The sequence below is a fragment of the Allokutzneria oryzae genome (assembly GCF_042429765.1).
GTDB classification, from domain to species: Bacteria; Actinomycetota; Actinomycetes; order Mycobacteriales; family Pseudonocardiaceae; genus Allokutzneria; species Allokutzneria oryzae.
Map to the genome: position 1 here is coordinate 55,885 of NZ_JBHLZU010000021.1, position 53,657 is coordinate 109,541.

Genomic DNA, 53,657 nt, shown 5'->3' on the forward strand with positions numbered 1-53,657 from the left:
CTCACCCGCGTGCCCCCTCCCGGCAGCGCCCTCGCCCGGCACCCCCACCCGGCGCCCCGCCCGGCGCACCCACCCGGCGCCCTCACCCGCGTGCCCCTCGTTTCGCGTTTTGTAGCCTTAATGCGAAATGAGAGCGCTCTTTCGCGCATCAAGGTGACAAAACGCGAAAACTCTGACCACGCCAGCCAGCCACGCGAGCAGCCAGCCAGCCGCGCGCAGCCAGGCTCGCGCGCACCCGGCCGCGCGCGCACAGCGCGGCGCGGGGGTGGGGCGCCATCGGGAGAGGGGCAGGGGTTAGCCGACCAGCTCCGCGAAGAGGTCGAGCACCCGGCGCACCGCGGGCCGGGACGCGCTCGCGCGGGCCACGTCGATGACCTCGCGGTCGGCCGGGCCGATCTTGCTCATCGGCTTGGCCAGCACCTCGAACAGGCCGGGGGGCGGCATGCCGCAGAACCACACCGAGCCCGTTGCCGTGCCCAGCGCGAGGTGCTCGCCGTCGGCGGAGGTGGCCAGCGTGCAGCCGGGCAGCTGGAAGCCCTCGGCGTGGGTCAGCGTCTCCAGGTCGAACAGCACCAGCCGGACCGGGCCGATGACGGTGCTCATCGCCGCGAGCAGGCCGCGCTCGGGCACCACGCGCAGGTCCACCAGCGGGCCGCCCAGCTCGGGCGGGATCTTGGCGCGGAGCCCTCGCACGAGCGCGTCACCGTCGCGGCTCCAGCGCGAGAGGTGGCCGTCACCGTCCATGGTCACCAGGCTGTCGGCGTCGACGAAGGCGGTCTCCCGGATCCAGCCCGGCTCCTTCGCGGTGGCCAGCACCTCGGCGTCCTCCCCGAAGAGCACCAGCTCCGCGCCGCCGAGCGCGAACCGTCCCGTTCCACTGTGGACCGACAGCGAGGCCGGGCGGGACCGGCTGCCCTCGGGCACCACGCGCCGGACCTCGGTGTCGGTACCACTGCCGACGATCAGCTCACCCGTGCTCGCGATGGCCACGAAACCGTTGTGGGAGCGGACGAGCGCGTCGATCGTGTGCTCGTGCTTGGCCAGCACCTCGCGCTCGGCGCCGACGTGCCGGGCCAGCACCGAACCCTCCTCGCGGGTGTTCTCCGCGGTGATCACCGCGTGCCCCAGGTGCACGACGTGGGCGAACCCGGCCTCCACGGTGTGCAGGGCGATCTCGTTGCCGGAGTCGACCTCCAGCTCGATGATCGAGCCCTGCTCCTTCTGCCTGCCGTACCTCGGGTCGAAGCTCGGGGCGCTGAAGCCCGCCGTCGCGGCGATCCTGGTCGCGTCCGGCGACAGGGACACGCTCTGCACCAACGAGTTCCCGACGCGGTAGCTCAGCGCCCAGTGCTCCGGCGACGCCTCCAGCTCGTGCACGACCTGGAGGGTCTCCACCTCGGCGAGCCTGCCGAACAGGCTCCAGTCCTCCTCCGGCCGCCAGTCACCGGCGAGGTGCACCAGCTCGACGGCCTGGCGCAGCGTCAGCGCGCGGGCGAAGTCCCACAACCGCTGGTGTTCCTCGTTGTCCGCCAGCGCGAGGCCGATCTGCTTGACCTGCTCATCGGTCAGCTTCGCGCGCGCGATCAGCGTGCCCTCGGGGTCGAGCTCGCGGTACTCCTCGATCTGGTCGGCGCGCAGCAGGTACAGCGCGCACGCGACCGGGTGCTCCGGCTGGAGCCCGTGCCGGACCAGGAACTCGATCCGGCGCGGGTGCCCGATCGCGGCCTCGCACAGCCGGTCGGTCAGCGACTCGGTGGACAGGATCCGCCGCCGCGCGATCCGGCCGATGGCGCGGTCGGCCCGCAGTGCGGCGTCCAGCAGCTGCCCGGGATCCACATCGGCGCCGAGCGCGATGGAGGACAGCTCGGGCACCCGCCGGGCGTCCGGTTTGGTCGGATTGTGCAGCAGCGCGTTCAGCACCGGCTCGTGCTCGCTGATCGCCCACAGCTCGTAGAGCTGCTCCCCGGTGGCGGTGGCGCAGGCGTCGGCGACCCCCGCGCGCACGTCGTCGTCGGGGTCCTCGAACAGCTCGACGATCTCCTCGCCGCTGCGCCACTCGCTGAGCAGCCGCCCGTGCAGCGCCGCCGTGACCAGCCGGGCCGTGCCGTCGGTGGCCAGCACGTCGAGCTGGCGGACCACCTTGCGCAGCGCGGGGTCCCTGGTGGCGACCCAGCGATCGGCGACCAGCTCACCGGCCCAGGCCCGGTAGGGGTGGCTCGGGTCGCGGGCGATGGTGATCAGCGCGTCCAGCGCGCTCGGGTACCGGTCCTCGGCGGCGGCGACCAGCAGGACCCACGCCGGGTACCCGCGATCGCGCCAGCGGCTTTTCGACCGTCTGACCAGCTTCGCGGCTTCCCTGCTGTCCATATAGGCCAGAGTGTAGGCACGTGCCCTACGGTCTCCCAGCATTCGCGCGCCAAGTGATACCAAGTTAGGCCGATCCAGCGGCAAGGGTTGACCGGAGCGGCCCGTGGTGGGCGGTGATCACGCGCCCCGGTTGCCGCCCTGCCAAGGAAGATCCCGCGGCACCGCTTTCCGCAACGGCCTCGGCCCCACCGCCCGGCACCGGCAATGCCAACGTATGCGTGAAGTTGGTCTCGTCGACGCGGCCGGAGCTCTGACGCCGCAACGTGACTGGAGACCTCCCGCGGCTCTGGTCAGGGGCTGAGGGTGAAGTGGAGGGTGCCGCCGTCACGGAGGAGGTTCCCGTCCACCTTCCAGTCGTGGTGCGGGCGGCCGTCGCGGCGCACGGAGTCGATGTGGACCGCTCCTGCTGGGCCGCTGGCGGTGATGAGCGTGGCGGGCCTGCCTTCCGGGCGGATCTGGACGCGGGGGAAGACCGGGCTGGACAGGAGGAGGTCGGCGCTGCCGGGCGACCGTGGGTAGAGACCCAGGACCGCGAAGACGTACCAGGACGACATCGTGCCCAGGTCGTCGTTGCCAGGCAGGCCGCGCGGTCCGACGCCGTAGACCGTGTCGACGAGGCGGCGGACGGTCTCCTGGGTCCTGCGCGGCTGGCCGAGCTCGTTGTACAACCACGGCGCGTGGATTCCCGGCTCGTTGGTCGGGTCGTAGCGCAGCGGTCCGCCTCCCCCGCCGAAGAACTCGTCCAGGCGGCCGACCGCGATCGCGGGACCGCCCATCACCTCCGCGAGACCGGAGACGTCGTGCGGCACCATCCACGTGTACGTCGCGCTCGTGCCCTGGGCGAAGCCGTGGCCGCTCGCCGGGTCGAACACGCCCGACCAGGAACCGTCGAGGTTGCGGGGCTGCGCGTAGCCGGCGGGGTTGAACACGTTGCGCCAGTAGGCGGCTCGCGGTGCCAGGGCGTCCGCCTCCGCGACACGGCCAAGGTTCCTGGCCCACTGGGACAACGCGTGGTCTGCGACCGAGGCTTCGAGGGTCTCCGCCGCTCCGCCCCAGCAGTGGCACACGTCCTGGGCGCTGTACCGGGAGGACAGGTACTGGGCGAGGTTCGGACGTTGGCCGACGCACTGGCCGGGACAACCCGCGTCCTGCAAGCCTTCCGGGCGCGGAGCCGTCGCCTGCTCGTACAGCGAGTCGAAGGCTCCACGCGCGTCGAAGTTGCGGACCCCCATCGCGTAGAACGTCGCGAGCGTCGCCGCTGACGGGTCCCCGGTCATCACATGGGTCGCGCCGTTCACGTGCACCCAGCGGTCCCACACACCGTCGTTCTGGCGGGCGTAGTTGTACAACGACTGCGCGAAGTCCCCTGCCACGCGCGGTTCGAGCAACGCCAGCAGCTGGATCTGCGCGCGGTACTGGTCCCACCCGGAGAAGTTGCTGTACTGGGCGCCCTGGCCCGGCGAGACGCGATGCACCTGGCGGTCCATGCCCAAGTAGCGGCCATCGACGTCGCTCATCAGGTTCGGTTGGGACAACGCGTGGTAGAGCGCCGTGTAGAAGGCCGTTCTCCGATCCCCGGAACCACCCGCGACGCGGATGCGATTCAAGCGGGAATCCCAAGCGCGGTAAGCAGAAGACGCGACGGACGAAACTGTCTCATGTGGACGGATCTCCTCGCGCAGGTTCGCGGAGGCGCCTTCGAGGCCGACGTAGGAGATGCCGATGCGCATGCCGACGCGGGTCGCCGCGAAGGTCACGTAGCCACCGGAGCCCCGACCAGCGCGGTCGGCGCCCGTCGCGTAGCCTTCGCCGCCCGACGCGTGGGTGCTGCCCGGGGAGAGCACGGAGTCCACCCAGGTGCCCGTGCCCGCGAACGGCTGGTCGAACTCGGCGACGAAGTGCAGGCGGTAGTAGCTCTTGCGGTTGTTCACTCCGCCGTTCGCGCGGCGGCCGCAGAAGGCGCCCGTCAGCACGGAGCCGGTGACGCGGCGGTTGGCCGGGTCGATGGTGATGTCCGCGTCCTCGCTGCCGTTGAGCGAGTTCGACGTGCGGAACAACAGGTTCGCCGGTGTGCCCGCGGGGAAGCCGAACTCGCCGATGCCCGCGCGGTCGGTCACCGCGAGGTCGACCCGGGCCCCCGAGGCCAGTCCGAGGCGGTAGCGGCCGGGCGTCGCGATCTCGTCGGCGTGCGAGAAGTCGCTGGCGTACACGGCGTCCTTGGTGTCCGCCGTCGGGGAGGAGGTGACATCGCCGACGTGCGGCATGATCGGGACGTCACCCGCAGCGCCCGGGTTGCAGCCCGCGCCGTTGACGTGGGTGAGGCTGAAGCCGCGCACACGGGTGACGTCGTAGGAGTAGCCGTTGGCCGCTCCCGTCCCGGTCTGGTCACCGCGCGTGCTCGTCGGGCTCCAGGCGATCATGCCGAAGGGCCGGGTCGCGCCGGGGAAGGTGTTGCCGTCGCGGGCCGAACCGATCAGCGGGTCCACGTGGGCGGCCGGGTCGCGCACCCAGTCCGCGTGCACCGGGAGAACACCCACCAGGAGCGCGGTCAGGGATGCCGCTGCGAAGCGCATGAGCGAATCCTGCTTCAGCGCGAGGACGACCGCCAAGCGTTCTGTCCACCAGGACAGGTCCTAGGACAGCGACGGACGCGACCATCCCCTCCGCTCGCCCTCGTCGATCAGCGTCCGGCCCGCCTCCCACAGCGCCGTGGACGCGTCACCGATGACCGCCTTGCGCGAGCGGACGGTGTCGGCGGTGACACCCGGCGACTTCCAGGTGCCGCCGCGCGCCATCCAGTTGAGCAGCAACGGTTGCAGCCGGTCCATCGCCTTGGCGAAGCGCGCCTCGGGGGTCGAGCGCGCCTCGAACTCGTCCCAGAGCGCCCGGACCTCCCGCGCCTGGTCCGGCGGCAGCAGGCCGAAGAGCCGGTCCGCCGCTGCCTCCTCACGGGCCTGCTGGGTGTGGGCGGCCTCGGCGTCGTAGAGCGGGGTGTCGCCCGCGTAGATCTCGACCAGGTCGTGCACGAGCACGAGCTTGACCGTGTGACCGACGTCGATCGGCTCGTCGGAGTGCTCGGCGAGCAGCACGACCATCAGCGCGAGGTGCCAGGAGTGCTCGGCGTCGTTCTCGCGGCGGTCGGCGGCGGCGAGCGGGGACTGGCGCAGGATCGTCTTGAGCCGGTCGACCTCGATCACGAAGGTGAGCTGGTCGCGCAGGCGCGCGTCGAGCCCCTCGGGCAGCGGCGTGGTGTCGGTGAGCAGTGGATGCACTGCTCCCACCCTAGCTCCTACCCGGTGTCCTTATCCCCCCTCGCGAGCCGGTCGGCGCGCAGCGCCACCTCCAGCTCGAAGCGGGCGCCGGGGTCGTTGAGCCGCTCGCCGAAGAGGTCCTCCAGCTGGTGCAGCCGGTAGCGCACGGTCTGCGGGTGGATGCCGAGCCGGGCGGCCACCCCCGGCGCCCCGCTGCGCGTCTCCAGCCAGGCGAGCAGGGTCTCGGCCAGCCGCTCCCACTGCTTGGGGGTGAGCGGGTCCAGCGGCGCGAGGCACTTCCTGATCAGCGCGTCGCGCAGGAACGCCTCGCTCACCAGCCACAGGCTGGCCAGGTGCTCCGAACAGCGCAGCACCGGCTCGTCCGGCAGCACCCCGTCCTTGACCAGCCGCAGCGCCCGGCGGGCCCAGCGCAGCGACTCCGCGGCGTCGTCGAGCGCGGCGGCGGGGCCGATCGCGGCGCGGCCTCCGCGCAGCACCTCGCCGAGCTGCTCGTCGCAGTCGACGCCCACCGGCACCAGCAGGTGCGGGGCCGGGCCTTCGAGGTCGGCGAGGATCGGCCCGTCCACCCACGGCTCCGGCACGCCCGCCGGGTCCAGCGCGACCAGGTGCACCTGCTCCGGCAGCGTCCAGCTCACCGCGGCGGCCAGCTCGGTGATCACCTGCTTCGGCGTCGGCGGCTCGGCGAGCACCAGCTCCAGCAGCCTGCGGCGGCGGCGCTCCAGCGAGCCGCTGGCCTTGGCCTTGGCGGCCAGGTAGCCCTCCACCGCGAGGGCGGCGAGGTCGTCGATGTGCTCGAAGACGGCCTCGCCCAGCGCGCGCATGGTGGACGTGGACAGCTGCACCTGCTCGCCGAACTCGGACATGCTGCGCCAGGCGATGCGCGCGCCGAGCCGGTAGGCGGCCTGGAGCGTGTCCAGGCTGCGGCCCTCGTGGAACTCGCCGCGGCCGAGCAGCCGGTACATCTCCGCGCACGGGTCCAGCGGGGTCTGCGGGTCGGCGACGCGGTGCACGAACTGGATCAGCGCGTGCTCGATGCCGTTGGTGATCGCGTGCCCGAAGTGCCCGTCCAACGGCCGGGAGTACTCCGGGATCTCCTGCTGGATGCGGCTGAGGATCTGCGCGGTGACGCCGGGGACCTGGGCCCGCATCAGCGGGGCGAGCTCGCTCGGCAGCTTGGTCCACGGGCTGCCCGCGTCGATCAGCCTGTTCACGCTCGGTTCCACACGAGTGAGGCCTTCCACGGTGAAGGAGTCGCGGCGAAGGCGGCTGGGGAAGGTTATTTCCACCAGCGGCGCGGGTGCCAGCCGCCGAAGGCGTGACACCCGCGCCCCCAAGGCGACACCACCCCCGTGCCCCCCACGTCCGCGCGTGCGCGCGTGCGCTGGCTGGCGTGGTCGGGGTTTTCGCGTTTTGTCACCTAAATGCGCGAAAGAGCGCTCCCATATCGCGTTATGCCTACAAAACGCGAAATGAGGGGGCACGCGGGGTGGGGGCGCCAGGGGGTGAGGTGGTGTTGTCGCTCGCGGGGCACGGCCTAACCGGTGATTCGCTTCAGTTCCAACGAAAGGAGGTTGTCCGGGCCGGGGACGACCAGGTTGATCAAGGGCTCGGCGAGGAAGCAGCCGCCGAACGGCGGGAGGTCGTGCCTTCCGGAGAGCGTGCCGCCTCGGACCGGGGTGAAGCCGGGCTCCGAGGTCAGCTCCACCACCATCGGGGTGCGGCTCTGGCAGGAGTCGCCGACGAAGGCGGGGATGCCGCCCATGGTCACGTCGCTGAGCTTGACGCGCAGCTGCGAGCGGGACCTCACCACCCCGGCGACGATGGTGCCGGTGGTCTCGCCGACCGGGAGGAACTCGACCTTGGCGGTCACCGGCACGAAGCCGAGCACGGTGAAGGTGGTCCGCACCGGCGGCAGGGTCAGGGTTCCGGTGATCGAGCCGGTCGAGGCCTCCAGCACCGTGCTGAGCCTGCCGGGCCCCAGCTCCAGTTTGGAGCCGGTCTTGGCGATGGTGTCGGTCCCGGTCACCGTGTAGTCGATCTTCACAGCGGCCGAGGCCGGGGCGGTGCCCAGCAAGCCGAGCAGCAGGGGCACGGTGGCGAGCACCGTGATCACTCGTCTCATTCTCGTCTCCTCATCGGGGTTGCAGGTCGGTGACGCGCCACCGGCCGTCCACGCGCTCGGTGGTGACGGTCAGCTGCGCGGCGGCAGCGCTGGTGGTGCCGTTGTCGCCGCGCGCGAGGGTCTGGTCGAGGAACACCAGCAGCACGGCGCGGTCCCCCTCAAGGGCGCGCACACCGGTGCGGACGACCTTCGAGGTGAGCACGAGCCGCTGCGCGGGTGCCTGCTGCCGGATCTGGGCGAACAACCGCTCGTGCTGCCCGACGGCGTTGCCGCGCAACAGTTCCCACGTGGACCGGTCGAACGTCTCGGCGCCGTCGAAGCGGTAGGAGAACAACGTGGCGACGGCCTCGGTCACCGCATCGGAAACCCGTGTGGTCGCGTCCCGGTCGATCAGCGCCTGGTTGGCGGGCCCGGTTCGCACGGCAACGGCCTCAACCCCGAACCACCCGCCCACCACCGCGAGCACCACCACAACCACCCACCACCGCCCACCCGCCCGCTCCGCCTTAGCCTCCGGCTCAGCCCCCACCTCCAGCCCCGTCACCTCCGCCTCCGGCTCCAGCTCCCCCGTCACCGCCGGCTCCGGCTCAGCCTTAGCCTCCGGCTCAGCCCCCACCTCCAGCTCCGTCACCTCCGCCTCCGGCTCCGGCTCCGGCTCCGCCCTCACCTCCCGCGCCGCCTCCCCCCGAACCCCGCCACAACCCTCCGCCGCCGCACTCCACCACTCACCCTCATCACGCGTTCTCCTCTCGGCCATTCGCGGGCTTATGGACCTGTCTGAGCGTGCGAAAGCGTCCATAAGCCCGCTTATGGCCCGGGGGCGGAGAGGGGGACGGGGGTGAGGGAGGTGGTCTTCCAGCCGGAGGGGGTGCGGAGGAGGTCGGCCTGGTAGCGGTTGCGCTTGGTGGCCGGCGGGCCGCCGTCGGGGGTGACCGCCACCTCCACCGACGCGATCAGCTTCGCCGTGCCCGCGTTGCCGTCCAGCTCGGTCAGCGCCGCGTCCGTGACCCGGCCCTCGGTGACCGTCCGGGCCTGGCGGATCTGGTCCTTGCTCTCCGCGCTCATCCGGCGGAACTCCTCGTTGAGCCCGCCGGCGGACTCCTCCAGCCAGCGGCGCAGTCCCTCGTCCACCCTCCGGTGGTCGAGCGTGTTGAACACCGCGAGCGAGCGCTGACCCGCACGGAGGGCCTCATCACGGTGCTGTGCGGGGGATTCCGCGCTCCACCAAGCCCAACCGGCCGCCACCGTGAGGACCGCGAGAACTGCTGCCAGGACTCTCATCGTGTTCCTTTCGGCGCGTTCTGAGCACCACGGACGTTGGTACCGCTGCTTGCCGGGGCCTGACAGCTCGCAGCGGTGTTCAACGGCTTGCCGGGGCCGGTGTCCAGGCCGTTGCGGTACTGCGTTCCCTGATAGCCCGCGACACACGGCAGCGGCGAGTAGAACGTGACCGCGAGTCCCAGGTGGAACCCGTCAGCACCGACCACTGTGGACCCTGCCGCAGCCGCCTCTGGGACCTTCACCAGGAGTTGTTCGAGTCCGTTCTGCCGCACCAGCAACAGTTCCGATGTGGTCATCAGGTTGCCGACCAGCGCGCCGATGCCAGGCCCGCTCTCCTTCAGCACCGCGCTGACCTGTTCAGAGACCAACGGCGCCGCGGTGATCAGTCTGCGCAGGTCGCCGTCGGAGGAACGAAGCTGTTCCGCGAAGAGCTTCGCGTTGGCGCTGAAGGCTTTCAGCGCCTCCCCCTCTTCGATCTGCGTCTGGAGCACCGTGGGCGCGTCGATCAGCAACCGCGTGGTCTGCGGCAGGTGTTCGGTGGCCTTCGCGGTGAAGCCGTTGGTCGCGTCCAGCATTGCCTGGAGATTGGTTCCCGAGCCCTGAAAGGCCGTGCCCAGCTCGTCGATCACCGTGCGCAGGGAGTCGTTGGGCACCGAACGCACGAAGCCGTCGAGGTTCGTCAGCAACGACTCCACGGACTTCGGCGTGCTGGTGTCGCGCTTCGTGATCACTGATCCCGCTTCGAGGAACGGGCCACCGGAACCCTTGGGGCGCAGGTCGATGTACTGCTCCCCCACGGCGGACCGGTTGGCCACCACGGCGACCACGTCGGCGGGGATCTTCGGCGCGTCGAGCCGGATGTCGAGATCCGCCTCGATGCCGTCGGCGATGAGCCGCATCGGCCCGACACGGCCGACCGCCACGCCCCGGTACGTCACCTCGGCGTTGGTGAACAGGCCACCGGAGTCCGCGAGCTGCGCGCGCACCACGTAGCCCGTCGCGCCGAAGAGCCGACCGAGCCCGGCGTAGCGCGCGCCGAGATAGCTGACGCCGAGCAAGGCGATCAGCACGAACGCGGTCACCTGGACACGGACCTTCCTCATCGGGTTCCTCCAACCGGCGGGAGCGGGAAGTTCGCGGGTGATGCGTCGGCCTTGTCCACGACGAGGGTCAGGAACACGTTGAGGTAGTCGCCCTTGATCGCGTCGAGCGCGGAGTCGGGGAACGGGTACGTCAGCAGGACCTCCAGTGCCTGCGGGAGTTTCTGACCCGCCTCGGCGAGCTTGCGCAGCGTCGGTTCGAGCGCCCGGAGCCCTGCGGCCATGTCGTCCTTGCTCGCGTTGATCGTCCGCACCGCGACACCGGAGAGCCGGTCCAGGGCCTTCAGCATCGTGGTGAGCGACTCGCGTTGCTCCGCGAGGACTTTGAAGCCCGGCTCCAGCTTGTCCAGGACGACGCCGATCGGCTCACGCCGGGCGTCCAGGGTCGCGGAGAGCTTCTTCATCCCGTCCAGCGCGGTCGTGATCTTGTCGCGGTTCTTGTCCAGCCCACGGACCAGCGTCTCCACAGTGGACAGAAGCGACCGCAGCTCCTTCTCGTTCCCGCCGAGCGCCGCGTTCAGCTCCTTGGTGATGTCCTGCAACTGCGCGATGCCACCGCCGTTGAGCACCATCGCGAGCGCGCCGAAGACCTCTTCGACCTCCGGGTTCCGGCTGCTTCGCTGCACGGGCACCACCGCGCCGTCGGTGAGCGTCCCGACCGGAGCACCCGATGGCCGCGCCAGCTCGACGTACTTCTCGCCCAGCAGACTGGTTTGACGCAGCACTGCCACCGTGTTCGCGGGAAGGCGCACATCGCCGTGCAACGCCAGCCGGACGTCCACGGTCCACCCGTCGTCGGCGAGGTCGATGCTCTCCACTCGTCCCACAGCGACGTCGTTGACTTTCACCGACGCCTGCGGAACGAGGTCCAGCACGTCCTGGAACTGCGCGGTGACCCGATAGGGGCGGTCACCGACGTCCGCTCCACCCGGCAGTGGAACGTCATACGCACCAACACATCCGCTCACCAGGACCAGCACGGCGAGCAGCGCGGTCAACCGCCTCATCCCGAGCCCCCCGCTGATGTGTAGATGTCGCCGACAGGCGGCAACGGGAACAACGGCTGCGGACTTCCCGGCGGCATCGGCGCCAGGGTTGTGCGCTTCGGTGCGAACTCGGTGATGTTCGCCCTGCCGTCCAGGACCTTGCGCACCGGGTCGTAGGCGTTCATCACGTTGCTCACCGCGAGCGGTGCGGCGTCCAACGCCTCGCTCAACGCGGCCTTCTGGTCCACCAACACCTTCGTGACCGCAGCGAGCTTGTCCACAGAGGACTTGATGCGACTCCGGTTGTCCTTGATGAAGCCTTGGATCTTGCCAAGCGCACCCGGTAGTTCGGCCAGTGCGGCACCGAGGTCACCGCGATCGGCGGCCAGGAAGCCGGTCACTTCGGCGAGCTGTCGTTCAGCGGCACGGACCTGGTTGTCGTTGCGCGCCAGCATCGACGTGAACCGCTGGAGGTTGTCCACGGTGCCGAACAGCTCGTTCTGCGAGCCGTTGAGCGTCTTCGCCGCCTGCCCGAGCTTGGTGATCGTGTCGTTGAGCGCGGCCCCGTTCCCCTTGAGGTTGGCCGCACCCGTGTCGAGCAGCTCCGACAGCGCACCGTCCTTGTTCGCCCCGCCGGGGCCGAGATCCGTGGTCATCCGGTCCAGGCTCGCGTAGAGCTGGTCCAGCTCCACCGGTGTCGCGGTCCGCTCCACGGGGATCACACCGCCGTCGGCGAGCTGCGGCCCGCCGGTGTAGGCGGGCGTCAGCTGCACGTACCGGTCACTGACCACAGTCGGCGTGACGACGACTCCACGCGCGTCGGCGGGTAGCTCGACACCGTACTTGACCGAAAGGATCACCTTGACCCGCTCCGGTTCTGGTTGCACCTCAAGCACTTCGCCGACCTTCACGCCGAGAATCCGGACATCCGTGCCTTCGTGCACGCCGACAGCGGCGCTGAAGAACGCGGTGATCCGGGTGCTGGACGGCCGCAGCACCCACAACGCACCGGTGGCCGCGACCAGCAGCAGCACAACGGCGAGAATCAGGACGCGTCTCATCGTGTGCCTCCCGTGGGTTTCGGCGGGATGCAGCCGTTCACGGCTGGAACGAGGCCGCACACGTAGCTGTCGATCCACCTTCCGTTACCGGTGGCGTTGGCGATCAACCGGTAGAACGGCCCGGACAACGACAGCCCCTTGTCGAGGTTGTCCTGGTTGCGCTGCAACACATCCGCGAGCTTTTCGAGCTGTTCGAGGGCCGGGCCGAGCTGCTTGGAGTTGTCATCGACGAGCCCGGACAGTTCCTTGGACATCGCGCGGACCCCGATCAGCAGCGCGCGGATCGACTGCCTGCGCTTGCCGATCTCGCCGAGCAGCAGGTTGCCGTCCTTGAGCAGCCGCTCGATCTCGCCGTCACGACCCGACAACGTGCGGGTGATCCGCTCGGTGTTGCCGAGCAGCGTCGCGAGCTGCGCGTCGCGCGAGGAGATCGTGGTGGCCAATGTGGACAGTCCAGCCAACGCCTTGCGCACGTCCTCCGGAGTGTCCTTGAACGCCTCGGACAACGCGCGGAACCCGTCCGCGAGCTGCTTGGTGTCGAGCTTGTCCACCGTCTTCGACAACCCCGAGAACGCCTCCGTCACGTCGTACGGCGAGTACGTCCGGTCGCGCGGGATCGGTGTGTTCAAAGCACCTTCGCCACGTGGCTCCACCGCGAGGTACTTCTGCCCGAGCAGGTTCTTGATCCGGATCGACGCCGAGGTCCGGTCGCCGAGCCGGACGTCACCGGCCCGGAACGTGACCAGCACGCGGTCCCCTGCCAGCTCGACCGCGACGACCTTGCCGACGCGCAGCCCCGCGACGCGCACCTCGTCGTCCTCGGCGAGGCCCGCAGACTCGGCGAACTCGGCGGTGTGCCGCGCGCCGCCGCCGATGAACGGCAGGTCCTCCGCGAAGAACGCGACGAGCATGGCGACCGTGATCAGGACCAGGCCGGCCGCTCCGACGACGACCGGATCGCGCTGCTCGCTCATCCCTGGCACCTCGCCGCCGTCACCGGGACGCCAACGGGCGGACCACCCGGCGCGGGCGGCACGTTCGGCGCGTCCGCCGAGCACAGGAAGAAGTTGAACCACGAGCCGTACGAGGCGAGCCGGCCGATGCTCTCGTACTTCACCGGCAACCGCTTCAGGAACCCGTCGAGCACGTCGGAGTTCTCCGTGAGGGTGGCCGACAATCGGCGCAGCCCGTCGATGTCCTGCTTCACCGGTTCCCGGACCTGGCCGAGCAGTCCGGAGGTCGCGTCGGTCAGGTCGGCGAGGGCGGTGACCGCGTCGCCGATCGGCTTGCGGTCCTTGGCCAGCCCGCTCACCAGCTGCTGCGTCGTCGTGATCACTGTGGACAGTCGGTCGCCCCGGTCGTTGACGGTCTTCAGCACCGAGTTGAGGTTGTCGACCACCTCACCGATCACCTTGTCCTTGGCGGCGATCGTGGAGGTCAGGGAGGCCGTGTGCGACAACAGGCTCTTCACCGTGCCGCCCTCGCCCTGGAGCACCTGGACGATGCGCATGGACAGCTTGTTCACCTCCTCCGGCGACAGCGCCTGGAACAACGGCTTGAACCCGTTGAACAGCAGGGTGAGGTCCAGCGCCGGCGCGGTGCGCTCCAGCGGGATCGTCCCGCCGCGCGCCAGGACTCCGAGATCCCCCGGCCCCTGTTCGAGCGCGAGGTACCGCTGCCCGACCAGGTTGCGGTACTTGATCACCGCGCGGATCGAGGCGGGCAGCCTGCGGCGGCCCTCGACGGAGAACCGGACCTCGACCACGCGATCGTCCACAAGGGACATCGAGTCGACCTGTCCCACCCGGACGCCGGAGATCCGCACGTCGTCCCCGGTGTTGAGGGCGGTCACGTCGGAGAACCGCGCGCGGTAGCCGACCCCGTCGCCCACCCCGGCTCCGTCGATGGTCACCGCGAGCACGACGGTCAGCGTGACCGTCACCGTCGCGAAGACCGCGAGCTTGACCAGCGGCGCGAGCAGCCCCCTCATCCGAGGCTCACCTCCGTTCCGCGCAACATCGGCCCGAGCAGCACGCTGCTCCAGCTCGGGACCGCCTCCGGCGGGACACCGAGCGAGGGCGCGACCAGCGCGGCCACCACGTCCTTCTCCTGCGGCGAGTTCGGCACCCCCAGGTCACCGTCGGCGGAGATCGGCGCGAACCCGCCCGCTCCGGGTGGCTGGCCGAACGGGTAGCACTTCGGTCCGCCGGTGGCGTCGTAGCGCGGGGTGTCCCTGCCGGGCAGGTACGGCCCCTTGGACGGTGCCGCCCGCACCGACACGCGCAGGCCGGGCTTGCCGGTTCCCTTGCCGAACGCCTTGTCCAGCATGGGTTTCAGGTTCGTCAGCGTCTCCAGGGTGCACGGGAACGACGGCGAGTACTCGCCGAACAGCTCCAGCGGCGGGCGGCTCGCGGCGGCGAGGCGGATCAGGTTGTGCTCATTGGCGTCGAGGAAGGTCGCGAGGTCGTTGGACGCGGTGGTGACGCTGCGGAACAGGGCTTCGTTGCCCGCGCGCTGCTCGACGAGGGTGGTGCTGGTGACCGTCAGCTCCCGGAGCGCGTCCACCAGGTCCGGGACCGCCTGGTCGTACACAGTGGACACATCGGCCAGCTTGCCGAGTCCGTCGGTGAGCTCCGGCAGCATCGGGTTGAGCTCGCGGAGGTAGGCGTCCAGCCCCACCAGCGTGCGGCCGAGCTGCGTGCCGCGCCCTCGCAGCGCCTGGGAGACCGCGCTCAGCGTGGTCGCGAGCTTGTGCGGCTGGAGCGCCCGCAGCGCCGGCATCACCCCGGCCAGCACGCGCTCCAGCTCGACGGCCGAGCTGCTGCGGTCCTGCCCGATCACGTCCCCGGCGGCCAACGGCGGTCCCGACCCCGGCCGCAACGCCACGAACCGCTCTCCGAAGAGGGTTTTCGGCAGCAGGCGGGCGGTGGAGTCCCGGGGGATGCCGCCGATCTTGTCCGGGTGCAGCGCGAGCTGGAGCTCGGCGCCCTCCCCCCGGCTGGAGACCCGCCGGACCTCGCCGACCAGCAGCCCGTTGACCTTCACGTCCGAGGCCACCGAGAGCTGGTTGCCGGTGTGGTCGGTGCGCAGCGTCACGGTCACCTCCGTGGTGAAGGCGTCGCGGTAGACCGCGACCGCCAGCGCGGGGACGGCGGCCAGCAGCACCAGCAGGACGAGCCCGAGCAGCCGCCGCGCGATCGGGGACATCTGGCGCTCCTCACCGGGGGATGTGGGTCAGCTCGACGCGAATCGCGTTGCCCGGCCCGGAGATCAGCCCGGTCAGCAGCGAGTCCAGGGGTTCCTTCGCGCCACAGCCGGTGAACTCCGGCATGGTGAAGGTGCCGTAGAGCGGTTTGAGCAGGCGCGGTGGCACGAACGGCGGTGGCGACGGACCGCTGGTCAGCTCGATCACCGCGGGCGTCGCGGTGCGGCAGTTCGGTCCGACGTCCAGCGGGACACCGGCGACCTTGACGTCGCGCAGCCGGATGGTGACCTTCGAGACGGTGGTGAGCACGCCGCGGACGATCTTGCCGACGGTCTTGCCGTCCTGGGCGAACTCCACTGTGGACGTCGCGGGGGTGAAGCCGAACATCACGAAGTAGCCCGCCGACGGCGGCAGGACGAGGTCACCGGTGACGTCGCCGGTCTTGGCGTCGAGCAGCGTGCGCATCTCCCCCGGCCCCATCGCCAGGTCGGACCTCAGCTTCGCCATCGTCGACTTTCCGACGATCTTGAAGTCGATCGGTGTGAGCGCGAACGGGGTGAGCCCCGGCACCTCGACGGGCACCTCCGGGGCGGTCGCGGTGGTCGTCGGGGCCGCCGTCGTGGTCGTGGTCGTGGCTGTGGGCCGGGGCACCTTGGTGACCGGCGTGCCGGTGATCGGGATGGTGGCCAGCGGCGCCGACCCGCCCGGCTCCGGGGCGCAGCTGAGCTCCAGGACGCCCGGAGGGCCGTCGGTCGCGCCGGTGGTGGTCAGCGCGAAGGTGACCTCGCCCAGCGCCAGCACGAGGTCGCCGGGCCTGGTGGCGGTGAGCGCGACGTCCGCCCCGGTGGACGTGAGGGTGAGCTCCCCGGTCCCCGGGACGGCCGTCGCTGGCACGGTCAGGGCGAGGTCGGCGCTGGCCCCGCCCCCGGACACCGCGGCGGTGCCGGCTCCGGTGACCGCGTCCCTGCCGTCGGCGAGCAAGGCCGCGACGACGGCGTTCGGCAGCCGCGCGGTGAGCGCGGCGCGGGAGATCCGGACCGCCCGGCCAACGGAGCCCGACGCGGGAAGGTCCACGGTGACCTCCGCCGCGACCGGGTGCGCCCCCACCTGTGGGGAACGGCAGGCCAGCGACACTGGGCGGGTTGTCGCGCCTGCCGAGGCGGGGGCGCCCGCCAGGGCGGTGACGACTCCGACGAGCGCGACGGCGGCGGCCAGCGCCACCGCCACCCGCGCCGGGCGGGGCGGTCCGGTTCCCATCTCGCACGCTCCCGGTCAGCGGGTCCCGGGAACGGCGGCGGCGATCGGGATCGTGCCCAGCGTGCGGTCCTGCGTCGCGGGGTTGGCGGTGCAGGGCAGGTCGAAGGTGCCGAGGTCGGTCTGGGACCCGTCGGCCTTCTTCGGGGTCAGCCGGGCCTGGTAGGTCGGCGCGACGGAGACGGTGGCGGTGCCCGCGTTGGCCACGGTGGCGGGTGGCACCGTTCCGGTGGCGAGCACCGGCAGCGGTCCGGTCGGCGGGATGACGGCGCTCGGCACAGTCAGCGAGAGCGCGAGGTCCTGGGCCTGTGCGGCCGAGTCGGTGACGACGGCGCCCGCGGTGGCGGTGCCGTCGACGGTGGCGGCCTCGAAGATCGCCAGGGCGGCGACGACGTCCTCCGGCACGGTGACGGTGACGCTGAGGTTGGTCGCCTGGACGGGCTGGCCGACGGTGCCGGAGTCCGGCAGCGTCACGTCGATCTTGGTGCTGACGTCGTACGGGCCGATCAGCGGGAACTCACAGCTGTAGGTCAGCGTGGTGCTGACCGGTCCCGCGACGGCGACCCCGGCGCCCGCCCCGAGCAGGGACGCGCCGACTCCGACGGTGACTCCGAGCGCGATCAATCCACGTCTGTTCACGGGAGATCTCCCAACGACAAAGAGAACAGGGATTAGCACAGGGGAAACGAACAAGGAACCTACCGGCGGGTACGTTACCGAGCGATGACATGCGGCACAAGAAGTACAAATGCCATTTCTACGCATTGTCAGAATGGTGACAAAACAGCTGGAGCACTCCACTCACCAGAGTGACAACTTTTCACCACACGGCATTGAGCTGCACAAATGGAGTAGTCACTAGGCAGAATGGATCAGTCTTCGTCGTCCCGGCGGGAAGATCCGCGACCGTTGTCGCCCCGGTCGCCTTTCTTGGCCTTGACCTTCTTGCCCTTGCCTTTGCCGTTCTTCGCCGATCCCTCGGTCTTTCGCTCGGAGGCGACCGGAACGGTGACGATCTCGGTCGTCACCGGGTTCGCGGGCGGGGTCGGAGCAGGGCTCACCGGCCGGTCGGCGACGGTCTGCCCCTTCGGCGGGGCGGGGGTGGTCGCGTCCAGCACGCCCGCGGGGAAGGCCACCAGCGCCCCGGCGGCGAACACACCCGCGAGCGCCAGGGACAGGCCCCGTCTGCGGCGGTGGCGGGGACGAGGACGAGGAGTGGCGGCGGCGACGCGCTGGGGCAGCGGTGCTCGCGGCACCTCGTCCTGGACCGGCCGGACGGAGCAGACCGGCAGCATCGGCGCCGCGCCCAGCTCCCGCGCGGCCTTGCCGAGCGAGCGGGCGCACTCCGCGGCGTCGGGCCGGTCGGCGGGGTCCTCGGCCACCATCGCCCGGATGACCGAGGCGGCCGCCGGGGGCACCGAGGCCGGGACCTCGGGCGCGCGCCGCAGCTTCGTCATCGCGGCGACGGACTCCGGCCCGTCGAACTCGACGCGGCCGGTGATCACCTCCAGCAGCACCAGCCCGAGCGCGTAGACGTCGGCGGCCGGACCGGCCTGCGCACCGTGGATCTGCTCAGGGGAGGTGTAGGCGACGGTGCCCATGAACTGACCGCTCTTGGTCAGCCGCCTGCCGTCGGTGGCCAGCGCGATGCCGAAGTCGGCGAGGTAGGGCTGCTCGTTCGGGCCCAGCAGGATGTTGGAGGGCTTGACGTCGCGGTGCACCACCCCGCTGGCGTGCACGTGCGCCAGGGTCTCGGCGACCACACCGCCCATCCGGCAGGCCCACCCGGCGCCCAGCGGGCCCCAGTCGAGCTTGTCGGCGAGGGTCCTGCCCTCGATCAGCCGCATCACCAGGTAGTCCCGGCCGTTGTCGGAGCCCGCGTCGAAGACGGTGACGAGGTTCGGGTGGCTCAGGCGCGCGGACAGCTGGCACTCGGCCAGGAACCGCTGCCGGTCGCTGCCGCGCCCGCCGCCCCGGAACAGCTTCACCGCGACCGGGCGGTCGAGCATCGTGTCGGTGGCGCGGAAGACGTCGGCCATGCCGCCGTGGCCGATCAGCAGGTCCAACCGGTACCGCCCGCCGAGCAGGGTGAGGTCCGGCTCGGCGTGCTGCGCTGGCCCGGCCATCACGACCTCCCTGGCGTCCTCGGTCCTCCATCGTGTCGTGCCCACCATGATGGGTCGTGAAACCGTTTCGGGCAGCGTTGACACCCGGGCCACGCCTGGCGGTGTCAACCGAGCTAGTGACGCTCCGCCCGGTCGAAGACCCCGCGCAGCGCCTCCAGCGCGATGGCGTCGTCCTCGATCCCGCCGCCCTCGTGCTCGTTGTAGGGCCAGACGGTGATCTGCTTCGGCCCGGCGTAGGCGTTGTAGGCGCCGAACACAGTGGACGGTGGGCAGGTGCCGTCCATCAGCGCTGTGGAGAACCACGCGGGCGCGCTGGCGCGGCGGGCGAAGTTGACGCAGTCGAAGTACTGCAGTGTCTCGTGCACGCGCTCCACGGAGTGCCGGTGCGCCTTGAGGTACTGCGCGATCTCGCGGTAGGGCGGCCGGTCGGTGATCACCGGCGCGCGGCGGAAGTCGCACAGGAACGGCACTCGCGGCACCACGGCGCTGACGTGGCCGTCCAGCGCCGCCGCGGCGATGGCGATCCCGCCGCCCTGGCTGTTGCCGTACAGCGCGACCCGTTCCGCGTCGACGACGTCCACAGTGCGCACCGCCTCGATCGCGCGGACGGCGTCGACGAACACGCGGCGGTAGTAGTAGGTCTCGCGGCTCTCGATGCCCCGCGTCATCACGCCGGGGAACGCGGGCCCGGTGCCCGCCGGGTCGGGGGTGTCCCCGGTGCTCCAGCCGGAGCCCTGCCCCCGCGTATCCATCACGAGGTGCGCGAACCCGGCGGAGGACCAGAGCAGGTTCTCCATCGGGTGTCCCCGCCCGCCGCCGTAGCCGACGAACTCGACCACGGCGGGCAGCCGCTCGTCCCGGCGCGCGGGCACCCGCAGCCACGCCCGGATCGGTTGCCCGTCGAAGCCCGCGAAGACCACGTCGAAGACCTCGACGGTGGTCAGGCCGACGGCGATCGGCGTGACCGAGACGGCGAGGTCGTGCCGCCGCGACTCGGCGAGCGTGTCGGCCCAGAACGCGTCGAAGTCCGCCGGATCGGTCTGCGAGCTGCGGTACGCGCGGAGCTCGTCCTCGGAGAGGTCAACCCACATTCCGATCATCCAACGGCAGGAACGCGGTCCACCCCAAGCGACCTGTCCGGTTCAGGACAGGACCTAGAGGCGGGATCGGCCCGGCTGTCGCGAACACGGACTTGGGAAACACGACCTAACGGCGGGAGGTGATCTGCTGGACCGCCCAGGAGTTGCCGTCGGGGTCGGAGAAGAAGAGGAAGCCGGAGTTGTTCAGGTCGTCCTCCTCGGTCGCCGGGCGGAACCCGCCGGGGCCGGCGAACTGCACCTCGCCGACCTCCACACCGCGCGAGACCAGCTCCGCGCGGGCGGCGCGCACGTCGTTGACGACGAGCTGCACCCCCTTGAGCGAACCGGGCTCCATAGTGGACAGTCCGGCGCCGATCACGATGGAGCAGCCGGAGCCGCGCGGCGTCAGCTGCACGATGCGCACCCCGCCACCCGGGTCGGTGTCGTGGTCCACGGCGAAGCCCAGCTTGTCCGCGTAGAAGGTCTTCGCCCTGTCGACGTCCGACACCGGGACGACGATCACCTCAAGAGTCCAGTCCACGGTGGAGACTCAAACACAGCGGTCTGACAACCACTACTTGACCAGCAGATACACCAGAACCGGGGCACCGAGCAGGGCCGTGAGCACGCCGACGGGCAGCTCCACCGGGGCGAACACCCGCCGCCCCACCAGATCCGCGAGCGACAGCAGCAACGCGCCGCAGGCCGCCGACTCCGCCAACCCGCCGCCGAGTCGCCGGACGATCTGCGGCGCCACCAGCGCGATGAACGCGATCGGTCCCGCCGCCGCCGTGGCGACCGCCGCGAGGGCCACCCCGGCCGTCAGCAGCCCGGCACGGGCCGGCCCCGGCCGCACGCCCAGCCCCGCCGCGACCTCGTCGCCCAGCTCCAGCACCCGCGACGACCGCGCCAACGCGAGCACGAGCGGGAACAGCACCGCCACCGCGACGGCAACCGGGACCACGTGCGCCCACGACCGGCCGGCCAGGGTGCCGGTGAGCCACAGCGCCGCGAGCTGGCCGGAGTACAGCTCCGCCGTGGTCAGCACCCATGAGGTCAGCGCGGTGAGCAACGCCGTCACCCCGATGCCCATCAGCACGAGCTTGTAGCCGCTGCGGTGGCCCAGCCGGTAGACCACCACCGCCGTGACCACGGCTCCGACCAGGGCGCCGACCGCCACCAGCGACGGACCGCCGGAGAGCACGACGATCACCAGCACCGCCGCCAGGGCCGCGCCCGCGTTCACACCGAGGATGTCCGGACTGGCCAGCGGGTTGCGCGCCACCCGCTGGAACACCGCGCCGGACAGGCCGAAGCACGCGCCGATGAGCACCGCCCCCACCGCGCGCGGCAACCGCAGATTCATGATCACGTAGCTCGCCCTGCCGGTCCCCGGGGAACCGGTGAGCACCGCGAGCACCTCGCCGACCGGGATCGGGTAGTCGCCCAGCGCCAACGACAACACGAGCACGACCACCGTGCCGAGCAGCAGCACCGTCCTCACAACGCCACCAGTCGACGGCGGCGCACCAACGCGATGAACACCGGTGCGCCCAGGACCGCGGTGACGATGCCGGCCTGGAGCTCCATCGGGCGCGCGACGAGCCTGCCGAGCACGTCCGCCGCCAGGAGCAGGGTCGGCGCGAGCACCATCGACCACGGCAGCACCCAGCGGTAGTCCGGACCGGCCAGCGCGCGGGCGATGTGCGGGACGGTGAGGCCGACGAACGCGATCGGTCCGGCCATCGCCACCGCGGCGCCGGTGAGCAGGACGACCGCGATCGCCGCCACCGCACGGGTCCGCGCGAGGTGCTGGCCGAGCGCCCGCGCGGTGTCGTCGCCGAGCGCCGTCGCGTTGAGTGCGCGCGCCGAGGCCAGCGCCAGCACCGCTCCGAGCGCGACGAACGGCAGCGCTTGGACCACTGTGGACAGTGTGGCCGCGCTCAGCGAACCCACGACCCAGTACCGGTACTCCGCGAAGGCCGAGGCGTCGAGCAGCGTCAGCGCGCTGGTCACGCCGCCGAGCATCGCCGTCACCGCGACCCCCGCCAGCGCCAGCCGGACCGGGGCGCCCGCGCCGAGCACCGCCGTCAGCAGCCCGGCCAGCGCGGCACCGGCGAAGGCGAACCACACGTAGCCGCTCACCGAGCTGAGCCCGGCCGTCGCGATGCCGATCACCACCGCGAGCGCCGCGCCCGCGTTGACACCCAGCACCTCCGGACCGGCGAGCGGGTTGCGGGTCAGCCCCTGCGTCACCGCCCCCGCCAGGCCCAGCGCCACGCCCGCGAGCAGGCCGGTCAGCGTCCTCGGCACGCGCAGGTGGCGGATCACCAGCTGCGCGTCCGAGCCGTCCGGTCGCAGGTAGGCGTCGACCAGCACGCCGACGCCGAGATGCTCGGTGCCGATCAGGACCGATCCGACGGCCACCACCGCCAGCACCAGCAGCGCGACGGCGAGGCGCCGGAGCGTCACCTGCCGAACCGGTCGGGGTGCAGCCGCTTGGCCAGTGCCGCCACCGCGTCGGCGTTGCGCACTCCCGGGCTGAGCTCGGCGAAGGTCGTCGGGTAGATCCGGTTGTCCCGCACGGCGGGCACGTTGGCCAGCGACGGGTCCTCGCGCAGCGCGTCGATCACCGCGTTCGCGCCCTCCGGGCCGACGTCGGAGCCGCAGCACGCCGGGACCACGATCACGTCGGGGGCCCGCTTGATCAGCTCCTCGGTTCCGATCCTGGCGAGCCTGCCGCGGATGTCGGCGAAGACCTGCTCGCCACCCGCCGCCTCGATGATCGGCTGGACGATGTCGCCGCCGCCGAAGACGCGCAGCTCTCCGCCGCCGCCAGGCCGGTTGAGCACCGCCACGCGCGGCCGCGTGGTCACACCCGCCAAGGCGGTCCTGGTCGCCGCGAGGGTCTCCTTCATGCGCGAGACCTGCGCGGCGGCGCGGTCGCCGGTGCCGAGGACGCGGCCGAGGTCGGTGATCTCGCGGTAGACGCCGTCCAGCGACACCTCGCCGACCGCGAGGGAGGCCTGACCGGCGCCGTCCTCGGTCGGGCACATCTGGGTGTTGAGCCAGCTGCCGATGCCGATCGACCTCAGCTCCGCGCGGGTGCCGAGGCCCTCGGTGGTGAACGCGCCGGTGAAGCCCGCGACGACGAGGTCGGGGTCCAGGCGCAGCACCTCCTCGCGGCTGGGGTACTCGTCCGGGAAGTACTTGGCGCGCGCCTGGTTCGCGGCGAACTCCGGCAGGATCGGGTTGTCGAGGTAGGCCGTGCCGACCAGCCGGTCCCCCGCGCCGAGCGCGTGCACGAGCTCGACCGCGTTGTGGAAGGCGGCGAAGATCCGCTTCGGCGGCTGCTCGGCCGGGACCGCGACCCCGCAGTTGTCGATCGTGGCCCCGGCGGGAGGCGCCGGGTCGGCGGCCGGGCCGCACGCGGTGATCAGGGCGGTGACCAGCGGCAGTGCCAGGACACGGGGGCGCATCAGAACAATCCTCATCTCTTTCGGCGCGCCGAGCCTAACCAGCGATACTCACCGGATGCGCACAGACCGGTGGCCGAGCACCGAGGCCGAGGCGATCGAGGTCCAGCAGCGGCTGCGGCACCGGGTCGAGCTGACCGGGCCGGACGTGAGCGCCGCGCGCACCGTCGCGGGCCTGGACGTGGACTACAACGGCGACCGGATCGTCGCGGCCGTGGTCGTGCTGGACGCGGAGACGCTCGATGTGGTCGAGACCTCGGTGGCCGACGGCGACACAGCTTTTCCTTACGTACCAGGGTTGTTCGCGTTCCGGGAGATCCCGACGCTGATCGCGGCGCTTGACGGGCTTGACGCGACCCCGGAGGCACTGGTCTGCGACGGCCAGGGACTGGCGCACCCACGCCGCTTCGGGCTCGCCTGCCACCTGGGGCTGCTCACCGGGCTGCCGACGATCGGCGTGGCGAAGACACCGCTGGGCCGCTACGACATGCCCGCGGCACAACGGGGTTCGCGTTCTCCCCTGGTCGACGACGGCGACGAGGTCGGTGCCGCGCTGCGCACCCGGGACGGGGTGAAGCCGGTCTTCGTCTCCGTCGGGCACCGGACCGATCTGGACAGCGCCTGCGCCCTCACGCTCCGGCTGACTCCCTCCTACCGCCTGCCGGAGACCACCCGGCTCGCCGACCAGCTGTGTCGCGGGGAGTCCGCCAGCCTGTCGGATCAGTGGGTGAGGTAGATGCCCCGGTAGTGCGGCAGCGACGCCCGGGTGACGCGGTCGGCCGACCAGCCCGCGAAGCGGGCGGGCGCCAGGCGGGCGGGGTCGACGAGGCCGGTGGAGACGCCGACGAGCTGTTCGGCGAGCAGCTTGCCGACCCCACCCGCGTGCGTCACCCAGCTCGCCTCCGCCAGCCACAGGCCGCGCACCTCCGGCGCCGGTCCCACCAGCGGCAGCTCGTCCGGCGTCAACGCGAACACGCCGTTGATCCGCTTCTCCACCTCCGCCGTCCGCAGCGCGGGCACCAGCTTGCGCGCCTTGGCAAGCGCGGGCTCGAACGTCTTGTCCCGGAACGCCCTGCCCGCGGTGGCTCCCATGGCAGCGGGGAGCGGTTCGTGGTCGTAGCTGCCGAAGCCGTAGCGCGTGCCGTGCGTGCGGCAGTACACCGCGTGCTCCGGGTAGCGCACGATCGGCATCGTGATCGCCTCGCCGGTGAGGTCCTCGCTCGGCGCGGTGAAGGCGTACGGGTGCTCCACCGGCACCATCGGCACCCGCGCTCCGACGGTCGCGGCCAGCGTCGGCCCCCAGATCCCCGCCGCGAGCACCACCGTGTCGGCGCGCACGACCCCGGAGTCCAGCCGCACACCGATCACGCGGCCGTTGTGCTCCTCCAGCTGCCGAACGGGACTGTTCCACCGGAACAGCACGCCCCGCGCGCGGGCCGAGCCGATCAGCGCGGCCGTGACCGCGACCGGGTCCACCGCGCCGTCCTCGGGCACGAACAGCGCCCCCGTCGCCGACTCCTCGACCAGCCCGGGAGCCAGCTCCGCCGCCGAGGACGGGTCGAGCACCCTCGGGGTCAGCCCCAGCTCGGTGCCGTCGCGGACGTCGTCCGCGAAGCTCGCCAGGCGCTCCTCGGACGTGGCCACCTCCAGGCAGCCGACGCGGTGGAACAGGCCGGGCAGCCGCGCGTAGAGCTCGACGCTGGCCATCGCCAGCCGCGCCAGGTCCCGGTCCGCGCTGAGCTGGCCGACCAGGCCGGGGGCCAGGCCGGTCGAACCCGGCAGGGTGCCCTCGGACCGGGCGTCGATCACCAGGACCTCGCCGACCCCCTGCTCCGCGAGGTGGTGCGCCACACTGGCCCCGACCACTCCGGCGCCCACCACGACAACCCGCCGACCAGCCACAAGTCCTCCAGATGTGACACTCAATCCCAAAAACTGAAGCCAGGTGTCACATCGTAGGGCACGGTGTGCTCACGCGGCGTGCCGCCGCCCCTTGGTCCGGTTCCGGCCCTTGCGGGCCAGCACCTCGGCGCGGCGCTCGTCCTCATCCTGCCCACCCCACACGCCGTACGGTTCCTCGACCGCCAGCGCGTGCTCCCGGCACCGGGTGAGCACGGGGCAGCGCGCGCACACCTTCTTGGCCTCGTCGTCGCGATGCCGCCGCGCCAGGCCACGCTCGTTGTCCGGGTGGAAGAACACCGCGCTCTCCCTCCCCCGGCAGGCTCCGAACCGCTGCCAGTCCCACTCCTCCACCACCGGCGCGGGCAGCCTGCTGGTCTCCGCCATCTCCGCTCTCCTCCCTCATCGCCGACGACAGTCGGTTTACCCGTCGCGGCAGTCCGCAATCCCCGCGCGCGAGTCGTCCACAGTGGACAGACGAATAGCCGGGCGGCGCAGGGGTATCCGCAGTGGCATGACAGCTGCCGCACACCGGGTCGTGATCGTGGGAGCGGGCTTCGGCGGGCTCGCGGCCGCACGGGCGCTCAAGGGCGCCGACGTCGCGGTCACCGTGGTCGACCGGATGAACCACCACCTCTTCCAGCCGCTGCTGTACCAGGTCGCCACCGCGCTGCTGCCGCCAGGCGACATCGCGCCCGCCGTCCGCGACGTGCTGCGCGACCAGCACAACGCCACGGTGCTGCTGGGCGAGGCGGTCGGCTTTGACGTCGAGGCGCGTGCGGTGGAGGTCGTCCTCTCCGACGGGTCACACCGGTCGCTGGGCTACGACACGCTGCTGGTCGCCGCGGGCGCGACCGACAGCTACTTCGGCCACGACGAGTGGCGCGCGGTCGCCCGGCCGATGAAGACCCTCCGCGACGCCGTCGAGCTCCGCTCCCGGCTGCTGGCGGCCTTCGAGAACGCCGCGGCCGCCGAGGACCCCGTCGAGCGCGACCGCTGGCTGACCATCGCGATCGTCGGCGCGGGCCCCACCGGCGTCGAGCTCGCCGGGCAGGTCGCCGCCATGGCGCGCCGCACGCTGCGCAGGCAGTTCCGCGGACTGCTCGACCCGACCCGGGTGCGCGTGGTGCTGCTCGACGCGGTGGACAGCGTGCTGCCGCCGTTCCCGGCGAAGCTGCGCGCGCGCACCAAGCGCACGCTGGAGAAGCTGGGCGTCGAGGTCCGGCTCGGCGAGAAGGTCTCGGGCGTCGACGCCGACGGCGTGGAGCTCGACCCCGGCGGCCGGCGGCTGCCCGCGCGCACGGTGGTCTGGTCGGCCGGGGTGAAGGCGTCACCGCTCGGCGAGGAGCTGGCCAAGGCCACCGGCGCGGAGACCGACCGCAAGGGCCGCGTCCTGGTCGCACCGGACTGCTCGGTTCCCGGCCGCCCCGAGGTCTTCGCGATCGGCGACATGATCAGCCTCGGCTCCATCCCCGGCGTCGCCGCCCCGGCCATCCAGGAGGGGCGGTACGTGGCCCGGGTGATCACCGCGCGGCTGGCCGGGACCCGGCCGCCGGGGCCGTTCCGCTACCACGACCGCGGCACGATGGCGACGGTCTCCCCCGGTGACGCCGTCGCGGACGTGCGCGGGCTCAGGCTGAGCGGGCTCATCGGCAAGCTGGCCTGGGCGCTGGTGCACCTGACGTACCTCATCGGCTGGCGCAACCGGATCGCGGTGGTCGCGGAGTGGACGTGGATGATGGCCACCGGGCGGCGCTCCCAGCGGATCATCCTGGAACCCGCGAGCGAGCAGCGGATCACGGGAACCCACCCGGGATGAGCCACGGCGGGACCGACACGGCGTGCTCCTCGCACACGTCCATCAGCTGCGCCGTCCACAGCACGGTGTGCGCGAGCACGTGCTTGCCGGTGACCGGGTCGTCCTCCCGGAACGCCAGGCTCATCTGCTCCTCCGCCGCGGCCGGGTCGCCGTACGCGTGCGCGAGCACGGTCCGCAGCACCGCGCGCAACGGCGGTGCCACCTCGTCGATGGACACCTGCTCGCCGTCGGCGGAGAGCACCTCGACGAACCCGGTGTCCAGGCTCATGTCGTCGGTGGTCTCGGCGAGCCCGCACAGCATGTCCGCGTCCGCCATCGCGAGCATGCCGGTCGCCGCGCGCACCCAGTCGCTTCCCTGCTCCACCACCACGTCGAGCTTGGCGGAAGTGCCCTCGACGGCACCCCGGCGCAGCAGGCCGACCGCACTCACCACCACCGGCAGCGGGCCGGGGTCCTCCGGTTGAAGCACCATTTCGCCTCCTTCGCCTCCGCGTTTGGGCTACCCCTGCCGCTGAGCCCGAATCGTGCGGTTGGCCGCCCCGTGATCGGGGTATCGCAAGCGCGTGCACAGCGGTCACGGCTCCGGTCCCCACCTGGCCTCTCTCGGGGAGATGGGGCAGCTGATCGCGTCCCGCGACTGGGCGGACACCCCGCTCGGGCCGATGCCGGACTGGCCGCCGGAGCTGGTCGCGGCGATCAACACCTGCCTGCCGTCGCGGGTGCCGATGCTGCTGTGGTGGGGTCCCGAGCTGATCCAGATCTACAACGACGCCTACGTCTCCGCCTTGGGCGACAAGCACCCCAGGGCCCTGGGTGAGCGGGCCGCCGACTGCTGGGCCGAGGCGTGGGCGCAGCTCGGGCCGCTCGCGGACGCCGTGCTCGCGGGCCGGGGCGCGACGTACTCCGACAACCAGCCCCTGCTGGTCAACCGGTACGGCTACGCGGAGGAGACGTACTGGACCTTCTCCTACAGCCCCGTGCTGGACACCCGCGGCGAGGTGCTGGGCATCTTCGTCGCCACCACCGACACCACCCTGCAGGTCATCGGCGACCGGCGGATGCGCGCGCTGCGCGCGCTGGCCGAGTCGCGCGTCGCCGCCGATGTGCCGACCGCGTGCCGGGCCGTCGAGCGGGTGCTCGCCAGGTTCACCGCCGACATCCCGTACTCGCGCATCCACCTGACCCTCGAAGAGGAAGCGGAGAACGTGGCGGCCACCTCCCGGCGGGCGGAGTGGGCCGACGACGTGATCGTGCTTCCGCTGGTGGTCAGCGGAAGGCAGGCGCCCATCGGCGCGCTGGTGCTCGCGGTCAGCAGGCACCGCGCGCTGGACGAGGACTACCGGCTGTTCCTGGAGCTGGTGGCGGGCCAGGTCAGCCTGGTGCTCACCGACGTGCTCGCCTACCAGGCCGAACGACGGCGGGCCGAGACCCTCGCCGAGCTCAGCCGCGCGAAGAGCGAGCTGTTCAGCTACGTCAGCCACGAGTTCCGCACCCCGCTGACGCTGATCGCGGGACCGGCGGAGGACGCGATCAGCGACACCGACGAGCCGCTGCCGCCGTCGCAGCTGGAGCGGATGCGCGTCATCCGGCGCAACGCGGCCCGGCTGGGGCGGCTGGTCGACGACATGCTCGACTTCGCCAGGATCGAGGCGGGCCACCTGCGGCCCGACGCCGCCGAGACCGACCTCGCCGCGCTCACCAGGGAGATCGCCGAGTCCTTCGCCCCAGCGGTGGCCAGGGCGGGCCTGGGCTTCACCGTCGAGGCTCCCCCGTTGCCGGGACCGGTCAGGGTCGACGCGGGCATGTGGGAGAAGGTGGTGCTCAACCTGCTGTCAAACGCGGTCAAGTACACCCTCTCCGGCCAGGTCCAGCTGTGCCTGCGGGCCTCGGGCGACCACGCGCTGCTGATCGTCTCCGACACCGGCATCGGCATCCCCGAGGACCAGATTCCCCTGCTGTTCCAACGGTTTCACCGGGTGCACGGCAGCAGGGGCCGCTCGCACGAGGGCACCGGGATCGGGCTGGCGCTGGTGGACGAGCTGGTGCGGCTGCACGGTGGCACGGTCGCGGTCACCTCCGAGGAGGGTGTCGGCACCTCGTTCAGCGTGCTGGTCCCCCTGTCCGAGTCGGACGCGGTGGCGGTCCGGCAGGAGCGGACCGCGATCGCGCCGGTCTACGTGGAGGAGGCGGTGCGGTGGAGTTCCGCCGACCCCCCGCCGAGCCGCCGGCGTCCCGAGCCGGACGCGGCGCTGGTGCTGGTGGTGGAGGACAACGCGGACATGCGGGCCTTCCTCCTCCGGCTGCTGGAGCCGAGGTGGCGGGTGCTGGCCGCGGCCGACGGCGCCAGCGGCCTCGCGCTGGCCCGGGAGCACCGGCCGGACCTGGTGCTCAGTGACGTGATGATGCCCGAGCTGGACGGGCTGGAGCTGTTGCGGGAGCTGCGTGCGGACCCGGCGACGGCCTCGATCCCGGTGATCTTCCTGTCCGCGCGGTCCGGGGAGGTCGACACCGTCGAAGGGCTGGACGCGGGCGCGGACGACTACCTGCCCAAGCCGTTCTCCACCCAGGAGCTGCTCGCGCGCGTCCGCGCCAACCTGGAGCTCGCGCGGCTGCGCAACGGTGAGTCGCGGTTCCGGCGCGCCCTGGTGGACTCGTTGCAGGAGGGGTTCCTCGTCGGCGACACCCGGGGCACGGTCATCGAGATCAACTCGGCGTTCACCGAGATCACCGGCTACCCGGTGAGCGTGCTGCCGTGCTCGTGGCCGTTCCCGTGGCTGTTCGACCCGCGGGAGCGGCCGGACGACTACCGCGCGCAGGAGGCCGCGTTCCACCGGTTCCTCAGCGAGGGCGGCGGACAGTTCCGCATTCCGTTCCGGCACCGCGAGGGACACCGGATCTGGGTCGAGATCAACGCGACGACCGTTCCCGGCCGCGACGGCGAAAGGCTGTTCGTCGGCACGATCCGCGACATCACCGCCGAGAAGCTGGCGGCCGAGCGCGACGGCACCGTGACCGAGTTCGCCGCCGCACTCGCCGCCGCGACCGATGTCACCGAGGTGCTCGACGCCGGGATCTCCGCGCTGCGCAAGGCTTTGCACACCTCGGAGGCGGTCGCGGTCGTCTGGCCGGCAGAGGGGCTGACCGCGCTCGTCGTCGGCGTGGACTCCCTGGAGGAGCTGCGCCCGGCCGCGCGGGAGGCGCTGGCGACCGCACGGGCGCGCCCGGTGGCCACGGTGCTGGTCACCGCGGGCGAGACCCCGGGGATCGCGGCACCGCTGGGCGACAACGAAGCCGCGGTCTGGCTCGGGCTCGCCCCCGGCCGGCTGCTGTCGCAGGAGGAGCAGGCGCTGTTCGGGCTGCTGTCCAGCCACCTCGCGCAGGCACTGCACCGCGCGCGGGACTACGAGCGCGCCCGCGGTGTCGCGCTGACCCTCCAGCACGCGATCCTGGGACCGACGGACCTGCCGCCGGGCTTCGCGGTGCGCTACGAGCCCGCGGTGCAGCCGCTGGAGGTCGGCGGCGACTGGTACGACGTGGTCCGCCTGCCGGACGGCCGGATCGGCGTTGTCGTCGGCGACTGCGTCGGGCGGGGCATCGAGGCCGCCGCGGTCATGGGCCAGCTGCGCAGCTCCGCGCGGGCGTTGCTGTTGCGCGCCAACGGTCCCGCGCAGGCGTTGGAGGACATGGACACCTTCGCGGAGCAGATCCCCGGCGCGATGTGCACCACGGTGTTCTGCGCGGTCGTCGACCCGGCCGACGGCACCCTCCGCTACAGCAACGCGGGCCATCCGCCGCCGATCCTGGCCCACCCCGACCGCACCCGCGAGCTGCTCACCGACCGTTCCCTGCCGCTGGCGGTTGCCGCGGGGCGGTCGCGGCCGGAGACCAAGACCCAGCTGCGGCCCGGCTCGACGCTGCTGCTCTACACCGACGGCCTGATCGAGCGCAGGGACGTGCCGGTGCTGGACGGGATCGGCGCGGCGGAGCGGGTGGTGCTCGACTCGGCGGCGCTGCGGCCCGGTGAGCTGGCCGACCGGCTGCTCGCCGAGCTCGTGCCCCCGGTCGGTCACGACGACGACATCGCGGTGCTGGTGTACCGGCACCCGCCGGAGCCGCTGCTGCTGGACCTGCCTGCCAGGGCCGACCAGCTCGCGGTGATGCGCGGCAGGCTGCGCGCGTGGCTGGCCACCGCCGACGTGCCCGCCAGCGTCGCCGAGGCCGTCGTGGTCGCGGTGTGCGAGGCGTGCACCAACGCGATGGAGCACGGGTACGGCGGCGACTCCGACAAGCGGGTGCGGGCCAGCGCCCGGCTCGACGGCGGGCACATCGCCATCGTCGTCAGCGACCAGGGCCGGTGGCGCACACCGGATCCCTCGCCAGGTGAACGAGGACGCGGGGTCCGGATGATGCGCGCGCTGATGGACACCGTCGTGATCGACAGCAGCGACAGCGGGACCACGGTTCGCATGCGAAGGAGGCGTTCGGCGTGACAGCGAAGTTCACCGTCCTGCGCGAAGGCGCCCCGACGGTGGTCGTGGTCGGTGAGGTCGACTTCGCCAACGCGACGGAGCTCGGCGCCGCCCTCGCCGAGGTCGGTGACCGCGTCGTCGTCGAGCTGAGCCAGACGAGTTACCTGGACAGCGCGGGGCTGCGGGTGCTCTTCGCCCACGCGCGCCGTTCGGCGCTCGAACTCGTGCTGCGGCGAGGTGGGCCGGTGGAGCAGGTAGTTGAGCTGTCCGGCCTCACCGAGCTCGCCGCCGTTCGGTACAGCTGACGTTCGGTGATGGAGCCGCGACACATTTGAGGCCTTTCTCCGACATCCTTCCCGTGGTGACGGAGGACCCGAGTCGGGAGACTCCGCCGCAGAGGGAGGCACTATGACGATCTCGTCCGATCGCACCGGTTCCGCTCCGACGGCTCCTTACCTGGACACGTTGGTCGCGGCGGTCTACTCGACGCTGCGCACCCTGGAATCCCCTTCCGCCCCAGCCACCCCGGATGTGGCCGGATTACGCGAGAGGCTGCGCTTCGGACTGACCTGGTGGCACTCGATGCTCGACGTCCACCAACCCGTGGAGCACCCCAGCCGCGGCTACGTGTGCCCGAGCTGCCGGACCTCGGTGCTGCGCCGCCCGGTCCGCTGGCCGTGCGCGGTGTGGGACCGGACAGCGGTGCACCTGGCGACGATGACCGTGCTCGAATCCCGTCTCGGCTCCTCCCAGAAGCCCTTGGAAGCCAACGGAAAACGCGTCTCCGTGCCGCTCAGCCAGTACCGCTACCTCCCCCGCCACCTGCTCGCGGGCTGACCGGCGCCCACACGTCCGCGGACTGGGCAGCGCCCCACACGTCCGCGGACTGGGCAGCACCTCGCCCAGCCCGCCGACTGGCGGCACCCCACACGTCCGCGAGCTCAGCGGCGCCCCGCACGTCCGCGGACTGACCCGACGCCGTTCCGCGCTGGGGCGCGCGCCCATGGGCCGGCGCGGCCAGGGTTTCGCGTTTTGTCACCTTCTTGCGCGAAAGAGCGCTCCCATTTCGCATCAAGGCTACAAAACGCGAAACGACGGGCACGCGGGGCGGCCCCTGGATGCCGCAGTGAGCGGCGCGCGAGGTGGCGTCGCTCCTTATCGGACACGGGCTGGGCGGCACCTCGAACCGCGTTGTGCGCCCAGGGCGTGAAAGGCGAGCGCTCTCAACCCACGCCATGAGATCCGGCAGGGGCACCTTGCCACGCCTCATCACCTCAACAGCGGCGGTTCAGTCCTCGCCCAGGTTCTCGACCACGGCCTCGGTCACCTCGGCCAGCACGGCGAGCTGCTCGGGCGTGAGGAGGTCGATGAAGGAGCGTCGGACGAAGGCGACGTGCGCGGGCGCCGCCTCGACGATCACGCGGACCCCCTCCTCGCTGAGCGCGACGAAGGCGCCGCGACCGTCGGTCTCGCAGTCCTCGCGAACGATCAGCCCGCGCCCGCGCATCCGGGTCAGCTGGTGGGACAGCCGACTGCGCGACCACAGCAGGTGGTCGGCGAGCTCGTTGAGCCGCAACCGGTTCCCGGCTTCGGACAGGGTGGACAGGACGTCGTAGTCGGCCTCGGACAGGCCGGAGCTCGCCGCGAGGGCGCGCGCGTTGTGCAGGTCCAGCAGTGCCCGCATCCGCCGGTACCCGTACCAGGCCCGGGACTCGTCCGCCGTCAGCCAGCGAGGGGATTCCATTCCCCGATGCTACGCGGGGAGCGCCCCACTGTCTTCGCCCCCAAGGGTAGGTGACACATCACCCCGCCAGCACCCCTGCAGCACCTGGGTAGTTGACATGTCATCCACCGGCGACCTAGCGTGTGTGACACATCAACTACCTTTGCCGAACAAGGGGTTTGCCATGCCGAAGCTGAACGTGATCGTCGCGAGCAACCGTCCTGGCCGGTCGGGCCGGACCGTCGCCGACTGGTTCGTCCCGATCGCGGAGCAGCACGGCGGCTTCGAGGTCGTGCTGGCCGACCTCGCCGAGATCGGGCTGCCGTTCCTCGACGAGCCCGAACACCCGGCGAGCGGGCGCTACACGCACCAGCACACCAAGGACTGGAGCGCGCTCAACGCCGCCGCGGACGCGTTCGTGTTCGTCATGCCCGAGTACAACTTCGGCTTCACCGCGCCGTTGAAGAACGCGATCGACTACCTCTACCAGGAGTGGCGCTACAAGCCCGTCGGCTTCGTCAGCTACGGCATGACCTCGGGTGGCCTGCGCGCGGTCCAGATGATCAAGCAGGTGGTGACGACGCTGAAGATGACCCCGGCGACCGAGGCGGTCACGGTGTTCCTCCGGCAGCACCTCGCCGAGGACGGCACGGTGCGCGCCGATCCCGCCCTGGCCGAGTCGGCCGTCGCGATGCTCGACGAACTCGGCAGGCTCTCCTCGGCACTGGCGCCACTGCGCTCCGCCGACAGCTGATACGAGCGGGAAGAGGTGTCGCCTAGTGCGCGCGGGCTGGCTGACGTGGTCGGTGTTCTCGCGTTTTGTCACCTTCTTGCGCAAAAGAGCGCTCCCAAATCGCATTAAGCCTACAAAACGCGAAAAGAGGGGCACAGGGGTGAGGGCGTCAGGGGGTGGTGAGGTGGTGTCACCGCGTGCAGGACATGACCTAGGGCGCGTGCTGGGTGGTGCAGTGCAGCCCGCCGCCTCCTGCGGCGATGGCGTCCAGGCGCAGGGGCACGACATCCCGGTTGGGGTGGTGGTCACGCAGAACGCCGAGTGCGCGGTCGTCGGCGCGGGGATCGCCGAAGGTGTGGACGAACACGGCGGTTGTGGTGGGGTAGTAGGTGAGGTAGCTGGTGGTCACCTCGGGTCCGCCGATGGTGTTCACGAGAGGGTCGGCCTCGGGAATCTCGATGACGTCCAGGTGCTGGCCGCGAGCATCCGCGGCCACCCGAAGTGCACTGCGGGCCTGCCGGTACACCGGCCACCAGACCGCCGACTTGCCCGGTGCGGGCCGAGACAACGCCACGACACGGGGGGCGAGGAATCGGGCCACCATATCGATGTGGCAGTCGGTGGTCTCCTGTCCCCGAACGCCCCGTAGCCAGATCACCTTGTGCGCCCCGAACAGCCCGCGCAGTGCCCGCTCGATCTCATCCCGGCACAGCCGGGGGTTGCGACTGGTCAACGAACTCTCGGTGGCCATCAACGTGCCCTGACCGTTGGAGTCGACGCAGCCGCCCTCCATGACCAGAGGCGCGCTGACACGCCGAATGCCCGCGCGGTGCAACAGGATGCGGGCCAGGTGCGTGTCGTTGGCATGCGGCTGCTGCTTTTCACCCCAGCCGTTGAAATGGCCATCGACCCCGTACGGGCCAAGGGGGTGTTCGACGACCATCGGCACGGTGTCGCCAGCCCAGATGTCGTCGACGGGAATCGGCAGGATCCGCACCGCACGGCCCACCGACCGCCGGGCCGCCCTCACCTGGCACGGGCGGACCAGCAACGTCACCGGCTCGTACTCGGCGATGGTCCGCGCCAACAGTGTGATGTCCTCGCGGACCCGGGGCAGGGTCTCCCCCCACAGCGAGGCCAACGCGGGCCAGGCCATCATCGTGCCCCGCGTCGGCCCTTCCCAGTCCGCCGGCAGGCGGCCGCCCACGGGGGGACCGACAACCGCAGATCCTCGTCGTAGCGGCACGGCGGGATCAGCGACCGCGACCGTCGATCGCAACGACGACACCGCCGCCGCCCAACAGAGGACGGAGAGCGCCTGGCGACGCGACATCCACCACGACATGAGCACCACCCAGGCGATCTTGTCAGTGACGCGAGAGATGCCGGCTGTCACGACCAGTGAGGCCGCGACGGTCAGCGCAGTGACACGATGTGGTCAGCCGTAGGGCGAGCGGCCGCTACGACAGCGTGGAAGTTCGGCCTGACTCCCCGTGGCACCGCACTTACCACGCCTCGTGAGGCCACGGCCCTGCCATTCACCGCCGAGCGGTTCGAGATCCTCGATTCTCACCAGTGTACGCAAAGAGGTCGACGGGCTCGTGAAGATGAACCAACGAAGGCGGCTGGTTTGACGACGCCGTGGCGTCTGGGGAGTGCAGTCGGACCTCGGTGATACAGCCGCCTTCGACGACGATCGTCTGCAAGATCGGAAGTCGAGTTCCCGGCCTGTGGTGTGGGCCCGCGCACCACAAGACACGACAAGACCGGATCGGGCACCCGCTCCTTGGACGGCGCTTTCCAGAGCGCCGGTCAGGTAGTGGGCACAGCAGTCTTCAGACCTCGTGACCGCTGTGGCCTTTACTCCGCAACAAGTCAAACATCTCGGCCGCGAAACGCTCCGGCCCTCCGAATGCGCTCAACCTGTTCAAGACGCACGCCATGGCCAATGGCGCGAATACCGCGCAACAGAAGCAAGTTCACCCAACTCGACGAAGCGCCACTAGGAGCTCTCGCGACGTTCGAGCCCGACGGCATCGCGCAGCTCCTTCTCTGCCTGCCTCAGCTCTCCGTGGTCCTCACCGAGCCGGCGCATCAGCTCAGAGAGCCCTTCGGCGAGCGCGTTCAGCTTGTGCTGCACGGCTTCGTCGGACCGTGTCTGGGTGTTCTGCAACAACGCAACGAGGAGGAACGTGACGATCGTGGTGACGGTGTTGATCACGAGCTGCCAGGTGTCTGCGGTGTCGAAGAGGAAGTACGACGGCGCCCACACCACCACGAGCACAACGCACATCGCGAAGAACCACGCCCGCGAGACGAACTCGTTCGCGTGTGTGGCGAACCGGTCGAAGACGGAGGGCTTCTTCGTGACCTGGCTCGGCATCATCACGTCGCTCATACCCGGGGAGTGCCCATCGACCGCCCCCGTCAACCTCGTGCCGCGTTTGCACCGGCCGTGCCAGGGTAGCCGAACCCCATGGCGCGACTCGTTCCCGTTCAAATCGTCGCGGCATGGACCGGTGCCGTCTTCCTGGCACTGGGCATCCTCGGCTTCATCCCGGGAGCGACGACCGACTACGAGTTACTGAGGATCGCGGGCCACCACTCCGGCGCGTTGCTTTTCGGCGTGTTCGCGGTGTCCGTGCTGCACAACATCGTGCATCTGCTCTTCGGCGTCGGCGGTCTCACGTTCGGCCGCGACCCGGCGGCGGCACGGCTGTACCTGCTGGGCGGTGGCACCGCCTACCTCGCGCTGTGGCTCTACGGCCTGGTGATCGACAAGGCGAGCACGGCGAACGTCGTGCCCTTCAACAGCGCGGACGACTGGCTGCACTTCGGGATCGGCTCGGTGATGGTCCTGCTGGGCCTGGTGACCGCGCGGTTCCGAACGGAGCAACGACATGGATCACTCTGAGACACCGGTACTCGACGCGCTGCGCGCCTACCGGGAAAGCGACCACCTCTCGTTCCTGCCACCGGGGCACAAGCAGGGCAGGGGCGTCGACCCCCGCGTACTGGACGTGATGGGCGCCGACGTCTTCGCCTCCGACGTGATCCTGATGAACGGCCTCGACGACAGGGCGATGACCCACGGAGTCCTGAGCCGCGCCGAGGAGCTGATGGCCGACGCCGTAGACGCGGAAAGGGCCTACTTCTCCACCTGCGGCAGCTCGTTGTCGGTCAAGACGTGCATCATCACCGTGGCGGGTCCCGGCGAGAAGCTTCTGGTGTCCCGCAACGCCCACAAGTCGGTGGTGGCCGGGCTGATCATCAGCGGCGTCCGCCCGGTGTGGGTGCACCCGCGCTGGGACCCCGGCTGGGAGCTCGCCCACCCGCCGTCACCGGAGTCGGTGGACGCCGCCTTCGCGGGCGAACCGGACGCGCGCGGCATGTTGCTGATCACGCCGACGGACTACGGAGCCTGCGCGGCGATCAGCCGGACGGCGGACATCTGCCACTCCCACGACCGCCCCCTCATCGTGGACGAGGCATGGGGCGCGCACCTGCCGTTCCATCCCGATCTGCCCTCGTGGGCCATGGACGCGGGCGCTGACCTCTGCGTGACGAGCGTGCACAAGATGGGCGCGGGCCTGGAGCAGGGCTCGGTCTACCACCTCCAAGGCGCACGCGTGGACCACCGGGTCCTCGAAGCCAGGGCCGACCTGCTCGACACCACCAGCCCCTCGGCGCTGGTCTTCGCGGGCCTGGACGGCTGGCGCCGCCAGATGGCCGAACACGGGCACGCCTTGCTGGACAAGGCGATCTCCCTGGCGAAGTCGGCCCGCGAGCGCCTCGCGGAGCTGCCGGGAACCCGGGTGCCGGACTTCACCGGTCCGGGCGCGGCGGACGACCAGGACCCGCTGAAGATCGTGGTCGACGTCGCGGAGCTCGGCGTCTCCGGATACGCCGTCAACGAATGGCTGCGCGAGCACGAGCGCGTCGCCGTCGGCCTGTCGGACCACCGCCGCTTCGCGGCCCAGATCACGGTGGCCGACGATGAGTCCACAGTGGACCGACTGGTGGCGGCGGTCGGCGCGGCGGTGAAGCACTCCGGCGACCTGCCGAGGGCGCCGAGGATCGAGCTGCCCGACCCTGGCGAGCTGGAGCTCGACCAGGCGATGCTGCCCAGGGACGCCTTCTTCGGCCCGGCGGAGCACATCCGCGCCGAAGACGCGGTCGGCCGCATCGCGGCGGAGACGATCAGCCCCTACCCACCCGGCGTGCCCGCGGTCCTGCCCGGCGAGGTGATCACGCGGCCAGTGCTGGACTACCTCCGCAGCGGCCGGTCGGCGGGCATGTACATCCCGGACTCGGCGGACCCCGACCTCACCACCATCCGCGTCCACACACGGTGATCCCGTTCCGCACGTGGAGGAGGCCCGCATCGGGGGATGCGGGCCTCTCCTCATCGCTACCGCCGGTGGCGGTCGTCCTCACAGCGCGACCGGTTGGCGTCCGCCGCAAGGGTCCTTCAACCAGGCTTCGCCGTGGTCGATGCGCAGTCCCCTGAGCGAGACCATGCGGTCGGCGAATCGTTCCAAGTCGCCTTGGAACCTCAGGGCCAGGTCCTTCGGAGTGCCGAGCTCACTGTCAGGTTCCGCCCAGACCCGCCACGTGATCCGGGTCCTGCCGTTCGGCAGCGGACGCCACAGCAGCACCACCTCGTACCGAGGTCCGTCCACAACGGACATCGAGATCCCGCGTTCGCGCGGGATCACCCGCACTGTGAGCTCGCGGTGTTCGCCGTTGGGCAGCTCCACGTCCCAGCGGGTCAGCTCGCCCCCGTCCCGGTACACCCCTCGCACGCCCCGCATGAACTCCGGGTAGGAGTCCACGCGGTGCCAGTGCGACTGGACGATGCCGACCGGGACGGGAACCTCCGCGCGCCCGCGGACCTCGGTCACAGCCGTGAGTCCCCTGGCTTGACCTCACCCCGCCAAGCACCCGTCTCCGTGCCGCGCCGCTCGATGAACTCCTTGAAACGACCGAGGTCGCCCTTGACCCGGCCGCGCACGATCCCGAGCTTGTCACCGACGTTCTCCACCACGCCTTCAGGTTCGTACTCGATGCGCAGCGAGACCTTGGTGTGCGTGGCGTCCTCCGGCGCGAAGGACACCGTGCCACGGTGTTTCGGCCCGGAGAGCACACTCCACGACACTCGCTCGTCCGGCACCTGGTGCAGGATCTCCGCGTCGAACTCGCGGTCGACACCGGCGATCGAGGCGTGCCAGTGGGTCAGGGTGTTCGAGCGCTGCTCGACGCGTTCGACACCCTCCATGAACTGCGGGAAGGACTCGAACTGCGTCCACTGGTCGTAGACGGTGCGCACCGGCGCGTGGACCTCGACCTGTTCCTCGATCACGCTCATGATCGCTCCTCACTCTCGGAGTCGTCGTCATGTAAGGCGGTACCCGTGGTGCCGCGGGGAAAACACACCGAGTGACCTGACTCTCGGCGGGTAACCAAGGTGTGTGCCGACTCCCAACACCGAGACGACGCGGCGTTATCGCAGGGCGTGCGACTACCTCTCCGCGGCCATGATCTACTTGCGGGACAACGTCTTACTGCGCGAACAGCTGCGCGAGGAACACCTCAAGCCGAGACCGCTCGGCCACTGGGGGACCTGCCCGGGCATCAACTTCGTCTACAGTGGACTCAACGGCCTTGTGCGGCGGAGACGCCAGCGAACTTTGCTGGTGACGGGGCCGGGCCACGGCGCTCCCGCGATCCACGCCAACCTGTGGCTTGAGGGCACGCACACCGAGCTCGACCCCACGATGAGCCTCACGGACCTCATCCGGGGCTTCTCCTGGCCGGGCGGCTTTCCGAGCCACCTCTCCCCCGAGGTTCCCGGGGTGATCCACGAAGGTGGCGAGCTGGGCTATGCCCTCGCCACCGCCTTCGGCGCGGCCTTTGACGATCCGGACCTCCTGGTCGCCTGCATCGTCGGGGACGGGGAGGCGGAGACCGGCCCGACGGCGGGGTCGTGGCATGCGAACAAGTTCCTCGACCCCGTCACCTGCGGCGCAGTGCTCCCGGTGCTTCACCTCAACGGAGCCAAGATCTCCTCACCCACCGTCTACGCGTCCATGTCCGACGAGGAGCTGGTCGCCTACTTCCACGGCGCGGGCTGGTCGCCGTACGTGGTCGACGTGGCGGACACCGCCGATCCAGACGCCCTGCTCGCGGAGACATTCGACCTGGCGCACAGCGAGATCTCCGCGATCCAGCGGCGCTGGCGTTGCGGTGAGGGCGAAGGCAGGCCGATCTGGCCGATGGTCCTGTTGCGCAGCCCCAAGGGCTGGGGCCTTCCCACCGAGTACGGCGGAGGCACCTTCCACGCGCACCAGGTTCCCCTGGACGCCGACCAGCTCACCGAACTCGAAGCCTGGTTGCGGTCGTACCGGCCCGAGGAGCTGTTCCACGAGGACGGCCGTCCGCACGATGACCTCCGCGAAGTCCTGCCGGCCGAGGAGCTCCGACTCGGACGGGTGCCACAGGCCAACGGCGGACAGCTGCGACAGGACCTGCCGTTGCCGGAGCTGGAGAAGTTCGCCGTGGAGGTCCCGGAACCCGGTCGCGCCACGGCGAGCGCGACGGGAACCACCGGTGAATGGCTCGCGGAGCTGATGCGTGCGACCGAACAACGGCGGGACTTCCGCGTCATGTGTCCCGACGAACTGGAGTCCAACAAGCTCGACGCGATCCTTGAGGCGACCGGCCGCGCGTTCTCGTGGCCGCTCACGGAGTACTCCGAGCACATGTCCCGTGACGGCCGCGTTCTCGAAGTGCTGTCGGAACACCTGTGCCAGGGCTGGTTGCAGGGCTACCTGCTCACCGGGCGGCACGGGCTGTTCCCGTGCTACGAGGCATTCGCGTCCATTGTGGACGGCATGGTCAACCAGTACGCCAAGTTCCTCAAGATGGCAGGTGAGGTGCCGTGGCGCGAGCCGGTCGCGAGCCTGAACTACCTGTTGTCCAGTGAGGGCTGGCGGCAGGAGCACAACGGCTACAGCCACCAGGGCCCGGGTTTCCTCAACAACCTGCTGACGAAGAAGTCCTCGGTGAGCCGGATCTACCTGCCGCCGGACGCGAACTCGTTGCTGGTGACGATGCGGCACTGCCTGGCTTCGACCGACCGGATCAACCTCGTGGTCGCGGGGAAGAACCCCGGACCCCAGTGGCTGGACCTGGCCGAGGCGCAGCGGCACTGTCGCGCGGGCGTGGGAACGTGGGAGTGGGCGGGCACCGAGACCGACTCCGACGCTGACGTGGTGCTCGCCTGCGCCGGAGGCATCCCCACGGTGGAAACGGTGGCGGCGGCGTGGTTGCTGCGTCGGCACGCGCCCGGACTCCGCGTACGCGTGGTCAACGTGGTCGACCTGCTCACACTGTCCACTCCGGACGGACATCCGCACGGCATGGACTCGGAGGAGTTCGCCGAATGCTTCGGTACCGACGTCCCTGTGGTCTTCGCCTTTCACGGCTACCCCTCCGCGGTGCACGAGGTACTGCACGGACGGCCGGAGCCGAGTCGGTTCCACGTGCACGGATACTTGGAGGAGGGGACTACGACAACGCCTTTCGACCTGCTCGTCAGCAACAGGATGAGCCGTTACGACCTCGCGGCTGACGCGGTGCGGCGCACGCCCGGCTGGTCCTCGCGGGGCGGAGGGATCGTCCAGGAGCTCATCGGGAAACGCGACGAGCTCAGGGACTACGCCTACCGCGAGGGCAAGGACTCCGAGGAGATCACCGACTGGGAGTGGTCGGCATGAGCGCCGTGCTCACCATCAACCCCGGCTCGTCCAGCCTCCAGGCGCACGTGATCGACGCGCACTCCGAGCGCGTGATCGACTTCATGCACGTCGAACAGCCCCCTGGGTCAGAAGACGCGGTCCGCGAGCTGGAAGAGCTGTTGTCCCACAGGCTCGACCTCCGTGCCGTGGGACATCGGATCGTGCACGGCGGCCCGGAAGTGACCTCTCCGACGCTGGCCACCGACGAGGTGATCTCCACGGTGCGGAAGACAGCTTCACTCGCGCCGCTCCATGTTCCCGCGAGCCTGGCACTGCTCGACAAGCTGCGTTCGCGGATGCCGGACCTTCCGCACGTGCTGTGCCCGGACACGGCGTTCCACAGTGGACTCCCCGAGGTCGCGGCGACCTACGCCCTGCCGAAGCGGTGGCGGGAGCGCTTCGGCCTGCGCCGCTACGGCTTCCACGGCCTCTCCTACAGCTGGGCGGCCGGCAGGGCTTCGGAGCTGGTGAGCAAGCCGGTCGAGTCGCTGAGCGTGCTGCTCGCCCACCTAGGCGGCGGCAGCTCGGTGTGCGCCTTCCGCGACGGCCGCAGCGTGGACACGTCGATGGGCTTCACGCCCCTGGAAGGCTTGCCGATGTCCAAGCGCAGCGGCGATGTCGATCCGGGGATGCTGCTGTGGTTGTTGGAGGAGAACAGGCTCAGCCTCAAGGAACTCGCGGAGGGTTTGCACACCGGCTCCGGGCTTCTCGGGCTCGGGCACTCCCCTGACACCCGCGACCTGGTCAGAGCCGCGGGTGACGGCGATGTGGATGCGGACCTCGCGCTCCGCGTCTTCGCGCACCGCGCGAGCCGGGCACTCGCCGCCGTGGCAACGAGCCTGGACCGCGTGGACGCGTTGGTGTTCACCGGTGAGATCGGGTGGGACCAGCCGGAGCTCCGTGAGGCCATCGCCGACCGCCTCGGTCTGCTCGGCATCGTCGGCGGACTGTCCGGCAACCGCGAGGACGACGGTCCGGTCAGCTCCCCTGGCGCGACTGTTCCGGTGCTCGTGATCAAGACCCGCGAGGAGATGCAGATCTGCCGCGACACGATCGCGGCGGTTGAGGCGGGGTGAACGCGCATCACCCCAGGTGAGGCCGTGGGCGTTCGACCCAGATGGTCACGACGGTCGGCCGGTGGGGGTGCATCCCTTGCGGCGCTTGGCGGACGACGCGCGCCTCGGGGTCGCCGGAGGCACCACGAAGATCGATCTCGGTCTCCGACGCCAGGGCCAGCGCCTGCCTCAGCGTGAGCCCGACGAACCCGGGCACCGGCCACGAACCGTCGTAGTCCAGATCCCGCGACACGGTGCTCATGGTCGTCAACCTACGCGGTCAGCGCCGCCGGAGCAGGGGGAGCACGAACCACAGCATGCCGAAGCCGACCAGGGCGAGCACCCCGATGGCGATCGCGATCCAGCCGCCCACGACCGCCTCGCCCAGCAGCAGCACCGTGCCGACCATCGCCAGCGCCAGGCAGACCAGGCCCGCGATGGCGAAGGTGTTGGCGATGTCGATGATCTCCTTGCGCATGCCCCGCCGGAACAGCAGGCGGTGCCACGACGCCGGAGCCGTCAGCAACGCGACCGCCGCGGCGGTCAGCACCACCGTGATCAGGTGCAGCACGCGGACGTGGCCGTCGATGTGCTCGTAGCGGTCGCTGAAGGCGATGGCCAGCAGGAACCCGAACAGGATCTGCACGCCGCCCTGGGCGACGCGCAGCTCCTGCAACAGCTCGTTGAGGTTGCGCGCCAGCCTGCGCTGCTCGGATTCCTCAGGATCCCTCACCAGTCCTGCCTACCGGACCGACTGGCTCTCCACCACCGCCAACCAGCCCTTTACGGGCCGCGTGCGGACACCGAGCAGCTTCTCCGAGTCGGTGTCCCCCGTGCTCGCCAACGAGTCCGGCCGGCCCTGGAGTGCTTGGTAGAGCCCTTGAATCCCGGCCGCCGCGCCCGCGCCGAGCACCGGGGTGAGCACGGCCCCGAAGTCGGTGGGCGTCATGGCGCGGTAGGTGATCTCGCGGTTGTGGTGCGCGCCGAACTCGGCGGCGAGGTCAGGACCGGTCAACGCGGGAACCGCTCCGACGTCCACAAAGGACGGTGGGTCGGCGTGGGTGAGCGCGGCCACCGCGACCTCGGCGACATCGAGGTGGCTGCTCCAGCCGACGGCGTGGCCATCGGCAACCGGATAGGTCAGAACCCCTTCACCGACAAGGGTCTCCTGCACGGGCGGCAGCAGCAGGTTCTCCAGGAACAGCCTCGGCGCGAGCACGGTCACCACGACACCGGCGGCGCGCAGGCCTTCGGCGAGGTCCGCGACCGCGGCCAGCCGGTCCGGACCGAACGGCGACCCGGGATCGCCGGGAACACCGCCGCTGGTGGAGATCACGGCCCTCGCCGGGCGGGCGACGGCGGCGAGGTTGGCGGCCCAGCGGGCGGGTGCCGCCGGGTCCGGGGTGATCGGGAAGTGGATGAAGGCGCCGGTCACGCCCTCGTAGGCGGCGGCGAGCGCGGCACGGTCGTCGAGGTCGCCCCCGGCGCGGCTCAGGCCGCGCACGGCGAGGCCCCTGGCCTCAAGGGCGCGGACGACGGGGGCGCCCTGGGCGCCGGTGGCTCCGTGAACGAGGTAGGTCATGCCGCTATAGTTCCGATCAGGAATCAGTTTCCTCAAATGAACTAATGGAGTCCGCGTGAGTGAGCCGGGTCACGATCTTCCGGAGTGCCCGATCGCCCGGTTCCTGGTGGTGCTCGAAGGACCGTGGGCAACGCTGATCGTCCGCGACCTGCTGCCCGGTCCGAAGCGCTTCACCGAGCTGCGCGCGGGCCTGCCGGGGATCAGCCCGAAGACCCTGTCCGCCCGGCTGCGGCGGCTGGAGGAGACGGGCCTGGTGACGCGGACCGCCTACCCCGAGGTGCCGCCGAGGGTGGAGTACGAGCTCACCGAGGCCGGAGCACGGCTGAAGAAGGTGCTCGACACGATGGCGGAGTGGGCGGAACGGGACCTGCCGCGCGAACTCGGTACCGTGCGCCGGTGAGCGCCCTGCACTTCGACAAGGTCTTCCGCGGCACCCCGCCCGCCCGGGACAGCGCCTACCTGCTGCGCCAGAAGGTCGGTTTCAGCAAGCAGCACTGGCTGCCGCAGCTGCCCGATCCCGCCTGCTGGCCGCCGGAGCTGGACGCCGAGGCCGTGGACCGCCACACGGTCTTCGAGATCGCCCGGCGCGCGGACGACGACCTCGGCGCGGTGCACGCGCTCGTCGCCGCCACGGTCTGGGCCACGGGCCCGAAGCAGCGCGGAGCGGTGAAGCTCGGGCTCGTCTTCGACCACAACCCCGGCGTGGTCGGCGCCCACCTCGCCGCGGCCGTGCGCGGGACGCGCGAGGACGGCCCCGTCGCCGGGTTCACGATGCTGACCAGGAAAGGCAGCCACGCCCTCGCGCGGCTCGGCGGGGCGATGTTCACCAGGGTCCTGTACTTCGCCGCGTTCGACGGCACGACCGGCCCGCTCATCCTGGACCAGAACGTCGCGATCGCGGTGAACGCGCTGCGCGGCTCGGACTGGAGCCTGGACGGCCCCTGGTCGCCGGAGCAGTACGGCGACTACCTCGGCTACGCCGCCGAATGGGCACAGCAGTGGCGTCCGGGCACCGCGACAGACCTCGTGGAGCGCACGCTGTCGGCCGCGGGCCAGGCGCTCGGCGCGCACTTCGCGAGGTAGGCGGTACGGCCCTGGCGACCTCCGCGCCACGCCCCTACGCCGCCGTGTGCGCGCGTGGACTGGCTGACACGGTTGGGCTTTTCGCGTTTTGTAGGCTTATTGCGCAAAAGAGCGCTCTCATTTCGCGTTAAGGCTACAAAACGCGAAATGTGGGGCGCGCGTGGTGGTTGCCGGGTGAGGGGTGCCAGGGGTTCTCCCGCGATGAGACCCACATCAGCAGTCCTATATGGACCGTCTACTTGAGACAGTCATTGCGCGAGGGGGTCACCGCGCCCGATCACCTTCCCGGCCGACCTGTCTCGGCGGGTCGATGAGCACCGGGTGGTGTGGGCGCCGTCCAGGGTGACCGAGGAGAGCTATCCCCAGCTCACCGGCGCGTGGCCGTGCCTCGCCTCGTTGACCGGCTGGACGAGGAGAACGGGGTCGGCGAGCTCGAACCCGGTCTTCTGCGGCCAGGGTCTGGGCCGCGCGGTGTGCCTGGCCGCGCTGCGCGCCCTGCGCTCGGCGGGAGCGACCCGCGCCATGGTCTACCCGCGCGGAACCACCCCAAGGCCCCGGCGGCAGCGCTCTACCGCGATCTCGGCTTCACGTCCTGCACCCGGTCGCTGGCCCACTCCAGCGAGCGGCTCAGCGGGGACGCGGGGGTCAGTCGCCGGAGAGCATGCGGTCCCGAAGTCCCCGGCTGGTGCGCCGCAGCACCCACAGCACCGGCCAGGCGGCAGCCAGGCCGAGGCCCAGCGGGATCGCGGCCTGCCACTGGGGCGCGCCGAGCGCCACCGCCTGCGGATCGGGGTCGTCGATGCCCTGCCAGCGGCTCGGCGGGAGCACGATCGCCCTGGCCTTGCCGATGACGTGGTCGATGGGCACCGCGCCCTGCCTCGGGTCACGCGAGTCGCGGGAGTTGTTGCGGTTGTCGCCCATCACCCAGATGTGGCCCTGCGGCACCGTGACCGGGCCGAACTCCTGCTGCTTGTCGCCGAAGCCCTCCTGGTAGTGCACGTAGGGCTCGTTCAGCGGCTTGCCGTCCACCTTCACCTTGTTGTCCGGGGTGCAGCACTCGACCGTCTGGCCGGGCCCGGCGATCACCCGTTTGACGAAGTCGCGCTCGTCGGCGGCGGGCAGCCCGATCAGCGAGCCGAGGCCCCGCAACCAGCCCCAGCCGGAGTCGTCGGCGGGGACGTCGTTGCTCGTCCAGGAGTCCGGGCCGCGGAAGACGACGACCTCGCCCGGCCCGGGGACGGTGAAGTTGTAGAGCACCTTGTCCACGAGCACCCGGTCGTTGGTGCAGCCGGTGCAACCGTGCAGCGTGGTCTCCATCGACTGGGACGGGATGACGTACACCCGCGCGATGAAGGTCTGGATCACGAACGCCAGTACCAGGGCGGTGATGACCAGGATCGGAAGCTCACGCCAGAACGACGTCTTCTTCTTCGGCTTTCCTGGCGTCTCGGGCTTGTCGTCCTCGGCTGGCGGCGAGGGCTGCACGTCGGTCACGGCGCCAGGGTACGCATGCGCGCACCGACGGGTTGTCAGGAAAGTTCCCAGGACTCCGGAATGTCCGGTGTGGACGGAGCGGGCGTCACCCGTTGCGGGCGCGGACTCAGACCAGGTACGGCTTCAGCGCGGTCCAGCGGCGCAGCTCCGCCGCCACCCTGGGGTCCACGAGGCGGGCCGCGTGCTTCTCCGCGGCGTCGACCAGGATCTTCGCCTGTCTGGTGCGGCGGATCGCGTTCACGTCGAGGTCCTCGAACACTCCCCTGGTGAGCGCCTTCTCCGGCGGGATCCGGATCTCGGCGAGGCAGGCCCGCACCAGCTCGTCGGCGGAGGGCAGCACCTCGGCCACCTCGCGGGCGATGCCCTGGCGGTGCAGCTCGGCGACGAAGGTCGCGGTCCGCACCGCCGCGTCCGCCGCCGAGTACACCTCCATGGCGCGGCCCTTGCGGATCAGGTTGATCTTCAGCCGCACCCAGTCCACGCGGCCCTCCGCCCGCTCCCGGATCCGCGAGTCGACCTGTTCCAGCAACTGGGCCCACCGGGTCACCCGCTCCGGCGGGCTCAGGCAGGCGAGATCGTCCATGCCGCTCAATGCTAGAGGTCGGCGAGCGCGCTGACCGGAGACTCCACGCAGTCGGCGACGAATCTCAGGAATCCGCCTGCCGTGCCGCCGTCGCAGACCCGGTGGTCGAAGGCCAGCGTCAGTTCGGTGATCTTGCGAATCGCAAGTTGTCCGTCCACCGCCCACGGCCGGTCGATGATCCGGCCCATCCCCAGGATCGCCGCCTCCGGGTGGTTGATGATCGCGGCGGAGCCGTCGACGCCGAACACGCCGTAGTTGTTCAGCGTGAAGGTGCCGCCGGTCAGCTCGGCAGGACCGAGCCCGCCGTCCCTGGCCGCCGCGGTGCGCGCGGAGATCGCCGCGGCCAGCTCACCGGTGGTGAGCCGGTGCGCGTCCCGGACGACGGGCACCACCAGCCCGCGCTCGGTCTGCGCGGCGAAGCCGAGGTTCACGTCGTCGATGACCACGATCTCGTCGCCGTCCACGCGCGAGTTCAGCTCGGGGAAGCGCCGCAGCCCCAGCACGGTGAACCGGGCGACCAGCGCCAGCAGGCTGATCGGGCGGTCCGGCCTGCGCGCGTTCAGCTCGGCGCGCGCGGCCATCAGCTCGGTGGCGTCGACATCGACCCACACCGTGGCCTCGGGGATCTCCCTGCGCGAGGTGGCCAGCTTGTCGGCGACCGCCTTGCGCAGACCCTTCAACGGGATCCGGCGCTCGCCTGCGACCTCCACGGGCTTCGTGGCCGCTGCCACGGCCTGCTCCACGTCGCACCGGCGCACCACTCCACCTGGGCCGCTGCCGCGCACGCTCGCCAGGTCCACGCCGTTGTCGCGGGCGAGCCGCCGGACCAACGGGGAGATCACGGCGGGCTTGGCACCGGCCACCGGCGCGGCGGCGGGCTGCGGCTGCCTGGCCCGAGACCGGCGCCTGCGCCTCGGCGCCGCGGAGGTCCCGTAGCCGATCAGCACGTTGCCGCTGCCCTCGTCCACCGGCCCGGCGGGCGCGGGCACGACGACACCGGGCTCGGAGAAGCCCCGCGCGGTGAGGTTGGCGTCCTCACCGACGCTGAGCAGGACCGAGCCCACGGCCAGCGTCTCGCCGGGCTCGCCGTGCCGGGCGGTGACCACACCGGCGAAGGGCGAGGGCACCTCGACCATGGCCTTGGCGGTCTCCACCTCCACCACGGGCTGGTCGACCGCGATGGTGTCGCCGACCTCGACCAGCCAGCTGATGATCTCCGCCTCGGTCAGGCCCTCGCCGAGGTCGGGAAGCAGGAAGTCAGCCACCGAAGCCCACCACCTCGTCGTCCCACTGCAACCGGCCGATCGCGTCCAGGATCCGGTCAACGCCGGGCAGGTGGTGCTCCTCCAGCTTGGGCGGCGGGTACGGGATGTCGAAGCCGGTGACGCGCAGGATCGGCGCGTGCAGGTGGTGGAAGCACCGCTCGGTGACCCGCGCGACCACCTCGGCGCCGTACCCGGAGAATCCGGACGCCTCGTGCACGACCACGGCACGCCCGGTGCGGCGCACCGACTCGGTGACCGTCGCGTCGTCGAACGGCGAGAGGCTGCGCAGGTCGATCACCTCGACGTCCCAGCCCTCCTCGGTCGCGGCCTCCGCCGTCTCCAGCGCGGTGGCGACCATGGGGCCGTAGGCGATCAGCGTGACGTCCTCGCCCTGCCGCCGCACCAGGGCGCGGTCGAACGCTGGGCCGGAGCGGTCGAGCGCGACGGGGCCCTTGGACCAGTAGCGGCGCTTGGGCTCCAGGAAGATCACCGGGTCCGGCGAGTCGATCGCGTCGCGCAGCAGCTGGTAGGCGTCGCCGGGCGTGCCGGGGGTGACGACGCGAAGCCCGGGCGTGTGCGTGTAGTACGCCTCGGAGGAGTCGCAGTGGTGCTCGACGCCGCCGATGCCGCCGCCGTAGGGCACCCGGATGACCACGGGCAGCTCGACCCTGCCGCGCGTGCGGTTGCGCAGCTTCGCGAGGTGGCTGGTGATCTGTTCGAACGCGGGGTACGCGAACGCGTCGAACTGCATCTCCACCACGGGCCGCATGCCGTTCATGGCCATGCCGATCGCGGTGCCGACGATGCCGGACTCGGCGAGCGGGGTGTCGAAGACCCGCTGCTCGCCGAAGCGCGCGGCCAGGCCGTCGGTCACCCGGAAGACACCACCGAGCTGACCGACGTCCTCACCGAAGACCAGCACCCGCTCATCGGCTTCCAGCGCGTCGGCGAGCGCCCGGTTCAGCGCCCCCGACATCGACAGTTCGGTGCCACGCACGGCGGTTGTCATGACGACAGCTCCTCGGCGAGAAGGGCGGCCTGCTCGCGCAGTGCGGCGGTCGGCTGGGCGTAGACGTGGGCGAACAGGTCGGCGGGGTCCAGCTCCGGCTCGGCGTTCATGCCCTCGCGCACGAGGGCGGCGAAGTCCTCGGCCTCGGCCAGGATCTCGGTGCGGCGGGCTTCGTCGAGCAGGCCGCGCGAGCCCAGGTAGCGCTCGATGCGGTCCAGCGGGTCGCGGTCCAGCCACGCGGCGACCTCGTCGGACTCCCGGTAGCGCGTGGCGTCGTCGGCGTTGGTGTGCGCCTCGATCCGGTAGGTGAGCGCCTCGATCAGCGACGGCCCACCGCCCGCGGCGGCGACGCCGACGGCCTCGCGGACGGTGGCGTAGACGGCGGCAGGGTCGTTGCCATCGATCAGGTACGAGGGAACGCCGTAGCCGACTCCCTTGTGCGCCAAGGAAGGCGCGACGTTCTGCTTGCTCATCGGGACGCTGATCGCGTAGCCGTTGTTCTGCACCAGGAAGACCACCGGCGCCTTCCACACGGCCGCGAAGTTCAACGCCTCGTGGGTGTCGCCCTCACTGGTCGCGCCGTCACCGAGCAGCACCACCGCGACGGTGTCCTCGCCCTTGAGCCGCGCGGCGTGCGCCACTCCGACGGCGTGCAGCGTGTTGGTGGCCAGCGGTGTGCACTGCGGGCCGACCCGGTGCACGTACGGGTCGTAGCCGAGGTGCCAGCTGCCCTGGAGCAGCGTGAGCGTCTCCACCGGATCGACTCCCCTGGTCACCAGCGCGACGGAGTCCCGGTAGGTCGGGAACAGCCAGTCCTGCTCGCGCAGCGCGAGCACCGAGCCGACCTGGCACGCCTCCTGCCCCCGCGAGGACGGGTAGACCGCGAGCCGCCCCTGCCGGGTCAGCGCGGTGGCCTGGGTGTCGAAGCGGCGGCCGATCACGATGCGCCGGTGCAGCTCCAGCAGCACCTCGTCGGCGGGCATCGCCAGCGCGGGGTCGGCGACCGGTTCACCGCGCTTGCTCAGCAACGACAGCGGGACGTCGGTGGGGAGCAGCGAACGCTCCCGAGCGGAAAGGCCGGTGGGTGCCATTGGTCCTCCCGAGTGTGACCTGGCCGACTGCGCTGTCCCGCCCATGGTGAAATTTGCGGGGACCGTTCTTCCAGATCCAGCCTGTTTCTCTGGACAAATGGCCGACAGCAACGGTTAGCATCGGCCATATGACCAGCGAGTTGTCCGCAAAGCGCACACCAGTAGGCAGACTCGACGACACCGACCGGCGGATCGTCGCGGAGCTGCGGGCCGACGCGCGGATCTCCATGCGCTCCCTCGCCGAGAAGCTGCACATCTCCCGGGGCAGCGCGTACTCGCGCGTGGAGCGGTTGCAGCGGGACGGGGTGATCACCGGCTACAGCGCGACCGTGGACCCGGAGCGCTACGGCTTCGGGGTCGCCGCCTACGTGCACCTCAAGGTCAGCCAGCACTCGTGGAAAGCGGTCCGCCAGCGGATCATGGAGATCCCGGAGGTGTGGCACGGCGCGCTGGTCTCCGGTGAGCACGACCTGGTGCTGCTGGTCCGCGCCCAGGACGCGTCGAGCCTCAGAGACCTGGTGCTGAACCGGTTCCAGACCATGCCTGACGTGGTGTCCAGCCACACGGTACTCATTCTGGATGAACTGCCCCAGCAGCCACTTCCCGTACCGGGCTGATCACCGCATCGGCGGCTGGATTCGCCTGTGCGGCAACCGATACTGGCCGGATGGACGGCTGGGAGCTGCACACCCCGGACCCCGAGTGGCGACTGGGTGAGGTCCTGCTCGCGCTGGTCGGCGCAGTGCTGGTGATCGCGGCGGGCACCGCTCTCGCGGTGTTGGCCGCCGGGGCGGCCCACGGCACCCAACCGAGCTTCTCCGGCGGCCCGGTCGTGGTGCTCACACCGCTCGTCCTGCTCGCCGTGATCGGCACCGGCGCGGCGTTGGTCCAGTGGCGCAACGGTTCACTGGTGCGGACGCTGCGCATCACCAGGCACTGCGTGGAGCTGACCACCAAGACCGGCAAGCACATCGCCGAGCTGGAGAGGCTGCGCGAGGTCACCGTGACGCACATCGCCGTGGACCAGCGGCAGACCTGCACGCGACTGCACCTGCGGTTCGACACGGCACCGCACTTCACGACCCGGCGCTTCCCCTACCGCAGGGGCTTCACCTCGGACCTGGTGCGCACACTCTCCGGCCACAACGCCGTTGTCTCAGAAGAACCTCGGCACACCACCGAGTACAGCAACGGCTAGGCGCTGCCCTGGGGCGCACACGCGGGCTGGCCACCCCGGTACCGCCGCGCACCCGCCCCGCTACCGCCGCGCACCCGCCCCGCTACCGCTGCGCGCCCGGACTGGCAGTGCGCGCGCCGGTTGGCTGGCGCGGCCGGGCTTCTCGCGTTCTGTAGGCATGTTGCGCGAAAGAGCGCTCTCTTTTCGCATTATGCCTACAAAACGCGAACGGAGGAGGCGGGCGGTGGGCTCCGGGGTGACGAGTGGGCGGGCGGTGAGATGGTGTCGCTTCCGGGTGGACACGGCCCAGTCGTCCAAGTCGCAGAGGACCTGAGCGATGTCCCGCACGTCACCAGGACCTGCTCCGCCGGGCCGCGGGCGAGAGTCCATATAGGACAGTCGCTGCGCGGTGGCTGTGGTGACGTGGCCAGCGGCGGGCCGTGGCGGGGTGCCACGGCCCGCCGGAGGCTCAGAAGTCCGGGCCAGCCGGCTCGGCGGGCGCGTTCTGCTCGGGCTTGTCGGCCACGACCGCCTCGGTGGTCAGGAACAGACCGGCGATGGACGCCGCGTTGCGCAACGCCGAGCGGGTGACCTTGGCCGGGTCGATGATCCCGGCGGCGACCAGGTCGACGTAGCGCCCGGTCGCGGCGTCGAGGCCGTGGCCGGCGGGCAGGCCGCGCACCTTCTCCGCGACGACCCCGGGTTCGAGGCCGGTGTTGATCGCGATCTGCTTCAGCGGGGCCTCCAGCGCGACCTTGACGATGGCGGCGCCGGTGGCCTCGTCGCCGTCCAGGCCCAGCCCCTCGGTCAGCACCGCCCCGGCCTGGACGAGCGCGACGCCGCCGCCCGCGACGATGCCCTCCTCGACGGCGGCCTTGGCGTTGCGGACCGCGTCCTCGATGCGGTGCTTGCGCTCCTTGAGCTCGACCTCGGTGGCCGCGCCCGCCTTGATGACGGCGACGCCACCGGCCAGCTTGGCCAGGCGCTCCTGCAGCTTCTCGCGGTCGTAGTCCGAGTCGGACTTGTCGATCTCCGCGCGGATCTGGGCGACCCGACCGGCGATCTGGGCGGGATCGCCGCCGCCGTCGACGACGGTGGTCTCGTCCTTGGTGACCACGACCTTGCGGGCGGACCCCAGCAGCGAGACGTCGACGTTGTCCAGCCGCAGCCCCACCTTCTCCGAGACGACCTGGCCGCCGGTGAGCACGGCCATGTCCTGCAGCATCGCCTCACGCCGGTCACCGAAGCCGGGCGCCTTGACGGCGACGGACCTGAAGGTGCCCTTGAGCTTGTTGACGATGAGCGTCGCCAGCGGCTCGCTCTCGACGTCCTCCGCGACCACCAGCAGCGGCCTGCCGGTCTGCATGACCTTCTCCAGCACAGGGAGCAGGTCCTTGATGACGGTGATCTTCGAGGCAACGAACAGCAGGTACGGGTCGTCGAGAACCGCCTCCAGCCGCTCGGTGTCGGTCACGAAGTGCGGCGCCAGGTAGCCCTTGTCGAAGCGCATGCCCTCGGTGAGCTCCAGCTCAAGACCCAGGGTGTTG

At 71.0% G+C, this 53,657-nt stretch carries 53 protein-coding genes; 14 read left to right on the plus strand and 39 right to left on the minus strand.

The window, feature by feature from the left end; genetic code table 11:
• Positions 1–294: 294 nt before the first annotated feature.
• The 21 genes from ACFFQA_RS26605 to ACFFQA_RS26705 form a co-directional block, all read right to left on the minus strand.
• Positions 295–2,367, minus strand: a complete 2,073-nt coding sequence (locus tag ACFFQA_RS26605) for a WD40 repeat domain-containing protein (RefSeq protein ID WP_377857832.1) — start codon at positions 2,365–2,367, stop codon at positions 295–297.
• A gap of 290 nt (positions 2,368–2,657) precedes the next feature.
• A complete protein-coding gene (locus ACFFQA_RS26610; protein WP_377857834.1) occupies positions 2,658–4,940 on the minus strand; it encodes a GH92 family glycosyl hydrolase in 2,283 nt (760 codons plus the stop codon).
• Between the two features lie 60 nt (positions 4,941–5,000).
• On the minus strand, positions 5,001–5,648 hold the full coding sequence (locus ACFFQA_RS26615) for an HD domain-containing protein (RefSeq protein WP_377857837.1): 648 nt from the start codon (positions 5,646–5,648) through the stop codon (positions 5,001–5,003).
• A gap of 8 nt (positions 5,649–5,656) precedes the next feature.
• Positions 5,657–6,850: a PucR family transcriptional regulator gene (locus tag ACFFQA_RS26620; RefSeq protein WP_377857840.1), complete on the minus strand. Its 1,194-nt coding sequence runs from the start codon at positions 6,848–6,850 to the stop codon at positions 5,657–5,659.
• Positions 6,851–7,173: 323 nt separating this feature from the next.
• Entirely contained in the window at positions 7,174–7,761 is a 588-nt protein-coding gene (locus ACFFQA_RS26625; RefSeq protein WP_377857843.1) for a hypothetical protein, read from the minus strand.
• Positions 7,762–7,771: 10 nt separating this feature from the next.
• Positions 7,772–8,428 (minus strand): hypothetical protein, encoded by a 657-nt coding sequence (locus ACFFQA_RS26630; RefSeq protein WP_377857846.1) that lies wholly within the window; start codon positions 8,426–8,428, stop codon positions 7,772–7,774.
• Positions 8,429–8,568: 140 nt separating this feature from the next.
• A complete protein-coding gene (locus ACFFQA_RS26635; RefSeq protein WP_377857848.1) occupies positions 8,569–9,042 on the minus strand; it encodes an Rv1363c family protein in 474 nt (157 codons plus the stop codon).
• The gene (locus ACFFQA_RS26640; protein ID WP_377857849.1) at positions 9,039–10,145 is read right to left on the minus strand and encodes an MCE family protein; all 1,107 of its coding nucleotides are present in this window, start codon (positions 10,143–10,145) and stop codon (positions 9,039–9,041) included. The genes ACFFQA_RS26635 and ACFFQA_RS26640 overlap by 4 nt, the downstream gene beginning before the upstream one ends.
• Positions 10,142–11,149, minus strand: coding sequence for an MCE family protein (locus ACFFQA_RS26645; protein ID WP_377857852.1), 1,008 nt, complete (start codon positions 11,147–11,149; stop codon positions 10,142–10,144). The genes ACFFQA_RS26640 and ACFFQA_RS26645 overlap by 4 nt, the downstream gene beginning before the upstream one ends.
• On the minus strand, positions 11,146–12,189 hold the full coding sequence (locus tag ACFFQA_RS26650; RefSeq protein ID WP_377857855.1) for an MCE family protein: 1,044 nt from the start codon (positions 12,187–12,189) through the stop codon (positions 11,146–11,148). Before ACFFQA_RS26650 ends, ACFFQA_RS26645 begins: the two co-directional genes overlap by 4 nt.
• Entirely contained in the window at positions 12,186–13,163 is a 978-nt protein-coding gene (locus ACFFQA_RS26655) for an MCE family protein (protein WP_377857857.1), read from the minus strand. Before ACFFQA_RS26655 ends, ACFFQA_RS26650 begins: the two co-directional genes overlap by 4 nt.
• Positions 13,160–14,179 (minus strand): MCE family protein, encoded by a 1,020-nt coding sequence (locus ACFFQA_RS26660; RefSeq protein ID WP_377857860.1) that lies wholly within the window; start codon positions 14,177–14,179, stop codon positions 13,160–13,162. Before ACFFQA_RS26660 ends, ACFFQA_RS26655 begins: the two co-directional genes overlap by 4 nt.
• Positions 14,176–15,396, minus strand: coding sequence for an MCE family protein (locus tag ACFFQA_RS26665; RefSeq protein WP_377857863.1), 1,221 nt, complete (start codon positions 15,394–15,396; stop codon positions 14,176–14,178). The genes ACFFQA_RS26660 and ACFFQA_RS26665 overlap by 4 nt, the downstream gene beginning before the upstream one ends.
• Before the next feature lie 10 nt (positions 15,397–15,406).
• Complete coding sequence (locus ACFFQA_RS26670) at positions 15,407–16,651, minus strand: DUF6801 domain-containing protein (protein ID WP_377857866.1); 1,245 nt, start codon at positions 16,649–16,651, stop codon at positions 15,407–15,409.
• A gap of 15 nt (positions 16,652–16,666) precedes the next feature.
• Positions 16,667–17,287: a DUF6801 domain-containing protein gene (locus tag ACFFQA_RS26675; RefSeq protein WP_377857869.1), complete on the minus strand. Its 621-nt coding sequence runs from the start codon at positions 17,285–17,287 to the stop codon at positions 16,667–16,669.
• Between the two features lie 233 nt (positions 17,288–17,520).
• Complete coding sequence (locus ACFFQA_RS26680; RefSeq protein ID WP_377857872.1) at positions 17,521–18,774, minus strand: serine/threonine-protein kinase; 1,254 nt, start codon at positions 18,772–18,774, stop codon at positions 17,521–17,523.
• Between the two features lie 113 nt (positions 18,775–18,887).
• The gene (locus tag ACFFQA_RS26685; RefSeq protein WP_377857875.1) at positions 18,888–19,874 is read right to left on the minus strand and encodes an acetylxylan esterase; all 987 of its coding nucleotides are present in this window, start codon (positions 19,872–19,874) and stop codon (positions 18,888–18,890) included.
• A 106-nt stretch (positions 19,875–19,980) separates the two neighbouring features.
• The gene (locus ACFFQA_RS26690) at positions 19,981–20,394 is read right to left on the minus strand and encodes a VOC family protein (protein WP_377857878.1); all 414 of its coding nucleotides are present in this window, start codon (positions 20,392–20,394) and stop codon (positions 19,981–19,983) included.
• 33 nt (positions 20,395–20,427) lie between these two features.
• Positions 20,428–21,357, minus strand: a complete 930-nt coding sequence (locus ACFFQA_RS26695) for a FecCD family ABC transporter permease (protein WP_377857881.1) — start codon at positions 21,355–21,357, stop codon at positions 20,428–20,430.
• The gene (locus tag ACFFQA_RS26700) at positions 21,354–22,325 is read right to left on the minus strand and encodes a FecCD family ABC transporter permease (RefSeq protein ID WP_377857884.1); all 972 of its coding nucleotides are present in this window, start codon (positions 22,323–22,325) and stop codon (positions 21,354–21,356) included. Before ACFFQA_RS26700 ends, ACFFQA_RS26695 begins: the two co-directional genes overlap by 4 nt.
• Entirely contained in the window at positions 22,322–23,332 is a 1,011-nt protein-coding gene (locus tag ACFFQA_RS26705; RefSeq protein ID WP_377857887.1) for an ABC transporter substrate-binding protein, read from the minus strand. Before ACFFQA_RS26705 ends, ACFFQA_RS26700 begins: the two co-directional genes overlap by 4 nt.
• A gap of 55 nt (positions 23,333–23,387) precedes the next feature.
• Between ACFFQA_RS26705 and ACFFQA_RS26710 the strand changes: the two genes are divergently transcribed.
• A complete protein-coding gene (locus tag ACFFQA_RS26710) occupies positions 23,388–24,065 on the plus strand; it encodes an endonuclease V (RefSeq protein WP_377857890.1) in 678 nt (225 codons plus the stop codon).
• Here the strand turns inward: ACFFQA_RS26710 and ACFFQA_RS26715 are convergent.
• On the minus strand, positions 24,050–25,231 hold the full coding sequence (locus tag ACFFQA_RS26715; RefSeq protein WP_377857893.1) for an NAD(P)/FAD-dependent oxidoreductase: 1,182 nt from the start codon (positions 25,229–25,231) through the stop codon (positions 24,050–24,052). The genes ACFFQA_RS26710 and ACFFQA_RS26715 overlap by 16 nt on opposite strands.
• 69 nt (positions 25,232–25,300) lie before the next feature.
• Positions 25,301–25,615 carry a WhiB family transcriptional regulator gene (locus tag ACFFQA_RS26720; protein WP_377857896.1) on the minus strand — a complete coding sequence of 105 codons (315 nt, stop codon included), beginning with the start codon at positions 25,613–25,615 and terminating at the stop codon, positions 25,301–25,303.
• Between the two features lie 127 nt (positions 25,616–25,742).
• On the opposite strand from ACFFQA_RS26720, the gene ACFFQA_RS26725 reads away from it, so the two are divergent.
• Positions 25,743–27,047 carry an NAD(P)/FAD-dependent oxidoreductase gene (locus ACFFQA_RS26725; RefSeq protein WP_377857899.1) on the plus strand — a complete coding sequence of 435 codons (1,305 nt, stop codon included), beginning with the start codon at positions 25,743–25,745 and terminating at the stop codon, positions 27,045–27,047.
• On the opposite strand, the gene ACFFQA_RS26730 is transcribed toward ACFFQA_RS26725, so the two are convergent.
• Complete coding sequence (locus ACFFQA_RS26730; protein ID WP_377857902.1) at positions 27,025–27,519, minus strand: hypothetical protein; 495 nt, start codon at positions 27,517–27,519, stop codon at positions 27,025–27,027. The two genes, ACFFQA_RS26725 and ACFFQA_RS26730, sit on opposite strands and share 23 nt — an antisense overlap.
• Positions 27,520–27,658: 139 nt before the next feature.
• Between ACFFQA_RS26730 and ACFFQA_RS26735 the strand changes: the two genes are divergently transcribed.
• From ACFFQA_RS26735 to ACFFQA_RS26745, 3 genes are all read left to right on the plus strand, one after another.
• Positions 27,659–31,537, plus strand: coding sequence for a SpoIIE family protein phosphatase (locus tag ACFFQA_RS26735; protein WP_377857905.1), 3,879 nt, complete (start codon positions 27,659–27,661; stop codon positions 31,535–31,537).
• Positions 31,534–31,821, plus strand: a complete 288-nt coding sequence (locus ACFFQA_RS26740; RefSeq protein ID WP_377857907.1) for an STAS domain-containing protein — start codon at positions 31,534–31,536, stop codon at positions 31,819–31,821. The genes ACFFQA_RS26735 and ACFFQA_RS26740 overlap by 4 nt, the downstream gene beginning before the upstream one ends.
• A 103-nt stretch (positions 31,822–31,924) precedes the next feature.
• On the plus strand, positions 31,925–32,353 hold the full coding sequence (locus ACFFQA_RS26745) for a hypothetical protein (protein ID WP_377857910.1): 429 nt from the start codon (positions 31,925–31,927) through the stop codon (positions 32,351–32,353).
• Between the two features lie 451 nt (positions 32,354–32,804).
• On the opposite strand, the gene ACFFQA_RS26750 is transcribed toward ACFFQA_RS26745, so the two are convergent.
• A complete protein-coding gene (locus ACFFQA_RS26750) occupies positions 32,805–33,260 on the minus strand; it encodes a MarR family winged helix-turn-helix transcriptional regulator (protein ID WP_377857913.1) in 456 nt (151 codons plus the stop codon).
• Positions 33,261–33,423: 163 nt separating this feature from the next.
• Here ACFFQA_RS26750 and ACFFQA_RS26755 point away from each other — a divergent pair, with 163 nt between their 5' ends.
• A complete protein-coding gene (locus tag ACFFQA_RS26755; protein ID WP_377857916.1) occupies positions 33,424–33,993 on the plus strand; it encodes an NADPH-dependent FMN reductase in 570 nt (189 codons plus the stop codon).
• A 190-nt stretch (positions 33,994–34,183) separates the two neighbouring features.
• Here ACFFQA_RS26755 and ACFFQA_RS26760 read toward each other — a convergent pair whose 3' ends face one another.
• Complete coding sequence (locus tag ACFFQA_RS26760; protein ID WP_377857919.1) at positions 34,184–35,179, minus strand: agmatine deiminase family protein; 996 nt, start codon at positions 35,177–35,179, stop codon at positions 34,184–34,186.
• Between the two features lie 795 nt (positions 35,180–35,974).
• Positions 35,975–36,370 (minus strand): low affinity iron permease family protein, encoded by a 396-nt coding sequence (locus tag ACFFQA_RS26765; protein ID WP_377857922.1) that lies wholly within the window; start codon positions 36,368–36,370, stop codon positions 35,975–35,977.
• A 78-nt stretch (positions 36,371–36,448) separates the two neighbouring features.
• Here ACFFQA_RS26765 and ACFFQA_RS26770 point away from each other — a divergent pair, with 78 nt between their 5' ends.
• Positions 36,449–36,886 carry a DUF4383 domain-containing protein gene (locus ACFFQA_RS26770; protein ID WP_377857925.1) on the plus strand — a complete coding sequence of 146 codons (438 nt, stop codon included), beginning with the start codon at positions 36,449–36,451 and terminating at the stop codon, positions 36,884–36,886.
• Complete coding sequence (locus ACFFQA_RS26775) at positions 36,873–38,327, plus strand: aminotransferase class I/II-fold pyridoxal phosphate-dependent enzyme (protein ID WP_377857928.1); 1,455 nt, start codon at positions 36,873–36,875, stop codon at positions 38,325–38,327. The genes ACFFQA_RS26770 and ACFFQA_RS26775 overlap by 14 nt, the downstream gene beginning before the upstream one ends.
• A gap of 78 nt (positions 38,328–38,405) precedes the next feature.
• Here ACFFQA_RS26775 and ACFFQA_RS26780 read toward each other — a convergent pair whose 3' ends face one another.
• Together ACFFQA_RS26780 and ACFFQA_RS26785 are read right to left on the minus strand one after the other, a co-directional pair.
• Positions 38,406–38,876: an SRPBCC family protein gene (locus ACFFQA_RS26780; RefSeq protein ID WP_377857931.1), complete on the minus strand. Its 471-nt coding sequence runs from the start codon at positions 38,874–38,876 to the stop codon at positions 38,406–38,408.
• On the minus strand, positions 38,873–39,340 hold the full coding sequence (locus tag ACFFQA_RS26785; protein WP_377857934.1) for an SRPBCC family protein: 468 nt from the start codon (positions 39,338–39,340) through the stop codon (positions 38,873–38,875). Before ACFFQA_RS26785 ends, ACFFQA_RS26780 begins: the two co-directional genes overlap by 4 nt.
• 103 nt (positions 39,341–39,443) lie before the next feature.
• Here ACFFQA_RS26785 and ACFFQA_RS26790 point away from each other — a divergent pair, with 103 nt between their 5' ends.
• Entirely contained in the window at positions 39,444–41,750 is a 2,307-nt protein-coding gene (locus tag ACFFQA_RS26790) for a phosphoketolase family protein (protein ID WP_377857937.1), read from the plus strand.
• On the plus strand, positions 41,747–42,847 hold the full coding sequence (locus tag ACFFQA_RS26795; protein ID WP_377857940.1) for an acetate/propionate family kinase: 1,101 nt from the start codon (positions 41,747–41,749) through the stop codon (positions 42,845–42,847). The genes ACFFQA_RS26790 and ACFFQA_RS26795 overlap by 4 nt, the downstream gene beginning before the upstream one ends.
• A 7-nt stretch (positions 42,848–42,854) precedes the next feature.
• Here ACFFQA_RS26795 and ACFFQA_RS26800 read toward each other — a convergent pair whose 3' ends face one another.
• The 3 genes from ACFFQA_RS26800 to ACFFQA_RS26810 are packed head-to-tail and all read right to left on the minus strand — an operon-like array spanning position 42,855 to position 44,408.
• A complete protein-coding gene (locus tag ACFFQA_RS26800; RefSeq protein WP_377857943.1) occupies positions 42,855–43,088 on the minus strand; it encodes a hypothetical protein in 234 nt (77 codons plus the stop codon).
• A gap of 18 nt (positions 43,089–43,106) precedes the next feature.
• Positions 43,107–43,559 carry a DUF6328 family protein gene (locus tag ACFFQA_RS26805; protein ID WP_377857946.1) on the minus strand — a complete coding sequence of 151 codons (453 nt, stop codon included), beginning with the start codon at positions 43,557–43,559 and terminating at the stop codon, positions 43,107–43,109.
• Between the two features lie 9 nt (positions 43,560–43,568).
• Positions 43,569–44,408 (minus strand): Rossmann-fold NAD(P)-binding domain-containing protein, encoded by an 840-nt coding sequence (locus ACFFQA_RS26810; RefSeq protein ID WP_377857948.1) that lies wholly within the window; start codon positions 44,406–44,408, stop codon positions 43,569–43,571.
• Between the two features lie 55 nt (positions 44,409–44,463).
• Here ACFFQA_RS26810 and ACFFQA_RS26815 point away from each other — a divergent pair, with 55 nt between their 5' ends.
• Both ACFFQA_RS26815 and ACFFQA_RS26820 read left to right on the plus strand, forming a co-directional pair.
• Positions 44,464–44,808 (plus strand): winged helix-turn-helix transcriptional regulator, encoded by a 345-nt coding sequence (locus tag ACFFQA_RS26815; RefSeq protein WP_377857951.1) that lies wholly within the window; start codon positions 44,464–44,466, stop codon positions 44,806–44,808.
• The gene (locus tag ACFFQA_RS26820; RefSeq protein WP_377857954.1) at positions 44,805–45,491 is read left to right on the plus strand and encodes an 8-oxoguanine DNA glycosylase OGG fold protein; all 687 of its coding nucleotides are present in this window, start codon (positions 44,805–44,807) and stop codon (positions 45,489–45,491) included. The genes ACFFQA_RS26815 and ACFFQA_RS26820 overlap by 4 nt, the downstream gene beginning before the upstream one ends.
• 356 nt (positions 45,492–45,847) lie before the next feature.
• Here the strand turns inward: ACFFQA_RS26820 and ACFFQA_RS26825 are convergent, their stop codons facing one another.
• The 6 genes from ACFFQA_RS26825 to pdhA all read right to left on the minus strand — a co-directional run bounded on the left by ACFFQA_RS26825 (position 45,848) and on the right by pdhA (position 50,933).
• Positions 45,848–46,015, minus strand: a complete 168-nt coding sequence (locus ACFFQA_RS26825; protein WP_377857957.1) for a hypothetical protein — start codon at positions 46,013–46,015, stop codon at positions 45,848–45,850.
• A 121-nt stretch (positions 46,016–46,136) separates the two neighbouring features.
• Positions 46,137–46,985 (minus strand): signal peptidase I, encoded by an 849-nt coding sequence (gene lepB, locus ACFFQA_RS26830; RefSeq protein WP_377857960.1) that lies wholly within the window; start codon positions 46,983–46,985, stop codon positions 46,137–46,139.
• A gap of 106 nt (positions 46,986–47,091) precedes the next feature.
• The gene (locus tag ACFFQA_RS26835) at positions 47,092–47,568 is read right to left on the minus strand and encodes a hypothetical protein (RefSeq protein WP_377857963.1); all 477 of its coding nucleotides are present in this window, start codon (positions 47,566–47,568) and stop codon (positions 47,092–47,094) included.
• Between the two features lie 11 nt (positions 47,569–47,579).
• The gene (locus tag ACFFQA_RS26840) at positions 47,580–48,833 is read right to left on the minus strand and encodes a dihydrolipoamide acetyltransferase family protein (protein ID WP_377857965.1); all 1,254 of its coding nucleotides are present in this window, start codon (positions 48,831–48,833) and stop codon (positions 47,580–47,582) included.
• Positions 48,826–49,842, minus strand: coding sequence for an alpha-ketoacid dehydrogenase subunit beta (locus ACFFQA_RS26845; RefSeq protein WP_377857967.1), 1,017 nt, complete (start codon positions 49,840–49,842; stop codon positions 48,826–48,828). Before ACFFQA_RS26845 ends, ACFFQA_RS26840 begins: the two co-directional genes overlap by 8 nt.
• Positions 49,839–50,933: a pyruvate dehydrogenase (acetyl-transferring) E1 component subunit alpha gene (pdhA, locus tag ACFFQA_RS26850; protein WP_377857970.1), complete on the minus strand. Its 1,095-nt coding sequence runs from the start codon at positions 50,931–50,933 to the stop codon at positions 49,839–49,841. The genes ACFFQA_RS26845 and pdhA overlap by 4 nt, the downstream gene beginning before the upstream one ends.
• A gap of 128 nt (positions 50,934–51,061) precedes the next feature.
• On the opposite strand from pdhA, the gene ACFFQA_RS26855 reads away from it, so the two are divergent.
• Together ACFFQA_RS26855 and ACFFQA_RS26860 are read left to right on the plus strand one after the other, a co-directional pair.
• Complete coding sequence (locus tag ACFFQA_RS26855) at positions 51,062–51,550, plus strand: Lrp/AsnC family transcriptional regulator (RefSeq protein ID WP_377857973.1); 489 nt, start codon at positions 51,062–51,064, stop codon at positions 51,548–51,550.
• Between the two features lie 50 nt (positions 51,551–51,600).
• Entirely contained in the window at positions 51,601–52,131 is a 531-nt protein-coding gene (locus ACFFQA_RS26860; protein WP_377857975.1) for a hypothetical protein, read from the plus strand.
• A gap of 448 nt (positions 52,132–52,579) precedes the next feature.
• Here the strand turns inward: ACFFQA_RS26860 and groEL are convergent.
• Positions 52,580–53,657 (minus strand): chaperonin GroEL (gene groEL, locus ACFFQA_RS26865; protein WP_377857978.1); only part of this gene is annotated, 1,078 nt, incomplete at its 5' end.

Excerpts from the sequence above, each read along its gene's own strand:
- ACFFQA_RS26605 (WP_377857832.1), bottom strand. The coding sequence starts at position 2,367 with ATGGACAGCAGGGAAGCCGCGAAGCTGGTCAGACGGTCGAAAAGCCGC.
- ACFFQA_RS26610 (WP_377857834.1), bottom strand. The coding sequence starts at position 4,940 with ATGCGCTTCGCAGCGGCATCCCTGACCGCGCTCCTGGTGGGTGTTCTC.
- ACFFQA_RS26625 (WP_377857843.1), bottom strand. The coding sequence starts at position 7,761 with ATGAGACGAGTGATCACGGTGCTCGCCACCGTGCCCCTGCTGCTCGGC.
- ACFFQA_RS26635 (WP_377857848.1), bottom strand. The coding sequence starts at position 9,042 with ATGAGAGTCCTGGCAGCAGTTCTCGCGGTCCTCACGGTGGCGGCCGGT.
- ACFFQA_RS26640 (WP_377857849.1), bottom strand. The coding sequence starts at position 10,145 with ATGAGGAAGGTCCGTGTCCAGGTGACCGCGTTCGTGCTGATCGCCTTG.
- ACFFQA_RS26645 (WP_377857852.1), bottom strand. The coding sequence starts at position 11,149 with ATGAGGCGGTTGACCGCGCTGCTCGCCGTGCTGGTCCTGGTGAGCGGA.
- ACFFQA_RS26650 (WP_377857855.1), bottom strand. The coding sequence starts at position 12,189 with ATGAGACGCGTCCTGATTCTCGCCGTTGTGCTGCTGCTGGTCGCGGCC.
- ACFFQA_RS26655 (WP_377857857.1), bottom strand. The coding sequence starts at position 13,163 with ATGAGCGAGCAGCGCGATCCGGTCGTCGTCGGAGCGGCCGGCCTGGTC.
- ACFFQA_RS26660 (WP_377857860.1), bottom strand. The coding sequence starts at position 14,179 with ATGAGGGGGCTGCTCGCGCCGCTGGTCAAGCTCGCGGTCTTCGCGACG.
- ACFFQA_RS26665 (WP_377857863.1), bottom strand. The coding sequence starts at position 15,396 with ATGTCCCCGATCGCGCGGCGGCTGCTCGGGCTCGTCCTGCTGGTGCTG.
- ACFFQA_RS26670 (WP_377857866.1), bottom strand. The coding sequence starts at position 16,651 with ATGGGAACCGGACCGCCCCGCCCGGCGCGGGTGGCGGTGGCGCTGGCC.
- ACFFQA_RS26680 (WP_377857872.1), bottom strand. The coding sequence starts at position 18,774 with ATGGCCGGGCCAGCGCAGCACGCCGAGCCGGACCTCACCCTGCTCGGC.
- ACFFQA_RS26685 (WP_377857875.1), bottom strand. The coding sequence starts at position 19,874 with ATGATCGGAATGTGGGTTGACCTCTCCGAGGACGAGCTCCGCGCGTAC.
- ACFFQA_RS26705 (WP_377857887.1), bottom strand. The coding sequence starts at position 23,332 with ATGCGCCCCCGTGTCCTGGCACTGCCGCTGGTCACCGCCCTGATCACC.
- ACFFQA_RS26710 (WP_377857890.1), top strand. The coding sequence starts at position 23,388 with ATGCGCACAGACCGGTGGCCGAGCACCGAGGCCGAGGCGATCGAGGTC.
- ACFFQA_RS26720 (WP_377857896.1), bottom strand. The coding sequence starts at position 25,615 with ATGGCGGAGACCAGCAGGCTGCCCGCGCCGGTGGTGGAGGAGTGGGAC.
- ACFFQA_RS26725 (WP_377857899.1), top strand. The coding sequence starts at position 25,743 with ATGACAGCTGCCGCACACCGGGTCGTGATCGTGGGAGCGGGCTTCGGC.
- ACFFQA_RS26730 (WP_377857902.1), bottom strand. The coding sequence starts at position 27,519 with ATGGTGCTTCAACCGGAGGACCCCGGCCCGCTGCCGGTGGTGGTGAGT.
- ACFFQA_RS26735 (WP_377857905.1), top strand. The coding sequence starts at position 27,659 with ATGGGGCAGCTGATCGCGTCCCGCGACTGGGCGGACACCCCGCTCGGG.
- ACFFQA_RS26745 (WP_377857910.1), top strand. The coding sequence starts at position 31,925 with ATGACGATCTCGTCCGATCGCACCGGTTCCGCTCCGACGGCTCCTTAC.
- ACFFQA_RS26750 (WP_377857913.1), bottom strand. The coding sequence starts at position 33,260 with ATGGAATCCCCTCGCTGGCTGACGGCGGACGAGTCCCGGGCCTGGTAC.
- ACFFQA_RS26755 (WP_377857916.1), top strand. The coding sequence starts at position 33,424 with ATGCCGAAGCTGAACGTGATCGTCGCGAGCAACCGTCCTGGCCGGTCG.
- ACFFQA_RS26765 (WP_377857922.1), bottom strand. The coding sequence starts at position 36,370 with ATGAGCGACGTGATGATGCCGAGCCAGGTCACGAAGAAGCCCTCCGTC.
- ACFFQA_RS26770 (WP_377857925.1), top strand. The coding sequence starts at position 36,449 with ATGGCGCGACTCGTTCCCGTTCAAATCGTCGCGGCATGGACCGGTGCC.
- ACFFQA_RS26775 (WP_377857928.1), top strand. The coding sequence starts at position 36,873 with ATGGATCACTCTGAGACACCGGTACTCGACGCGCTGCGCGCCTACCGG.
- ACFFQA_RS26785 (WP_377857934.1), bottom strand. The coding sequence starts at position 39,340 with ATGAGCGTGATCGAGGAACAGGTCGAGGTCCACGCGCCGGTGCGCACC.
- ACFFQA_RS26795 (WP_377857940.1), top strand. The coding sequence starts at position 41,747 with ATGAGCGCCGTGCTCACCATCAACCCCGGCTCGTCCAGCCTCCAGGCG.
- ACFFQA_RS26800 (WP_377857943.1), bottom strand. The coding sequence starts at position 43,088 with ATGAGCACCGTGTCGCGGGATCTGGACTACGACGGTTCGTGGCCGGTG.
- ACFFQA_RS26810 (WP_377857948.1), bottom strand. The coding sequence starts at position 44,408 with ATGACCTACCTCGTTCACGGAGCCACCGGCGCCCAGGGCGCCCCCGTC.
- ACFFQA_RS26825 (WP_377857957.1), bottom strand. The coding sequence starts at position 46,015 with ATGGCGCGGGTCGCTCCCGCCGAGCGCAGGGCGCGCAGCGCGGCCAGG.
- ACFFQA_RS26835 (WP_377857963.1), bottom strand. The coding sequence starts at position 47,568 with ATGGACGATCTCGCCTGCCTGAGCCCGCCGGAGCGGGTGACCCGGTGG.
- ACFFQA_RS26845 (WP_377857967.1), bottom strand. The coding sequence starts at position 49,842 with ATGACAACCGCCGTGCGTGGCACCGAACTGTCGATGTCGGGGGCGCTG.
- pdhA (WP_377857970.1), bottom strand. The coding sequence starts at position 50,933 with ATGGCACCCACCGGCCTTTCCGCTCGGGAGCGTTCGCTGCTCCCCACC.
- ACFFQA_RS26855 (WP_377857973.1), top strand. The coding sequence starts at position 51,062 with ATGACCAGCGAGTTGTCCGCAAAGCGCACACCAGTAGGCAGACTCGAC.
- ACFFQA_RS26860 (WP_377857975.1), top strand. The coding sequence starts at position 51,601 with ATGGACGGCTGGGAGCTGCACACCCCGGACCCCGAGTGGCGACTGGGT.